Source organism: Pseudomonas libanensis (genome assembly GCF_001439685.1).
In the GTDB taxonomy this organism is placed as follows: Bacteria; Pseudomonadota; Gammaproteobacteria; order Pseudomonadales; family Pseudomonadaceae; genus Aquipseudomonas; species Aquipseudomonas libanensis.
On the sequence record NZ_JYLH01000017.1, the window covers coordinates 1 to 55,471 of the forward strand.

Sequence of the window (55,471 nt, forward strand, 5' to 3'; positions counted from 1 at the left end):
GGGCAGCATCGGCGTGCTCTTCATAACAAAACGCCCCAGACCGGCGAGGCCCAGGGCGGTGAAAATGTCAAAAACCCGGTATCCGGTTAACCGCAAAGCTGCTCCGCTTAAGTGAACAGCATTGCCGAGCAGTCGGGGCTTTTTTGTGGGCACTTGAATGACTTAGGCTGGGCACCCTTTTCGAGCAAGGATGCTCATGATGCATAGGTTCATGGCTTTTTTTCTCAGTGTTCTTTCCAGCGGGGCGTGGGCAGAAACGTGCCCCGATGACGCCCGTACGCAACTCGATACCCTGGCCAGGCAGGTCAGCCAGTGGGACGACAGTTACCACCGCCAGGGCCAATCCCCCATCAGTGACGAACTCTACGACCAGGCCCGCCAGCGCCTGGCACATTGGCGCGAATGCACCCACCAACCTACGCCGGAGGCTGATAACCCGCTGGCCAGTTCACGCGGCACATTACGCCATCCGGTCGCGCACACCGGCCTGGGCAAGCTGCTGGACGAGTCGGCAGTAAGCGACTGGCTCAGCACCCGTCGCGATGTATGGGTCCAGCCCAAGGTCGACGGCGTCGCGGTGACGCTGGTGTATCGACAGGGTCGCTTGCACCAGCTCATCAGCCGGGGCGACGGCCTGCTGGGGCACGACTGGTCGGCCTCAGGGCGCAGGGTCCCGAGCATCGTGCAACAGCTGCCAGACGCGGTGAATGTGGTGTTGCAAGGCGAACTTTACTGGCGCCTGAACCACCACGTGCAATCGATGAGGGGTGGGCTCAGTGCACGCAGCAAAGTGGCTGGCCTGATGAACCGTCGACAGTTGAGCGATGCCGAGGCAGCAGGGATCGGCTTATTCGTCTGGGCCTGGCCCGATGGTCCGAGCGATTTCAACGAACGCCTGGCCACGTTGGCGCACTGGGGCTTTACCGACAGCCAGCGTTACAGCCACCCTATCGAGAACATCAGCAAAGCTGCGCATTGGCGCACGCATTGGTACAACGCGCCACTGCCCTTCGCCAGCGATGGCGTGGTACTGCACCAGGCCGCACGGGCGCCCGCCGAACGCTGGCAGGCCAGCGCCCCCTATTGGGCGGTGGCCTGGAAGTATCCGGCCGTGAAAGCCCTGGCGCTGGTGCGCAACGTAGAGTTCCGGGTCGGTCGCACCGGGCGCATTACCCCCATCCTCGAGCTGGAACCCGTACGCCTGGATGATCGACAGGTCAGCCGGGTCAGCGCCAGCTCATTGAAACGCTGGAAGACCCTGGACATCCGCCCTGGCGACCAAGTGTCCATCAGCCTGGCGGGCCAGGTGATTCCCCGGCTGGATGAGGTGGTCCTGCGCAACACCACAAGGGTAGATGTGCAGGTTCCCGATACCCGGGCCTTTCACGCCATGAGTTGCTGGCAACTGGACCACGGCTGCGAGGATCAATTGCTCGCCCGCCTGACCTGGCTGAGCGGCAAACAGGGCCTGGCCTTGCCACATATGGGCCGTGAAACCTGGAACATATTGATCCAGGCAGGTCTAATCGCAGGCTTTCTCGATTGGTTAACCCTGGATGCGGCGCAGCTTGCTACCATTGAGGGCTTCGGTGATCGCACCCGTGCGCGAGTGCTCGACAGTATTCAAAGCGCCCGGCAACGCCCTTTTTCACAATGGCTCAAGGCCTTGGGCGTACCGCCGGCGGCGCGCAACAACCTGGAAGGCGACTGGCAGGCATTGGTCGCCAAAGACACCCAAGCCTGGCTGGCCTCAGACGGCATCGGCCCGGGACGCGCGGCGCAACTCAGCGCTTTTTTTCGCGACCCGCAGGTACAAGCCTTGGCTGAAACATTACGCGGGGCCGGGATAGATGGGTTTTGAACGCCGCCCGGCCACCTGATTGCGACCTTGGAGCTTTATATGAAATTTCTCGCCCCCCTTGCCTTGCTGACCCTCGCAAGTTTCACAGCCACGCCACTACTGGCCGCCGAAGACGCGCAGCCGCTCACCGGCTGCGCCGCCAAGCGCCAGGCCATCAGCACCCAGATAGACCAGGCCAAGACCCATGGCAACAGCGCCCAGCAAGCCGGCCTGGAAAAAGCCCTGGCCGAAGTCACCGCCCACTGCACTGATGCGTCCTTGCGTAAAGAGCGTGAAAACAAGGTGCTGGACGCCAAGCATGAAGTCAGCCGCCGTCAGGCCGACCTCGACAAGGCCATGAAAAAAGGCGACCCGGACAAGATCGACAAGCGTAAGGACAAGCTGGCCGAGTCGCGCAAAGAGTTGCAGGACGCGGTGGAAGAACTCGACGAATAAGCCCGGTCAGTGGTCGCGGAACTGCTTATGACAGGCGCTGCAGGCATCTTCGACTTTCTGCACCGCAGGCTGGAGGTTGCTGGCCTTGTAGGGCTGCACTTGGCTGGCGATCACCAATTCACCGGTGGCCGCCTCAAGGTCGCGGGCCAGTTGCTGGAATTGCGCCTGTTTTTGCCAGACATCGTCCTTGGCGCTGGTGTGGTCTTCTTCGCGCACACTCGGGAAATGCTTCCATGGTTCATGGGACAAGGCATCCAACTTGATCGCGCCCTCGGCGAACCTGGCGCCGTCGAACGGGATACGCCCACGCAACATGCCGCCCAGGTCTTCGCCGGTCTTGAGCATCTGCTTGAAGATCGCCTTGCGCTGGCCCAGAGGGGAATTGGGGTCGACACCGCCACAGGCGGACAAGGCCAGGCAGGCCAGCAGTACAACGGTCAGTTTTTTTAACATCATGATGGCTTCAAGGTCACGGAAAACGGCGGCCAGTATCCTCGCACCGCCCACAAAGACCAATAGCCCTATTAATAATAAGGGTTGCCCGCGTGCAGCGACGCACGGGCAATCGTTTCAGGAATTGCTTAGATGAATGTCACCTTGAAACCCTGGAGCCGCCGCCTGGCGTGGGCTCTGCCGATGATCGCGCTGCTGGCCGGCTGCGATGCAGGTAAAGACACCGACACAGAAGTCGCCAAAGAAGAAGCCAAGCCTCACGCCGTCGCCACCTATGTGAGTGCGCCTTGGGAAGCCTTGCCGGTTGTTGCCGATAGCGACTTGCTGGCCGGGTTTGAATCCTGGCGCAGCGCCTGCCAGCGCCTCAAAGCCGACCCGGTGTGGGGCACGACCTGCGCAGCAGCGGCCAGCGTACCGGGCGATGCCGTGGCGATCCGTGGCTTCCTCAAAGAGCACCTGGATGTATTCGGCCTGCGTTCGGCTGACAACACGCCACATGGCTTGATCACCGGCTATTACGAGCCGGTCTACCCTGGCAGCCTGACCAAAACCGCCAGCGCCCACGTGCCGGTATACGGTGTGCCGGATGACCTGATCATCGTCAACCTCGAGAGTATCTACCCGGAACTCAAGGGCAAGCGTCTGCGCGGGCGCCTGGAAGGCCGCGTACTCAAGCCCTACGACGACGCCAGCACCCTCAACAGCCAAGGCTCGACCGCCAAGCCGATTGCCTGGCTGACTGACCCGATGGACCTGCAGTTCCTGCAGATCCAGGGTTCGGGGCGTATTCAACTGGCGGGCGGGCGCCAACTGCGTGTCGGTTATGGCGACCAGAACGGCTACCCGTACCGCCCTATCGGCCGTTGGCTGGTAGAGCAAGGCGAGCTGAAAAAAGAAGAGGTGACCATGGGCGCCATCAGTGCCTGGGCCAAGGCACACCCGCAGCGCATTCCAGAGCTGCTGGCGAGCAACCCCAGCTACGTTTTCTTCAGCGCCCGCCCCGACAGCAACGAAGGCCCGCGCGGTTCGCTGAACGTGCCATTGACCGCCGGCTATAGCGTGGCGGTGGATCGCAAGGTGATCCCGCTGGGTAGCCTGCTATGGCTGTCGACCACCAAACCCGACGGTTCACCGATCATCCGGCCCGTTGCAGCCCAGGACACCGGCGGCGCAATCACCGGCGAAGTGCGGGCAGACCTGTTCTGGGGCACGGGTGATGCGGCAGGCGAGTTGGCAGGGAATATGAAACAGCAGGGGCAGATCTGGATGTTGTGGCCAAAGGGCGCCGCGCTACCACAAGTGCCGGATGCACCCGCCGGCAGCTGACAGGCGCTGATAGCCAATTGTGGGAGAGGGCTTGCCCCCTCCCACAAGGGATTTGCATCAGGCTTTAGATCGAGACGAAGAAGAAACTCGCAATCAACACCATCCCAACAAACCACACCAGCGAACGCAAGATCGCCCAGTCCGCCAGGTAGCAAATGATGTACAGCAGGCGACTGGTGATAAACAACACCGCCAATACATTGATCGTCACCAGCTCTGCCGTGCCGGCCAGGTGCGCGATGATCACTGCCGCGGCAAACGCGGGGGTTACTTCAAAACTGTTGAGCTGGGCACTATGGGCGCGTTTGGCGAAGCCTTCGAGGGTATCGAGGAACGCACGCGGATCGTGATTGTGCCGCAGCCCGAACTTGCCGCCACTGAACTTGGCCACACCCGTGCACAGGTATGGCAGAAAAATTGCGATCAACACACACCAGAAAGCCACTGTCATAACCCATTCCTTTTTAGTTTTATTCGATAGTCAAAGTTTTATACCTGATGATCAAGAGCATCGAACAGCATCAGATCGAAGTCATGCTGAGCCTCGCCCTGGTGATCGGCCCGGAGCGTGACCTGCTGCTGAGCATCACCTACATCGTGGTGCTGTCATCAATCCTGTCGCAGGGCTTGAGCATCGGCAAGCTGGTCAAATACGTGACCCAGGACGAGCCCCAGGCCACGCCTGAATCTCACTGATCCTTGCTGATCTGCTGCGGATGCCTTGGATCCGCAACCGCTTTGCCCGGCAGGCTGCTTTCACTGCGGATCTGTGCGTGACTGATCAGTGCGAAGATGAAGCTGCCGCCGATGATATTGCCGGCCAGCGTCGGCCCGGCGAAAATCAGCCAGAAGTCCTTCCATGGCAACTCGCCTGCAAACACCAGGTACGACACTTCCGCCGAGCCGACGACGATATGGGTGAAGTCCCCCAGCGCCATCAGGTAAGTGATCAGGATGATGATCCACATCTTCGCGCTTTCCATCGAAGGGATCATCCAGACCATGGTGGCGATCATCCAGCCGGAGACGATGCCCTTGGCAAACATCTGCCCGGGATCGTTTTCCATGATCTTGCGCCCGATGTCGAGGAAGGCCAGGTCGGTCTTGGTGTCAAAAATCGGCAAGTGCAGCATCACGTAGGCCACCAGCAAGGTGCCGCACAGGTTGCCCACCAGCACCACTGACCATAGCCGCAACAGGCGACCGGCGTTGCCCAGGGTAGGCTTGCTCATCACCGGCAGCACCGCAGTCAGGGTGTTTTCGGTGAACAGTTGCTGGCGTGCCAGGATCACTGCGAGAAACCCCGCGCAATAGCCGAAGCTGGCTATCACCTTGAAGCCTTCACCGTCTGGCAGGCGCGAATTGAGCAACCCCATGGCCATCAATGACAGCCCCATGGTGAGCCCGGCCGCCAGTGCCGACCACCACAAGGCGGCGACGCTGCGCTCCAGTTCCTGGTCGCCCTGGGTGCGGATGATTTCGTGCAGAACCGCCGCGCGCGGCGGCTGGTTCTTGTCGACGTCCTGTTGCTCTTCCTGCGACAGGTTGGGGGTCTTGCCGTCTGCTTGAGTGGCCATGATGTACCAGAGTCCGAGAGGTGCTTGGAACTACGACCTGCCGCAACGATGGCTGTTCAATGGCTCGACAACTAAACGGGAATGCGCCAGGCCTTTGCCTGTTCTACGGTGGTAGAACTGAACGGGACACTCCAGGGCTTATTACGCGCTTGATAGTACTTAATGATGCCGTTGAGCACATTGTTGAACTCTTGCGGTGTCGTCGCCTCCCCTAGGTCACGCGCCGCACGCTGTAACAGTTCAACGTTGGATGCCGGCTGGCCAGGACGGTATAGCGATGGGTAGATGACCTCCCGCGTAAAATTCTCGGCCTTCACCCGCATATCCCGTCGTTTCATTTCGCCGACAGCACTGTTAAACACTTTGGACATGTCTCGTGCGTTACCCGCTGCCAGCTTGGCACCCACCTGCAAAAGCTGCTGGAAATTACGTTGGCCCGGCGCATTCAAGCGCTTGCCCAGCCACTCGATATGCTCGGGCCTGCTGGCCAGGGCATCCAGGTTGCGTAGCGCCGAGGCCAGCTTCGGCGTAATCATCAGCGATATGCTGGACTGATTGGCTTCGCTGATCGCAGCGTCCAACGCTTGCAACGCCTGTTGTGCCTGCTGGCGAAACCGTAGCGCATCTGCGCCGGCTGGATCCTTTTGCAGTTCATACTGCACGCCGGCAAGCATTTGATCATCCATCGCCATCACAGCGTCGTCCAGGGAGGCGAACTCATGGCGCTCACGCACCAGTTCGCGCTTCTCCAGATGCACCGACACCGCTTGGTGAGCCATGGCCTGCAGATGCAGCTTCTGCTCAGGGGTCATGGTGAAGTTGACAGTGCCGTTGAGCAGGCCGCTGAAATCACCCTTTTCCGATTTCAGCGGCAAGGTTACTGACTGCTCTGCAAACGCTTTGAGGCGTTCATCCTGGTAGGCCTCGGCGGCGGTGTGCGGGGTTGCCGTGAAGGTATCGCCCAGAAAGCTGAAAAAACTCCCAGTTTTGAGCGGTTCAGAGGTCTTTTCAGACTCGAATTTCACGATCAGCGTTTCGTCCTTGCTCAGGGGACTCTCCGGGAAAGAACGTTCGATAACACCGGGAGCCGGCGTATTGAGCAGCAGGCCGCCGTCCTGGAACGCCGTGACTTCTGCCTGCGCCTGGAACTCATGACCTTGTTCGGTTGGGCTCTTGAACAGGCCCGGCAGTGCACCCGAAATATGCGCAGCACGGGCGATATCCATATCCGGCGTCAAGCTGGCATTGAACACCACCAATTGCGGGCGGCCATCGAACATGCCCGTACCGGTGATGTTGAGCTGCTTGATTGCCGGGATATGGCGGCTCAACACCTCCAGGTCGCGAAAGGTGGGCCCTGCTCCCGCTCTGAGCCGGTCGGCGATTTCCGTGACTTCGGTCGGTCGCTTGGCTGCGGGCACGTTCGCGATATGAGCAAGTGCCGATTGACGCGACTGATCGCGGATCAATTCCTCCAGTGGCTGCGCCTCGGTTTGCAGGCGCGGCAACATGGTCAGCAACAGCTGAGAAATATTACCCACCGGGCCAGGCAGCTTGCCGACGAGCTTGCCAAACTCGGAACTGACACCCTGCAACCAGGCCAGGACCGGGTCTTTGCTGTTGAGCAAGCTGGGCAGATCGAGATTGTTCGACAACTCTGTGAAGGCCTTGGCGTCCATGCCACTGGCGAGCAGCGCTGCAGAGATCGCACCGGCAGATGAGCCGGAAACCACCTTGATGTCTTTCAGTTTGTCGACCTCTTCAAGGGCCTGCACCATCCCCGCAAAAGCGATGCCCTTGGCGCCACCACCACTGAGCACCAAGTGAGCCGGGGGCGGCGGTGACAGCGCCACCTCCACACGCCCGTCGCCGTGGCGAAAAACGCTTAACTTGCTTTCGCCCACGCCCTTGGCCAACGGCGTCTTCACCTCTTGATCGAGGTTTAGCGGTATCAGTGGCTGATTCTGTACAACGGAATTGGAGACATTCATACACGAGGCTCTCTCTACAGGGTGTAGGCCTGAGTGATGAGAGAGCCTCGGAAAGATCCATGCGGTAGAACCTGGTAACGCAAATCATGCCGTGCAGTTGTTACTCAGAGAGACCGTCATCCTTGAACTGGTCCTTCACGTACTTGATTTCGGTACGGCCGTGGGGTGCCGGCAAGCCGTCTTCACCGAGGTTGACGAAGACCAATTTTTCCACGGTCAGGATGCTTTTGCGGGTGATCTTGTTGCGCACCTCACAAGTCAGGGTGATCGAGGTGCGGCCAAACTCGGTAGCGGTGATGCCCAGTTCGATGATATCGCCCTGGCGCGAGGCGCTGACAAAGTTGATTTCGGAGATGTACTTGGTCACCACGCGCTGGTTGCCAAGCTGGACAATCGCGTAGATGGCCGCTTCTTCGTCGATCCAGCGCAGCAGGCTGCCGCCGAACAGGGTGCCGTTGGGGTTAAGGTCTTCGGGTTTTACCCATTTGCGGGTGTGGAAGTTCATAGTCACTCCAAAGCGTCTTGCGAAATGATGGGCAACATCATGGCAGAGCGCGGTCCCAAGCTCTATGAACCATTGCCTATCGCCCCCATGAGCGATCTTCATGCCGCCGACAGAAAGGCTTGGGAAGTGCGCCGTACACGGCTATAATCGCTCCCGCTTCAAAACGGTCATCTTCAGTTGATACCGTTCTCCCGCCACCTGTCCGAGGGGCGCTGCAGCAGGTTCAACCTGTCAGGCTCGGATGGGGCGTTGTCCGGCCTGGTTGCCCTGGCTTGATACTAAACGCACAACGGCGCCCATTCGCACACTACGAATGGAGGCTCTTCATGAGCGCTGTCATCACGCCTGCAGATTTCACCGACTACAAAGTCGCCGATATGTCCCTCGCTGCCTGGGGCCGTCGCGAAACCTTTATCGCCGAATCCGAAATGCCTGCCCTGATGGGCCTGCGTCGCAAGTACGCCGCCGAGCAACCGCTCAAGGGCGCGAAGATCCTCGGCTGCATCCACATGACCATCCAGACCGCCGTACTGATCGAGACCCTGGTTGCCCTGGGTGCCGAAGTGCGTTGGTCGTCCTGCAACATCTTCTCGACTCAGGACCAGGCCGCTGCCGCTATCGCTGCCGCCGGTATCCCGGTATTTGCCTGGAAGGGCGAGACCGAAGAAGAGTACGAGTGGTGCCTGGAGCAAACCATCCTCAAGGATGGCGCGCCATGGGATGCCAACATGATCCTCGACGACGGCGGTGACCTGACCGAGTTGCTGCACAAGAAGTACCCGCAGATCCTCGACCGCGTCCACGGCGTGACCGAAGAAACCACCACCGGCGTACACCGCCTGCTGGACATGCTGGCCAAGGGCGAGCTGAAAATCCCGGCCATCAACGTCAACGACTCGGTAACCAAGAGCAAGAACGACAACAAGTACGGCTGCCGTCACAGCCTGAACGACGCGATCAAGCGCGGCACCGACCACCTGCTGTCGGGCAAGCAAGCCCTGGTAATCGGCTACGGTGACGTGGGCAAGGGTTCGTCCCAGTCCCTGCGCCAGGAAGGCATGATCGTCAAGGTTTCCGAAGTCGACCCGATCTGCGCCATGCAAGCCTGCATGGACGGTTTCGAAGTGGTTTCACCGTTCATCGACGGCATCAACGACGGCACCGAAGCAAGCATCGACAAAGCCCTGCTGGGCAAGATCGACCTGATCGTAACCACCACCGGTAACGTGAACGTGTGCGATGCGAACATGCTCAAGGCCCTGAAAAAACGCGCCGTGGTGTGCAACATCGGCCACTTCGACAACGAGATCGACACTGCCTTCATGCGCAAGAACTGGGCATGGGAAGAAGTGAAGCCGCAGGTCCACAAGGTTCACCGCACCGGTGCCGGCCAGTTCGACCCTCAGAACGATGACTACCTGATCCTGCTGGCCGAAGGCCGCCTGGTTAACCTGGGCAACGCCACTGGCCACCCAAGCCGGATCATGGATGGCTCGTTCGCCAACCAGGTACTGGCGCAGATCTTCCTGTTCCAACAGAAGTACGCCGACCTGTCGCCAGCCCAGAAAGCCGAGCGCCTGACCGTGGAAGTACTGCCGAAGAAACTCGACGAAGAAGTGGCCCTGGAAATGGTCCGCGGCTTCGGCGGCGTGGTGACTCAATTGACCAAGACCCAGGCCGACTACATCGGCGTGACGGTTGAAGGTCCGTTCAAGCCGCACGCTTACCGCTACTGATCGGCCTTGCTGGCGCCGGCTCTTCTGTGGGAGCCGGGCTTGCCCGCGATGCAGACGTCTCGGTGTTCCAGTTACACCGAGCTGATGCTATCGCAGGCAAGCCAGCTCCCACAGAAAGCCAGGCACCCGCATCGATTGCGTATGCCTTCCAGGCTTTCGAGTTTCCAAGGGTATTACCATGTCCCAAGACCGTCGCTACAGCTTCGAGTTCTTCCCGACCAAGACCGATGCTGGGCATGAAAAACTGATGGCCACCGCCAAGGTGCTGGCCAGCTACAACCCCGACTTCTTTTCCTGCACCTACGGCGCCGGTGGTTCGACCCGCGACCGCACGATCAACACCGTGCTGCAGCTGGAAAGCCAAGTCAAAATTCCCGCCGCTCCGCACTTGTCGTGCGTGGGCGACAGTAAGGACGACCTGCGCGGCCTGCTGACCCATTACCAGCAAGCCGGCATCCAGCGTATCGTCGCCCTGCGTGGCGACCTGCCCTCCGGCATGGGCATGGCCAGCGGCGAGCTGCGCTACGCCAACGAGCTGGTGAGCTTCATCCGCGAAGAAAGTGGCGATCACTTCCATATCGAAGTGGCCGCCTACCCGGAAATGCACCCCCAGGCGCGCAATTTCGAAGACGATTTGCAGAATTTCGTGCGCAAGGCCAATGCCGGCGCCAACAGTGCGATTACCCAGTACTTCTTCAACGCCGACAGCTACTTCTACTTCGTCGAGCGTGTACGGGCGATGGGTGTGAACATCCCGATCGTGCCGGGCATCATGCCAATCACCAATTACAGCAAGCTGGCGCGCTTTTCCGACGCCTGCGGCGCCGAGATCCCACGCTGGGTGCGCAAACAATTGGAAGCCTATGGCGACGATGTCAAAAGCATCCAAGGGTTCGGCGAGCAGGTCATTACCGAGATGTGTGAGCAATTGTTGCAAGGTGGCGCGCCAGGGTTGCATTTCTATACCCTGAACCAGGCTGAACCCAGCCTTGCCATTTGGAACAACCTCAAGCTGCCACGCTAAGGCTTGTGCGGTTGTGCCAAGGCCCTCGTCCAGACGAGGGCCTTTGTCGTTTTACGTTACCCACGGAACCCCGTAGTCCATGAATACAGTGTCCTCGCCTTCCCGTCCGCAACTGGTCTACCTGGTCTTCGGTGCCGAGACCTACCACCAGGAGGCGGTATTCAGCATCGCCAGCGCACTTGCGTTCCTGCAGGAGACTCCGGACGCGAACGTAGACATTCAGGTATTCAGCGACAACCCCGAGCCTTATCGCCTGCTGCCGGTGCGCGTGCGCCCTCTCGACGAGGCCACTCGCAAACGCTGGAGCGAGCCCCACGGGTATCACTTTCGCACCAAACACGTGGTGCTGCGCCAAGTGTTGCAAGAGTCCCCGGTGGCGCTGCTGATCGACACCGACACCTTCTTCCACCATTCGCCCATGGCCCTGTTCGAACGCGTCCAGCCCGGCACCCTGCTGTGCAATGCCTTCTACACCAAGTACGGCGATAATCACGAAAGCATCCTCTACACTGCTCTGCGCCAGCGCCTGCTGGATATGGGCGTGGCCGACGATGACATGATGACCCTCAATTCCGGCGTCATGGGCCTTACCCAGCAGGATGCGCACATCCTCGATCGCTCCATCGAATTGATGGATGAGTTGTTTCCCCATGCCCAGGGCGCGTACACCCTGGAAGAGTTCTGCCTGTCCATCGCCGCCTATCGCACCGTCAACGTGCGCGAGTGCCCGGACCTGATCCATCATTACTGGAGCCGCAAGCAGTTGTTCCGGGCCAAGGTCAAGGCGTGGATCGCCAAGCACGCCAGCGCCCCTACCAGTGCCCAAGCCCTGGCCGACACGCGGCAGGTTTCCTCGCACCTGCCGCGCCCGCCACGCTTGCAGCGCTTGATGTACAAGCTCATTACCCTGTTGCTGCCCAAGCATCAGCAACAGTTTATTCGCGAAATTCTTTACGGCTGCTACGAACACGAAAACGAATTCGACCAGGCCTGCGGCCCGGTGTGGTGGGATAAGGCCCGACAAAACCAGGAGGAGCGCCAGAAGCGCCCGATCGATGCCCACCAGTTGGAACACTGGTTCGCCAACCCCGTGGTGCGCCTGATTCTGGGTGAGCGCCGCGCCGCGATCCACGAACACCTGCTGGACGCTCCGGCGAAATAGGACCGTCCGCCAATACGCGTGCCAGAGCTTCTCTTTCGCCCATGAGCGTCGTAACCTGAGGGCATGCCCGTCATTTTCAAGCTGTTGATCGCTGCGCTTTTTGCTTGCCTGAGCCTGGCCGCTAATGGCGAGAAATTGCGCATTGTTACCGAGCCCTGGGCCCCCTACGTCTACGACGACCACGGTCGCATGGCTGGCCTGGACTATGAAACCACCGTGATCGTGTTCCAGCGCCTGGGCGTTGAAGTGCAATGGCAGTTCCTGCCCTGGAAGCGCTGCCTGGCGATGCTCGATCAGGGCCACGCCGACGGCGCGCTGGATATTTTCCACAGCCACGACCGTGACGCCCTGCTGCTCTACCCCGGCGAGCCATTGTCGGACGTTGAATTCGTACTGTTCTACGCCAACGAACGCCCGCATCCCGCCGAAACCCTCGATGACCTGCGCGGCCTGACCATCGGTGTTTCCCCCGGCTACCTTTATGGCGATGCATTCAGCGAATCCAGCGCCTTTGAGCGTGAGCCCGCACCCAGCCATGAAGCCAATTTCGGCAAGCTTATGCTCGGGCGCATCGATATGTTGGTTACTGACCGACGGGTAGGACAACACGTGATCAAGGCGCTGGGCCTTGAGGGCAAGGTCAGCCAGGCGTCGGTGGTGGTCAGCCGCCAGCCACAATTTCTCGCGGTGCGGCGCGGCGCGGGCATGGACCTGCTGGTACAACGCTTTGCCGCCGAGCTCAAGCGCTTCAAGCAAGAGCCTGCCTATGCCGCCTTGAGCGTCAAATATGGTGGAATGCACACACAAACGGCGCCTATCTCAGCGTCAGGACGTGCCGTTGAGCAGCAGGAAAGCAGCGCGCAGTGATTGCTCTGTTATACTCCGGCCTTTCCGCCAGGCTTACGCCCGGCCGCTCGGGTCTTGAAAAAGGCACCCAACCCAGCTACTGCGCAGCTTTGCAGCCCGCGCGAGCCGGTGGCGTGCCCGCCAGACGCAGCAGGACCGGACGGGATTGCGCTCCCCTAAGCGCCATTCACGCCCGGCAAGATTATCCCTTTGGGCCAAGCCCTAACTAAAACAGGATTACTCATGTCCTTTGCTTCCCTCGGTCTCTCCGAGGCTTTAGTCCGCGCCATCGAGGCGGCGGGCTATACCGAGCCTACTCCGGTGCAACAGCGGGCCATTCCCGCCGTGTTGCAAGGTCGCGACCTGATGGTCGCGGCTCAGACAGGTACTGGTAAAACCGGCGGTTTCGCCCTCCCGATCCTGGAGCGGTTGTTTCCCAACGGTCACCCGGACAAATCCCAGCGTCATGGCCCGCGCCAACCGCGCGTACTGGTCCTGACCCCAACCCGCGAACTCGCAGCCCAGGTGCATGACAGCTTCAAGCTGTATGCCCGCGACTTGAAGTTCGTCAGCGCCTGCATCTTCGGCGGCGTCGGCATGAACCCACAGGTTCAGGCCATGTCCCGTGGCGTCGATGTGCTGGTGGCCTGCCCCGGCCGTTTGCTCGACCTGTGCGGCCAAGGCAGCGTCGATTTGTCCCACGTGGAAATCCTCGTGCTGGACGAAGCCGACCGCATGCTCGACATGGGCTTTGTCCATGACGTGAAGAAGGTCCTCGCCCGCCTGCCGGCCAAACGCCAGAACCTGCTGTTCTCGGCAACGTTCTCCCAGGACATCACCGCCCTGGCCGGCAAGCTGCTGCACAACCCGGAACGCATCGAAGTCACGCCGCCGAACACCACGGTCGAGCGTATCGAGCAACGCGTATTCCGCCTGGCCGCCAGCCACAAGCGTGCGCTGCTGGCACACCTGATCACCGCCGGCGCCTGGGAACAGGTACTGGTGTTCACCCGCACCAAGCACGGTGCCAACCGCCTGGCCGAGTACCTGGACAAACACGGCCTCACCGCCGTCGCCATCCACGGCAACAAGAGCCAGAACGCACGCACCAAGGCCCTGGCAGACTTCAAGGCCGGCTCCGTACGTATCCTGGTCGCCACAGATATCGCCGCCCGCGGCCTGGATATCGACCAGTTGCCACACGTGGTCAACTTCGAGCTGCCCAACGTCGATGAAGACTATGTGCACCGTATTGGCCGTACTGGCCGCGCCGGTCGTTCGGGCGAGGCCATTTCCCTGGTCGCACCCGACGAAGAAAAACTGCTTAAAAGCATCGAGCGCATGACCAAGCAGAAAATCGCCGACGGCGACCTGATGGGCTTCGATGCCAGCGCCGTGGAGGCCGAGAAGCCTGAAGCGCGCGAGCGTCCGGACGTGCGCAACCCACGCAACCCACGCGGTCCGAAGGGCGATGGCCCGAACGGCGGCGGCGGTGGTGGCGGTGGCCGTCGCGACAAAGGCAAGGACAAGGGCAAGGAAAAGTCCGCGACCAGCAGCCGTGGCGAACGCCCGGCCCGTGAGCAGAAGCCTCGCGAAGGTACTCCGGCCCGCGAACAGCGCCAGCCGAGCCAGCCGCCACGCGCCGCCGCTGACCGTGCCCCGGACGAGTTCCTCGACGACGATGTGGACAACTTCGGTAACCGCGTCGACTACGTGCCCCAGGCCAAGCCCGCCCAGGGCCGTGGTCGTCGTCCAGGCGCCCCGGCACAAGGCGCCGGTGCGAGTGCTCCCCGTGGCGGCCAGCCACAGGGCGGTCGCCAAAACGGCCCGCGCAACAGCAGCGGCGGTACCACCGGTACTCCGCCTGCCAAGCGCAGCGGTCCACGCAATGGTGCACCGCGTGACGGCCAGGCGCGTCGCGAAGATTCGCGCAGCAACAATCGCCGCCCGGCCCGTGATGACCAGCCACGCCTGTCCGAGCCCGCGGTGCAAAACCCGCGCGGTGGCCCGGCGCCGAAGATCATCCACAAGGAGTCGAAAGCCGATCGCTTCCCGACACCTGAGCAGTTGGACCAACTGCCAGGCCGTCCTCGTGGTGAAAAACCAGCGTTGCTGACCCGCAACCGCGAGGCATAAAAAAAACCCGTATCGCGAGATACGGGTTTTTTTTGCCTGTAGGAACGGGCTTGCTTGCGAAGGTCATCAACGATAAGGCTGGTAGCCTGAAAAACGCGGTATCTCTACGTTTTTCGCAAGCAAGCTCGCTCCTACATACGAAGCATTACTTCGCTTTCACACCTTCAAAGGTGATGTACAGCTGAACCACGTCGGACTGTGGACCTACGTCCATGCCCTTTGGAACGAACTCTTTACGGCTGATCGAGGTGGTGCCTTCAAAGCCTGCACGGTAGCCGCCCCATGGATCCTTGCCTTCGCCCAGGAACGTAGCCTTGACCACGATAGGCTTGGTTACGCCATGGAAGGTCAGGTCGCCAGTGACATCAGCAGTCTGCTTGCCATCAGCGTTCTTGCCGGTTGGCTTGACGCTGGTGGAGACGAACTTGGCGTCAGGGAATTTGCCCGAATCCAGGAAGTCTGCGCTGTTGACGTGCTTGTCGCGCTCGGCGTGGTTGGAGAACACGCTGGCGGTACGAACATTCATTTCAATCTTGGCGTCTTCTGGCTTGGCCGCGTCAAAGCTGAACTTCCCGTCCAGGTCCTTGAAGGTACCGGTGATGTAGCTGTAGCCCAGGTGGCTGATCTTGAAATCGACGAAGGCGTGCTGGCCTTCTTTGTCGATCACGTAGTCAGCGGCCATCGCCGAACCAGCGGACAACAGAGCAGAACCGATTGCCAGAGCAGCGAGTGTTTTTTTCAACATGCTTTCTATTCCTTGTGAGTCGAGGTTGAACATCAGGCTTTGCGCCCCAGCATTCGTGTCAGGGTCGCATCACGATCGATAAAGTGGTGCTTCAAGGCAGCCACGCCATGCAACCCGGCGAAGACTACCAACACCCAGGCCAGGTACAGGTGCACCCAACCCGCGGTATCTGCCTGGTCCGGTAGACCGGAAACCAGGGCAGGAATTTCAAACAGGCCAAACACCGGGATACCGACACCGTCGGCAGTGGAAATCAGGTAACCGGCAATCATCACGGCAAACAGCCCCAGATACAGGAAAGCGTGCCCAAATGCAGCACCGATCCGTGTCATGCGGCTATAGCTGGTCAGCGGCGGTGGCGGCGGGCTGATCAGGCGCCAGACGATACGTACCAGCATGACGGCGAATAGCGTGATGCCAATGCTCTTGTGCAAGTCAGGTGCATCTTTGCGCCAGGCGCTGTAGTAGTCGAGGCCGACCATCCACAGGCCCAATGCGAATAAACCAAACACCACCAGGGCAACGCCCCAGTGTAGAACCATGCTGACCCAGCCATAGCGGGCGGGCGAATTGCGTAGCTGCATGTACTTAATCCCGTAAGAACTGTGCCCAAGACTAGCGTTTTACCTATCGAATTAAAGCGGAAAATTTCGCTTTGAAATATCGAGAAATACGATGAAGAGGCTAGGTATCATAAATTAACAAGGGATTAAGACTATTCCCAAGAAACGTGACAGACCGTCCTGCATTTACCGTCAATTGCCCCACAATGGCTTGTGACAGGCGCCACCATTGCATAGGCTTGCGCGATTGTTTCGCCTGCGCCAGCCGCAGGACCGCTTCGAGGAGATCACCGATGGGCTTGAATAACCAGTGGATGCAACGCGACCTCGCGGTGCTGTGGCATCCCTGCACCCAGATGAAAGACCACCAGCAACTGCCGCTGATCCCGATCAAGCGCGGTGAAGGCGTATGGCTGGAAGATTTCGAAGGCAAGCGCTACCTCGATGCCGTCAGTTCCTGGTGGGTCAATGTGTTTGGCCACGCCAACCCGCGCATCAACCAGCGCATCAAGGACCAGGTCGATCAACTGGAACACGTAATCCTCGCCGGTTTCAGCCACCAGCCGGTGATCGAGTTGTCCGAGCGCCTGGTGCAGATGACGCCTGAGGGCCTGACGCGCTGCTTCTATGCTGATAACGGCTCATCCTGCATCGAAGTCGCTTTGAAGATGAGCTTTCACTACTGGCTCAACCGCGGCCTGCCAAACAAGAAGCGCTTCGTCACCCTGACCAACAGCTACCATGGCGAGACCATCGCCGCGATGTCGGTGGGCGACGTGCCGCTGTTTACCGAAACCTACAAGGCGCTGCTGCTCGACACCATCAAGGTGCCGAGCCCGGACTGCTACCTGCGCCCCGACGGCATGAGCTGGGAAGAACATTCGCGCAACCTGTTCCTGGCCATGGAACAGACCCTGGCCGACAATCATGACACCGTCGCGGCGGTCATCGTCGAGCCACTGATCCAGGGCGCCGGCGGCATGCGCATGTACCACCCGGTGTACCTCAAGCTGTTGCGCGAAGCCTGCGACCGCTACGGCGTGCACCTGATCCACGACGAAATCGCCGTGGGCTTCGGTCGCACCGGTAGCATGTTCGCCTGTGAACAGGCCGGGATCCGCCCTGACTTCCTGTGCCTGTCCAAGGCCCTCACTGGCGGTTACCTGCCACTGGCCGCTGTGGTCACCACCGACGATGTCTACGACGCGTTCTACGACGACTACCCGACCCTGCGCGCCTTCCTGCATTCCCATAGCTACACCGGCAATCCATTGGCATGCGCGGCGGCCTTGGCAACCCTGGACATTTTCGAAGAAGACAACGTCATCGAAAACAACAAGGCCCTGGCCCAGCGCATGGCCACCGCCACCGCGCACCTGGTCGACCATCCCCATGTCGCGGAAGTCCGCCAGACCGGTATGGTGCTGGCCATTGAGATGGTGCAGGACAAAACCACCAAGACCGCCTACCCGTGGCAGGAACGCCGTGGCCTGAAGGTTTTCGAGCATGCCCTGGAACGCGGTGCGCTGTTGCGGCCGTTGGGCAGCGTGGTGTATTTCCTGCCGCCCTATGTAATTACGCCTGAGCAGATCGACTTCCTCGCCGAGGTGGCCAGCGAAGGCATCGATATCGCCACTAACAGCAAAGTCAGTGTGGCGGTGCCCGGGGACTTCCATCCAGGCTTTCGCGACCCGGGTTGATTCGTACCTACATAAATGATCGTTCCCACGCTCCGCGTGGGAATGCAGCCCAGGACGCTGCGCGTCCGCTCTGCACACTTCAGAGAACAGAAATGAGACTGTCCCGCTTTTTCACCGACACCCCGCTGAGCCTAGGCGATCACGAACTGCCCGAAGCCCAGGCACATTACATCAGCCGTGTATTGCGCATGGGTGAAGGCGATGCCGTGCAATTGTTCGACGGTTCTGGCCAGGAGTTCCGGGGCACCTTGCTGGAAGTCGGTAAAAAACGCGTCACTGTGCAACTGACAGAAAGCTTTGCCGGCCAGGCCGAATCACCGCTGCACGTCCATCTCGGCCAGGGCCTTTCCCGTGGCGAGCGCATGGATTGGGCGATCCAGAAAGCCACCGAACTGGGCGTCAACGCGATCACGCCGATCTTCACCGAGCGCTGCGAAGTGCGCCTCAAGGACGAGCGCGCCGACAAGCGTCTGCTGCACTGGCGCCAAGTGGCAATCAGCGCGTGCGAGCAATGTGGGCGTTCGACGGTGCCGGTGATTCATGCGCCATTGCTGTTGGCGGACTGGCTCAAGCAGGTCGAGGCCGACCTGAAGCTGGTGCTGCACCCAGTGGCCGAGCCAATGGTCAGCCACGCCAAGCCATCGCGCCTGGCGTTCCTGATCGGGCCGGAAGGTGGCTTGACGGATGGAGAAGTCGAAACTGCCCAGGGCGATGGCTTCCATGCCGCGCGGTTGGGGCCGCGAGTATTACGTACCGAAACCGCGCCGGTGGTGGCGCTGGCCGTTGCCCAGCAACTCTGGGGCGACTTCTAAAAGTGCAAGGGGCGATCAGTCCACCGGATCGCTGACCGGGCTGGCAATGATCGCCTTCAACTCACTGGTCATCGGAAACTCCAGGTTCAAGCCGTTCGGTGGAATCGGCTGCTCGAACCAGCGCTGGTAGATCCCGTTGATCGCCCCCGAGCGGTAAAGGTCGCCCAGGGCCTGGTTAACCACCGCGAGAAACTGTGGGTCATCCTTGCGGACCATGCAGCTGTAGATCTCCCGCGATTGCTCCTTGCCCACGACCACCCAATGGTGTGGGTCCCTGGCCTTGGCGCGTTCGCCGTAGAGCAGCGCATCGTCCATATAGAACGCCACCGCACGGCCGGTCTCCAGCATCTTGAACGCCTCACCGTGGTCCTTGGCGCTGATCACGAACATATTGCTCTGATGTTCGGCGTTGTAGCGTTTGAGGAAGCGTTCGTTGGTGGTGCCGGCGGTGGTCACCACGTTCTTGCCCTTTAGGTCGGGGAGTCCGTGGATGCCGCTGGTCCTGGCCGTCAGTAACTGCCCCTTCACATAGATAAATCCATAGGAAAATGCCACCTGCGTCTGCCGTTCGGCGGTCACTCCGGTGGAGCCACACTCCAGGTCAACGGTGCCGTTCTGTACCAATGGGATCCGGGTCTGGGACGTCACCAGACGATAATTCACACGCAAGTTTTTCAGGCCGGCCTGCTCCCGGACGCGCTCGACGATCCTGTGGGTGAGGTCCACCGAATACCCCATCGGCTTGCCGCTTTGATCGCCTATATACGAGAACGGCACTGACGCATCACGATAGCCAACGGAAATTTGCTGGCTGGCAGTGATTTTTTTCAAGGTTGCGCTGGATTCGCTCGCTGATGCCAGGGGTAGTCCCAGCGCCAGCGAAGCGAAAATGCAGGCCTTGAAAAGGCCACGGCTTACCGCTGCTTTTTGCATAGGGTCGTCCCGCTGGCTATAGCGATAGTTCGAGCCGGCAGCCGGCCTATCCAGGCATCGCTATTCATCTCTTTACACTCCAATATCCGAACGTCAGGCCGCCTTGGGAAGAAACACATGTGCGTCAATCGAAGTCGACCGCTCTGCAATCATTTCGGCCAGCAACTGGCCGCTGGCACACGCGAGCGTGAAGCCAAGAGCGCCATGCCCTAGGTTGAGCCACAGATTGCGATAGGAACTGGCACCAATCAGGGGCAGGCCGGTGGGCGTCGCTGGCCGCATCCCTGCCCATTCAACCGCAGCGTCATAGTTGCCGCCCATCGGAAACGTCTGGCGAGCCAAGCGTTTTATCACCGCCAGGCGCTTGGGCTCCGGGGCGCTGTTGAAACCCACAATGTCGACCATGGCGGCGACACGTAACTGTTCGCCGATTCGGGCATAAACAGTCCTGCGGTCGTAATCGGTCACATTGACCTTCGGCGCACTGTGCTGCTCGCCGATGGGCACACTGAGGCTGTAACCCTTGAGGGGGTAAAGCGGTAAACGCATGCCTGGCAGACCCAGGCTTGAACTGTTGTGACCGGCTGCCAGAACCAGGTTCTCCACAGGTATGACTTCGTCTTCGAGTTCCACGGCCACGACCGTACCAAACGCCTCATGGACACGCAGTACTTTGCGCCCGTAGACAATGCGACAGCGTCCCGATGCCTCCAAATGCCCGCCAAGCTGCTGGCAAAATGCATGGCAATCGGCAACCTCTTCATTAGGGTTGTAAATACCGCCGACAAAGGTCCCCTCCATCAGGGACGGTTCAAGCTTGCGGCAGTCTTCAGCCGATAGCACCTGTTGCTGGAGGGGGTCAGTCAATTTGCGCCGCCCTTGGGCGAAGCTGTCAGCGGAACGGAAGGTCAGCAGTTTTCCATTGCGCTTCCAGTCGAACCCTTCCAGATGGTCCTCTACCCGCCAGCGGTTCAGGACGTCCTGGCTCATCGCTGCCAGGCGAAGCAAATGTGCAGAGTTTGTACGGTTGACTGAGGAGCGGCAGGCGCCGATGAAAGAGGCGAGCCAGCGCCATTGTGAAAGGTCCAGCCGGGGCCTGAGTTTCAGGGGAGACTCCGAGCGCAGCAGAAAACCAAGCGCCTTGAGTGGTACACCGGCGTCGGCAAGGGGGGTGACATAGCGATAGGACAGTTGGCCGCCATTGGCAAAACTGGTGGCACTACCCAGTTTTTTTTGCGCTTCGACCAAGGTGACTTCCATGCCTGCACGCATACATGCATAGGCACTCGCCAACCCGATGACACCACCGCCGATGATACATACTCGCCTTGCCACATTGACACCTCACATGGATTGAAACGAAATCCAGAGTAGGTTCAGGTGACAAAAGTTGAACAATGAATAAAGGTAAGCCACCTATAAGTTAAGGTTATGAAATTCATGCGTCTGCGACATATCGAAATCTTCCAGGCCATCCGCCAGACCGGCTCCGTCAGCGCCGCCGCGCAGTTGCTGCACGTCTCGCAACCAGCGGTGACCAAGGTGCTGCAGCACGCCGAATTGCAGTTGGGCTTTCCGTTGTTTCTAAGGGTGCGTGGCAAGTTACAGCCCACACCGGAAGCCCTGGCCCTGGAAAGCGAAGTCGAGAAAGTCACAACGAGCCTGCAAGGGGTGCAACGGCTGGCCAAGAGCTTGCGCCATACGCCTGAGCAAAGCGTGCGCATCGGCGCCATTCCGGCGCTGGCGCAGTCGCTGCTGCCGCCGTCAATCCTTGAGTGGAAACGCAGCTACCCGGACATGGTCTGCGAGCTGTCCAGCGACCATAGCCGCGAGCTGGTGCAGCAGTTGTTGATGCGCGAAATCGACCTGGCGCTGACCCTCAATTTCTCCGGCCACCCGGGGCTCACCAGCCAGATACTGGCGAACGGGGCGCTGGTAGCGTTGGCCTCCAAGGCGTACTGGCCTGAGGCTGAATCAAGCAAGCCATTGCCTTTGGCCGAACTGGCGAATACGTCGCTGATTGGTCTTTCCAGCGCTGATCCGTTGGCGGCAAAGCTCGACAGTTACCTGGAAAATATTGACCCACCGCCACAAATAAGCATTTCCGTACAAACCTATTCCCTGGCCCGGGCCATGGTCGAGTCCGGTGCGGGAATAACGGTGATCGATCCCTTCACGGCCCTCGGTGCGTCCACGACGACGATGTGCATTCGCACGCTTGTCCCGCAGTTGCCGATCACCCTGTACGCCCTGACTCGCGCCAACGAACCGCCTCCACATATGTTGGCCGACCTGCTGCAGATCTTCGGCAACCGGGCACGTGAGTTGCTCGAGCGCCTGTAAGCATGTCCCCTTCATTCAGAGCACGTAATGCATGATCGCCACGAAATGCAGCAGGCTGCCACCGATGACAAACAGATGCCAGATCCCATGGGAATGGCGCAGGCGATCCTCCAGGGCAAAAAAGATAATACCGACGGTATACAACACCCCGCCCGACGCCAACCAGATGAATCCCGCCGTACCCAGCGCCGCCATCAGCGGCTTGACCGCCACCAGCACGATCCAGCCCATCACCGCGTAAATGATGATGGATAGTATCCGTGCCTCCGAGCGCGGCTTGATCTCTTGCAGGATACCGATCACAGCCAGCCCCCACACGATTCCGAACAACGTCCAGCCCCAAGGCCCGCGCAGGGTCACCAGGCAGAACGGCGTGTAGCTGCCGGCGATCAACAGGTAGATGGAAAAGTGATCGACCTTCTGCATGATCGCTTTTCGCCGCCCCTGCACGCTGTGGTACACCGTCGACGCGCTGTACAGCACCATCAGGGTAAAGCCGTAGATCGCCACGCTGACGATCTTCCAGGGGCTGCCGTCCAGGCTCGCCACCACCAACATCCACACGGCGCCAATACACGCCGCGATTGCACCGAGCAAATGGCTCCAGGCGTTGAATCGTTCCCCGTGGTACATCTGTCACCGACCTCCCCATAACCTTCAAGAACAGGCTGGCAAGCGTCCAGCCTTGCGCATAAGAGTGCAAGCAGCTTGTGACGTTCCGAGGACGGCGCACGCGTTTGCGGGCACAATTGCAGGCAATCGAACAAGAGCCCATGGCCATGCTGATTGACGAAGAGTTCACCCTCAAGAAGCTGGAAATCTTCCTGGCGTTCATGCGCACCGGCAACCTGGCCCGCGCCGCCGCCGAGTTGCAAACCAGCAACGTCAGCGTACACCGCGCCATCCACTCCCTGGAAAATGCCCTGCGCTGCCCGCTGTTCAAGCACGAAGGCCGCAACCTCACCCCGCTGGAAAGCGCCTATGTGCTCGAAGAGCGCGCACAGAAATTGGTGGCCGATGTGGTCGACAGCGTACGCCTGACCCGCGAAGCCGCCGGGTTCTCCGCCGAGCGTTTCAAGCTCGGCTCGCTGTATTCGCTGACGGTAAAAACCGTACCGCAACTGATCATGGGCCTGAAAATCCGCCGCAGCGAACTCAACATCGACCTGATCCTCGGCTCCAATTTCGACCTGCTCTACAAACTCAAGAACATGGAAGTCGACGCGATCCTCATCTCCCTCGACGAACACGCCAACGACCCTGACTGTGAGCAGATCGCCCTGTTCAGCGATGACATCTTCCTGGCCACCCCGGCCGACTCCCCCCTGGACCGCAACCAGGAAATCGACCTGGCCGATGTACGCGACGCTACCTTCATCACCCTCACCCAGGGCTTCGCCACACACCAGGACGGCAACCGGGTGTTCAAGCAAGCGGGGTTCGAGCCGAAGGTGGCGATGCAGGTGAACGATATCTTCACCTTGCTGAGCATGGTCAGTTCAGGGGTGGGTTATGCGCTGCTGCCGGGGCGGATTGCAGCGGTGTATGAAAACCGCGTGAAGCTGATACCGCTGCAACCCCGGTATCGGTTGCAGCAGCATATCGGCGTAGTGTTCCTGAAGGCCAAGGAGCGCGACCCGAACCTGCTGGCGTTGCTGGCGGAGTGTCGGATGTATGCCAATCGCCAGGTTTGAGATCGCTATCGGGGGCAAGCCCCCTCCCACACTTGACCGAGTTCCTACCTGAGAATGCGGTCAACATGTGGGAGGGGGCTTGCCCCCGATAGCGCCAGACCAAACAGCGAAAATCCCCAGTCAGCCCACCAACCCCCTCATCACCAAAAACAACAACGACGGCCCCAACAAACACCCCAGCGCTGTATAAAACGCCGCGGTCAAACACCCATAAGGCACCAGCTTCGGATCAGTCGCCGCCAACCCGCCCGCCACGCCGCTGGAGGTGCCCATCAAGCCGCCGAAGATCACCGCACTGCGCGGGTTGTTCAGCCCGATCAGCGGCGCCACGAACGGCGTCATCACCATCACCAGAATCGCCTTGATCAACCCGGCGGCAATGGACAGCGCCATCACCTCGGAACTGGCCCCGATCGCCGCGCCGGTCACCGGGCCGACGATATAGGTCACGGCTCCGGCGCCGATGGTGGTGAGGCTCACCGCATCGGTATAACCGAACGCCATCGCCACTCCGACCCCGGCAATAAACGACGAACCCACGCCGACAAACAACGCCAGTACGCCAACATACCCAGCGCGCTTGAGCTCATCGACACTCACGCCAAACGCCGTGGCGACAATGGCAAAGTCCCGCAGCATGGCACCGCCCAACAGGCCGATACCCGACAACAGCGGAATATCCACCACCCCTTTCGAGCCGCCGGTAAAGGCCCCGCCCACATACGACAGCACCAAGCCCAGCAGGATGGCGATGGCCGAGCCATGCAGGCGGCCTTTGGTAAAGGTGTCGGAAATCCAGTAGGAGACCCACATGGTCAGGCCGATCACGGCAAAACCACTGATCAAGCCGTAGCCGGTGATTACTTTCATCATCGATTCGTACATGGCGATCACCCGGCTTCTTTGGTGGGAACAACCGCAGCAGGCTCACGGTTGCCGATGCGTACCAACACCGGCACCAGGGCAAAGCCCAGCACCACCGCAACGGTCCCGGCCAGAATCGCCATGGGCCCGCCGCTGATGGCGCCATATACGTTTTGCTGGGCCGCCATCGCCACCACAATCGGGATATAGATCGCGGCCCAGAAGCTCACGCCCTGCTCCGACTTGCCGGTAAACAAGCCGCGCTTACCGAGGTAACTGCCCAGGCCGATCAACAGCAACATGGCGATACCCACCCCGCCGACGTTGGCCGGGATACCCATCCATTTGCCCAGCAGCTCACCGACAAACAGGCCAGCCAATGTACACAGCGCCAGAAACGCCACACCGTAGATAATCATGGTTGTTGTCCTCAAAGTGCTCGTTCGAAATTGTTGTTTTTGTGCTTCGAAAGCCTTGGGTGCTGCTTTATCGGTGGCGGCGTTCCTCCTCTTGCAGCAGCGCCTGCAAGGTGTCCAGGCGCGCGCCTTCGCAGGCGATCACCGTGCCTTGGTCGAAGACGCGGCGCGACAGACCGGTGAGCACCGCGCCCGGAGGCAATTCGATCTGCAGGCGCACGCCGCGCTCATAGGCGCTTTGCACGGTGCCGCGCCAGTCAACGACGCGGCACATATTGAAGGCCAGGTCATCGCGCAGTTGCTCGGGGTTGTGGATGGGTCGTGCGCGGGTGCTGCTCAGGTAGGTGATGCGCGGCGCCTTGAGCGGCACGAAAGCTTGGGCCAGGACCTGGGCCGGCTGTTCCAGCAACGCGCAGTGGGACGGCACGCTGACGGCCAGGCGCTTGGCGGTGCCGTTGCCTTTGATACGTTCAGCAACGCGCTTCATGGCTTCATCGCTACCGGCGATGACGGTCTGGTTATCGGCGTTGATATTGGCCAGGTACACCGGGGTCAGTGGGCTGTGGATATCCGCCAGCAGCGCCTCGACGCTGGATAATTCAGGGCCAATCAGGGCGGTCATGCCGTAGCCCTGTGGATAAGCCTGCTGCATCAGCTCGCCCCGCAAGCTCACCAGCTTTACCGCGTCAGCGAAGTCCAGGGCTCCGGCGATGACGGCGGCTGGGTAGGCGCCGATGGACAGGCCCGCCACGTAATCAGGCGTATGTTGCAACTGGCGGGCATGGGCGACGCCGACGATCAGCAGGCACAGTTGCACCGCGCGCGTGCTCGCCAAGGCCTGCGCCGAATCGAGCCGACGAACATCTTCACCCAAGGCATCACTGGCTTCTTCCAGAACCTCGGCCGATAGCGCCTGGAGCATGCCCGCGCGCTGGGCGCCCTGTCCCGGAAACACCAGAAGGCTGCTCATACCGCAGCCTGCCAAGGGTCGAGCACAAGGTGCGCGCCGTTGCTGGTTTTGAGCAGCACACGACGAGATCCGCCGGCCCATTCGCGCAAGGCGACTGCACCAAACGGGGTTTGCAGTTGCAGGTCCACGGCGCACGGCGCGGTGTCCAGTTTTGCCAGTAACGCCCGCGCCTCAAAGCGATCAAGCGGTTCGGGGGTGCGCAAAATCAAATCCAGATCGCTCATGGCATGCAACACTTCGACGCCACTCGCCAATTCAAATCCGGCACTGCCGCTGACGCCCCAGACTAGCTGCGCCAACACTGGCCGCAGTTGAGCGAGCGCCCGCAGCGCGGGTAAATCCCGTGATGAGGTCACCTGGCGCAAGTCTTCAGGCGCCACGTGCCGTTGCACCGCGGCAATGGGCATCAGCGCCGCAAACCGCTGCTCACGCAAACGCCCACGTATGCCAACCGCCACCTGGGCCGGTTCGGTCACGGCGCGACGCACCACCACCGGATGCCCGGCGTCGATTGCTTCCAGCACCCAGGCCGGAGCGTCCGCAGGCAGGTGCGCCGGGGTCATGCCCCAGAGCAAATCGTGGGCGTTCACCATTGTTCCCGCAGCAGTTGGCGTACGAGGCTTGAGGCGGCGCGATTAGTCGCACCGAGACGGCCTTTTAAATCAGGCTGCGCGACATCTTTGATCGCCTGCACCAGGCAATCGGTGACCCGCGCCACGTCGTCCGATGTTGGCTGTTCAATCTGGCTCACCGACAAGGTCTCCCAGAGCAAACCCAGGCTGGCATAACTGTCGATGTCATAGGCCATGGGCGGCACACTGGCGGCCAGGGCTTCGAGCTCTTCAACACTGCGCAAGGTCACCCGCGCCGCCGAAGCCTTGCCCATGGCGTGCACCATCACCCCAGGGTCGCGCAGGGCGATCAGGCGATTGGCCTGATAGCCATGGGCCAGAAACGCACCGGACATGGCCTTGCCCACCAGCAATGCGATCACCGGGTGGCCGGCCAGGCGTGCGCGGGCGTAGCTGTCGGCAGCGGCGGCCAGGGCCTGGTGGATGCCGAGGGCTTCTTCACGACGGCCATAGGCTTGGCTGGGCACATCGACGATGGCGATGATGGGGCGTTTGTCACCCGTCGCGATGGCTTCATCGACGGCCTTGGCGAGCCCCCAACCTTCCAGCAACCCGACTTCGCCACTGCGCGCACGCGGGAAACGGTTATTCGGGTCGGTGACCACGGCGATAAAGCGCACCGCCTGCTTACCCAATACGCCGTCTGCGACTTTCAATGAGTCCGGCAAGCCCTCTACGGGTGTTGCGCCAGCGCTCAAAGCGTTGAACCACTGCAACCCTCTCATGGGCGTTCTCCCTGATACAGAGCGCTCACCGTCGCGGGCTCGATTTGCGCCGCTGTGTCGAGTTCGGCCAGGCGCGCCAAATAGAAATCAGCGCGGCGGCTACGCGGTTGTTCGGGCGCGCCTTGTTGCAACAGCGCACTCACGGTCTGCTGGATCTGCACCACATCGTCCGCCACGTAGCGGTCGGCCAAACCACTGTTAAAGCGTTGCTCGCCGCCCGTAAGGCTCCAGATGAAAGGCCGGTCGCGGGAGTCGTATTCTTCCAGGCCGGCCTCCTGTTCGATCACCTGCGGGCCGTTCAAACCCAGGCGTGCTTCGCGGGTGACGACCAGGTAACTGCACAGCCCGGCCGCGATGGACATGCCGCCAAAACAACCGACACTGCCCGCCACCACGCCTATTACCGGCTGGTACTGGCGCAGGTCGACAATCGCCGCATGGATATCGGCAATCGCAGCCAGGCCCAGGTTGGCTTCCTGCAGACGCACGCCACCGGTTTCGAGCAACAGCACAGCACGAGTCGGTATGCCGTTGCGGTTATCTTCGCCAGCCAGTTCCAGGGCGCCCGCGATCTTCGCGCCGCCGACTTCACCGAGGCTGCCACCTTGGAAATTACCCTCGATAGCAGCAACCACCACCGGCAAGCCGGCGATGCTGCCCTTGGCAATCACCACGCCGTCATCGGCCTGGGGCACCACGCCTTGGCGGCTGAGCCACGGCGACATGACGCGTTGGAACGGGTCGATCAGTTCGCGATAAGTGCCAACATCCAACAACGCCTTGGCCCGCTGCCGTGCACCGAGTTCGACAAAGCTGTGCTTGGTGAGCAAATCAGTCATGGCCGATCTCCTCGAAACCTTGCTCCAGGCGCAAACGCACCACGCCGGGGGTGGCGCCGAAATCGTGGATATCAATCTTCAATGCAGGCGGTGTCTGCTCCTGGAAGATGCGTTCGAACAGGTGCTGCCAACGTTGCTGCGCGCCGTTGACCGAGGTCTGCACCTGGATCGTCAGCGTGCCGGCCGTGCCCGGTTCCAGCAGCACTTCGAGGTCGCCGGAACCGACACACCCCACCAGCGCACGACCTTTGGGCGGCTGCCCGGCAGGGAATTCAAAGGATAAGGTTTCCATCACAACGCTCCGTGGAGGCGGTCGATAAACAGGCAGGCGGCCAACAGGTCGGCGGCGCCACCGGGGGAGGCATTCAGGGCCAGGAGTTGCTGGTCCAGTGCGTGCAGTTGGCGACGACCGGCGAGAGTTGCGCTACCGCCAGCGTCGAGCACCGCCTGGGCGCCTTGCTGCATGGCTTGGAGGCCTTCGGTGCCGGCGCGGTAGAGCACACAGGTGTCGGCCAGTTCGGTCATGATCGCGAGCAAAGCGTCCAGGCGGGCATTCTGCTCACCGGCCTTTTCCCCGCGGCTTTTATGCAGTTGCGGCAGGCCGCGTTGCATCACGGCGGGAAAACCCAGTTGCGCTTCTTCGCGGGCACCGCGTGCGCCGTAGCGTTGGGCGACCTGGGCGCCGTGGCTGAAGGGTCGTGGCGCGTGGCGGTCATTGAGCAGGGCCAGCTTGGCCGCGTTCAGCGTGACGGCACGGGGTTCCAGTGCCGCTGCGGCGGTGAGCAAACCGAGGGCCCAGATCGCACCGCGGTGGGTGTTCACACCGTTGGTAGTGGCGAGCATCGCTTGCTCACCTTCGCGACCAATACGTCCCAGGGCTTCACGCAGGGGCAAACCGATTTGACCGAACTCAAACGCGGCCTCGGCCATTTCCTTGAACATCGGCCACAGCGACAGCGCCGACGCGTGCATCAGGCCCAGGTGCAAATCGTTATGGGCACCGTTGCCGCGCCGGTCTACCAAGGCGGGTTTAGGCGACAGATCCGCTTCATCGATCAGCGCATCGACGGCCATATCCGCCAAACGATCGGCGAGGCTGATTTCATGCAGTTTGAGGGCGCGCATTTACCAGCTCCTGAATTTTGCAGGCGGGTTGTACAAGCCGCCGGACCATTCCACCAGGTCGGCCACGCTCTTGGCGGCCAACAACTCGCGGGTGGCGTCGGTGCGGCGGATACCCAGGTCTTCGGGCAGGGCGATCAGGCCTTCGCGGCGCATGCGTGCCGTGTCCTTGGGGTTGTGGCGCAGCCCGATGGCAGTCACACCGGCGACGGCGGCGATCATCGCCTGGCGCTCCTCCAGGGAGCGGGCTTTGTACAGATAGGCGATGCCTTCCTCGGTGAGCAGGTGGGTGACGTCGTCGCCATAAATCATGATCGGCGCCAGCGGCATGCCGCTTTTGCGTGCGACTTCCACCGCGTCGAGGGTCTCGACAAAGGTCGGTTTGCCGCCTTCCTGGAAGGTTTCGACCATCTGCACCACGAGTTTTTTCCCGCGCTCCAGCAGGGCTTCGGGCGCATCGTCGTGGCGCATATCCAGCCAGGCGGGGGTGCCATGACGGCGACCGCGTGGGTCGTGCCCCATGTTCGGCGCCCCGCCGAAACCGGCGAGGCGGCCACGGGTGACGGTGCTGGAATGGCCGTCGCCATCGACTTGCAGGGTGGCACCGATAAACAGGTCCACTGCGTACTGGCCGGCCAGTTGGCAGAACATGCGGTTGGAGCGCATCGAGCCGTCGCGGCCGGTGAAGAACACATCGGGGCGGGCGGCGATGTAGTTTTCCATACCCAGTTCGGTGCCGAAACAGTGCACGCTCTCGACCCAACCGCTTTCGATGGCGGGTATCAGCGTGGGGTGCGGGTTGAGGGTCCAGTTACGGCAGATCTTGCCCTTGAGCCCCAGGGATTCGCCGTAGGTGGGCAGGATCAACTCGATGGCGGCGGTGTTGAAACCGATGCCATGGTTGAGCGACTGCACATTGTGCTTTTCGTAGATGCCACGGATCGCCATCATCGCCATCAACACATGCACCGGCTTGATATGGCGCGGGTCGCGGGTGAACAGCGGTTCGATGTAGAACGGCTTGTCGGCTACCACCACGAAATCGACCCAGCTTGCGGGGATGTCCACGCGGGGCAAGTCGGTGACGTCGTCCACCAACTGGTTGACTTGCACTATGACGATGCCGTCGCTGAACGCCGCGGGTTCGATCAGCGCCGGCGTGTCTTCGGTACTGGCGCCGGTGTAGATATTGCCGGCACGGTCGGCCATGAAGCCGGCCGAGAGCACCACGTTGGGGATCAGGTCCACCACCAGGCGCGCATAGAGTTCGATGTAGGTATGGATCGCGCCGATTTCCAGCAGGCCGTCCTCGAGCAACTGGCTGATGCGCAGGGATTGAGTGCCGGCAAAAGAGAAATCCAGCTTACGGGCGATGCCTTTTTCAAACAGGTCCAGGTGCTCGGCGCGCCCGACACTGGGCATGATCATATGCAAATCGTGGAGCTTGGCCGGGTCAGCCTTGGCCAGGGAGCGCGAGAGGAAGTCGGCCTGCTTTTGGTTGTTGCCTTCCAGCACCACGCGGTCGCCTGGGAGGATCAGCGCTTGCAGGGCCTCGACGATCCTGTCGCTGGGCAACACCGCCCCGTCTGCATACTGTTTGACCAGCCCGAGCCGCCGCTGCTTCTCGTCGCGCCGCCGCGTCCAGCGCGAGTCGGGGGTGATGGTTGTTGTCATGGTCGCTCCACGGGGTTTGCTGTCGTGGGGCTGTACCTTAGGAGTGAATTTGGGTGCTATCAATCAAGCTGCACCGCGGATTGTTACGGCTGGAGTAATGGATTCGTAGAAATCAAAGGAGATGATTGATCAATGGGCGCCGCTCCAACCGAGCCGCGTAAACGATAAAAATTCCCACTCGAGAAAAATCCTCAAAACATCCTCGACAACAAAGCTGTACGTATATACAGTTAACTTCGCTTGCCTTGAGGCACGCTTTCGTTAGGACAACGGGGCGCACTCGAGCCAAAGCGAACTCCAGTTGAAAGACCACGCGCATGGCTCAGCCCCCTCGGAGAGCGTACGCTGAACCCAAAAAGTTTAAAGGATTAAACTTATGTCATATGTACAAGGCCACATCGATCTACCCGCTACTTACATTTACGCGAATGAGCCCCCACCAAGCCAGATTGGTGTCAGTTTAGGGAACGTAGTCATCGGTCATGAAACCGTCGATCGTCTCATGACTGAGGCAGCCGATACCGGCACATGGCCAAGTATGGACAGCTATGAAGATGCCGGGGTTGATTATCAGCGTGTGCTCCCACTTCAAATCAAAGAAGTCAAATTCGAGTTCCAACTTGGCTACGAAGCCGACGCACGCGATATTCCAAACAACATGAATGCTGAAATTGATAAAACGATCAGGGAAACGGGCCCTGTCATCAATGATCCGCCTGCTGAATCGATCGAACAGAAAGCGAAAGCTATCGAGAATGTCGCCTTCCGCCGCTCACAACTGCGCAAATATTATGAGAAAAAACTTGATGATCTCCCGGCAAAGAACTATTTGTCGCGCACCATTGATAGCATTATGGGAGAAGTGGATGCCTCGGTAAAAACCGGTAATGATTCATTAGAAAACATCATGGGTCATGAACTTGAAGGCATTAAGTCCAGCTATGAAATCGACATGCAAAACAAAATTTTTGATTATCTGAGAGATCAGCTCAGCGCGTACTCTAATGAGATGAACAAGCTTGACCCCGGCGCACTTCAAGATTCCTTGGGGTTCATCAGCGATACGAGCAAAGAGATTGCAAACCGCTACGGTACTGCCATGGGCGAGGTCACTCAAGATCTGAAAAACAACGTGTCGGGGAAAAACATTAATAATTATCCACAAGCGCTAGCCGCGTTCGAAAAAATCCAGAACAACCCGAACTTCAAGCTCAACCAAAAGGACACAGCAGCAGTCGACGCCGCGCTCAAAGCGCTTGATAACCAAGCTTTTTCCGATAATCTGAAAAGACTCGGTCGAGGATTCGGGGTTATTGGGTTGTCTCTTCAGGTCTCCAAAATTTCTACCGCTGCATCGACCGGATTTAATACCGGCGACTGGAAGCCCTTGATGCTCGAAGTCGAGAGCATTGCCATCGGCACTGCGGTGTCTTCCGGGTTCGGTGCGTTGGCAGCAATGGGGCTGGCTGCTGTCAGTCTTCCTGCCGTCGCTACGGGTGTAGGCTTCGTGTTTATTGCAGTCATCATGGCCGCTATATCCGCTTATATAGACCCTAAGACAGTAGACAAGATCAACAATCTGGTTTATACCGGCTAATGAAATAGTCAAGGCGCTTAGTGCTTACCATTCACTAAGCGCCACACATTATTCGTTGATCGACAGAACATCACGTCAAGGCCAACTGTGAATACATCACCACCACGACACTCTTCAATAAAACTTCCATTGATAAAAATATTTATAAGTATTCTTCCGATCTTCGTGCTGGCCGCCTTGATACCTGCTCAGCCCAGCACTCCCTTTTCGGTAGCACTCAATAACTTCCTCGACAACCATCTGTTGGGCGTAGTAGGTGCATGGTCATCGCATTTACCCTTACCCGCTAAAGCGATAGCTAATTACATCAGCATCGCAGGCCCTATCATCGGAATATTTGTATTGCTCAGCACAATCAAAAACTCGACACTGGCCAAAATCAACCTGAAAGACATAACCTGGCCAAAATACGCTCTTATGTGCGCTGGACTGATAGTGGTAAACGCTTTATTTGCTTATCAAAATTACTTTAGCTATATAGATTTTGCAGCGCACGATCACAAACTCAGACTGGTCGGCAACAGCTTATTTTTACTTCCTATATTTACCTCAGCACTACTGCTTGCATTGTACGGTCTGATATTGTTCAACTACTTAACGTTTTTCATTATTTCACGCGCCTTGCTTCAGCAGAAAACCACTCGCTGAACGCTGAATGTGCGAATCTTCACGTCTGCGAAAACATGCAGCGCAACCCGACACTCTTCTTGCGATCCGGTAGCTCAGCCTTCAAGCCACCACTAGGTTGCAGATTCTCCAGGTTGGCCTTGCTTGGAAGATGACTTCGACATGATGCTCGGTTCCTAAAATGGATCAGTAAGGAACGCTTATAGATCTAGGCGTCTTGGGTGCCTAAACAGATTTCTCGCAGGAAAAATCCGAAACCTCTCGTGTCGAGGGGCATGATCGTTCCCACGCTCTGCATGGGAATGCCGCCTGAGACGCTCCGCGTCCTGCCAGCCGCTGCAAGGCCCAAGACCTGCCCCAAGGTGACGCAGAGCGTCACGGGATGCATTCCCACGCGGAGCGTGGGAACGATCAAAACGATCCTGTTTAAGCCGCTGGGGCGGGGGATATCTGCTCCAGTGCTTGATCCACCAATAACTGTCCTATCTCTGCCATTTGCTGAATCCCGAGCATGATGGCGCGTTGGGAAGTGTCCAGGTCGAAGGCCAGGTTGCAGGTGAGTGCGTTGAGAGAGGACAGGGTTTCGCTGGCGTTGACCAGCAGGGTTTCGGTGTTTTGGTGGGGGTTTACGGTGAAGAGAGGCGGATTGGGGGTAGGTTTGACCATGATAAAGCTCCTAAACAGTCAGTAAGGAGCGCCACCGTTCGCTTGCACGCGAATGAGGGTGGCGACCGTGCGCAGGTGTGCAAGACCGGGCCTGTTTAGGACACCCAGCAGGTCCGAAGACCTCCTGCGCGCAGCCGCCATAAAGCAGCGAGCACAAAAAACGCCCGTGGTTGGCTGGGCGTTCGTACGCCTAAACAGTTTCGTCGGACTTGCACGTCCGTGTCACCGTTTTTTGCGATGACGGAGCGAAGACTAGGCGCGATGATCAATCACGACAAGTTCATGCACAGCCCAAAAACTTGCAGGAAAAATCCTAAGACCGCCCGCAGTCCTTAATGTGGGAGCTGGCTTGCCTGCGATGGCGGTGGGTCAGTGTTTAATGCAGTGACTGAAACGCCGCTATCGCAGGCAAGCCAGCTCCCACAGTAGATCTTCATAGGGCTCAGGGTCAGGCCAGGCCAGACTCTACCAGCAGCGCTTCAAGCCCCATCAAATCCGGCACCTTCGCTACTTGCTCGCCCACTTGCACCGCCGCCAGTTCCAGCGGGCACAGGGGCACGTCCACGTAGCTCAATTCGCTATCAAGCTTGTACGAGCGGGGAATGCCTTGGATTACCAGTGCAATGAATTTCAATGTCGGCCGCCCGCCCAGTGCATTCAACACCACGATGCGTGAGCGTTCGCCCGTCATGCTGGCTTCACCGCAGGCAGCTTCAAAACTGATCAACGGAATTTGCCGATCGCGCCACGTGACCTGCCGCAGGTACCACGGGGGTGCATCGCTGGCCGGTTCGCCGCGCTGGAAGTCGATCAGCTCGGCGATGGCGACGTTGGGCAGCACCAGGTTGCGGTCGGCCAGGGGCAGCAGCAGGCCGGTGAGTTGGCTCGCGCGGTGGTCAAGCATGGGACTTGCTCCAGTAGGCGATGCTTTCCAGCAGCACCGACTCCTGGTACGGCTTGCCAAGGTAGTCGTTGACGCCGATGGCCATGGCGCGGTCGCGATGTTTCTGGCCGGTGCGCGAGGTGATCATGATGATCGGCAGGCGCATCAGGCGTGGGTCGTTGCGTACCTGGATGGCCACTTCGAAGCCGTCCATGCGCGGCATTTCGATGTCGAGCAGCATCAGGTCCGGGGTGTGTTCTTCGAGCACGGCGATGGCGTCGATGCCGTCCTTGGCGGTGAGCACGTTCATGCCGTTGCGCTCCAGCAGGCGGCTGGTGACTTTGCGCACGGTGACTGAGTCGTCCACCACCAACACCAGCAGCGGGCGCTTTTTCAGCGGGTCGTTGAGGATCAGCGGCGCATCCACCGCCTGGGCCGGCAGGGCCGGTTGGCGGGCGCGGATATGCGCGAGCAGGTCGATGATCAACACCACGCGGCCATCGCCGAGAATGGTCGCGCCGGACAGACCTTGCACTGCGGCGAACTGCGGGCCCAGCCCCTTGACCACGATCTCCCGAGTTCCGGCCATGGCGTCCACATGCACCGCCACGCGCCGTTCATTGCAGTGCACCAGCAGCACCGGCACCGGCTGGTACTGGCCGAGCAGTTTCGGGCGGCTGACGGTATGCAGCAGGTCGCCCAGGTAGAACAACTCGTAGCGCTGGCCGGCATATTCATAGTGCGGCGGGTCTTGCTGGTAGTGCCCCGCCAGCTCGTGGGGCAGCACGCGCACCAGACCTTCGATGGTGTTGAGGGGAATCGCGTATTGGTCGTCTGCGCATTGCACCATCAGCGCCCGATTGACCGACACGGTAAACGGCAAGCGAATGCGAAAATGCACGCCCGCCCCCGGCGTCGAATCGATCACCATTGAACCGCCGAGTTGGCGCACTTCTTCATGCACCACGTCCATGCCGACGCCGCGCCCGGAAATCTGCGTGATTTTTTCCGCGGTGGAGAAGCCCGGTTGCAGGATGAATTGCAGCACGTCGCGATCGCTGATCTCTTGATCAGGACCAAGCAGGCCGCGCTTGATCGCCTTGCGCCGCACGGCTTGAAGGGGTACGCCGGCACCGTCGTCGCGCATGTCGAAGACGATATCGCCGCCTTCGTGGGTCAGGTCCAGGGTGATACGGCCCTTCTCCGGCTTGCCCGCCTGCAACCGTACCTCGCGGGATTCCAGGCCGTGGTCCACAGCGTTGCGCAGCATATGTTCCAGCGGCGCCGCCATGCGCTCCAGAACGTTACGGTCCATCTCGCCTTCGGCGTTGCCGACGATGAACTCCACGTCCTTGCCTAGCTCCTGCGCCACCTGGCGCACGATACGCTTGAGGCGCGGCAGCATGCGTTCGAAAGGCACCATGCGCGTGCGCATCAGGCCCTCCTGCAACTCGGTGTTGATGCGCGCCTGCTGCTGCAACAGATCATGGGCATCCTGGTTGCGGCGTTCGAGGGTGTCTTTGAGGTCGAGCAGGTCGGAGGCCGATTCGGACAGCGCACGGGACAATTGCTGCAGCTGCGAATGACGGTCCATTTCCAGCGGGTCGAATTCTTCATAGCCCAGACGCTCGGCCTCGGCCTGCTGGCGGCTCAGCAGGCGGCCCTGGGTTTCGCTGTCGAGTCGGCGCAATTGGTCGCGCATGCGCTCGATAGTAGTTTGCACCTCATTCAATGCGATGCGCGCATCGTTGACTTGCTGCTCGATACGGCCACGGAAGATCGAGGTTTCGCCCGCCAGGTTGACCAGGTCGTCGAGCAAGTCGGCAGAGATTTTCACCATGTCGGCAGCAGGATCGATCACCGCCTCACCCTTGCCCGCCGGCAACGCCACCGGCATGACTGGCTCATCGCTGGGGTGCACCAGGCTCTTGATGCGTTCGATCAGCTTGTCCACCGGGCCGACGGGCAATCCATCCGCTACGGCGTCGATCATCTGCGCCAGGCGGTCATGGCAGCCTTGCAGCAGCGCAAACAGCTCAGGGGTCGGCGCGAGCAAGCCGGCGGACAAGCCTTCGTAGAGAAATTCCAGCTCATGGGCCAAATCGCCAATCGGCCCGATCTCGACCATACGAGCGCCGCCCTTGAGGGTATGCAGGTCACGCAGCAGGGTTTCGACTTCCTGGCGGTTGCCCGGCTCGGCCTGCCAGCGCAGCAGCGCGCTACCTGAGCTGTCGAGGATATCGGCGGCTTCTTCAAGGAAGATATCCAGCAGCTCAGGGTCGGCACCCGAGGCCGGCTCCGCCGCAACCGGAGCTGTAGGTGTACTGCTCTGGCGCAGCTCCCGCAGTTTGGCGACCAGCTCGGCGCCATCGCTCAAGGGCTGCTGGTGTTGCAGCTCTTCGAGTTGCAAGGCCAACCGTTCGTGGCTGGCCATCACTACCAGGGACAGCTCGGTGGAGTAACTGTAGCGGCGGTCCACCAGGCCCTCATACAGGCATTCCAACTCATGGGCCAGGTCGCCCACCGGGTCGATTTCGGCCATGCGCGCACCGCCCTTGAGGGTGTGCAGGTCGCGTTGCAACGAGGACAACGGCGTCGCATTCTCGGGCTCCAGCAGCCAGCGCTTGAGGGACTGCCCGGCGCTGTCGAGGATATCCACGGCTTCTTCGAGGAAGATGTCGACAATCTCGTCGTCCATCACCGTTTGCTGGCCCAGCTGTACAGTGGCGGCGCCCAGCTCGGAAATGCTCAGCGCACGGCTGCCGTCGCTTTTGATCAGGCCGGTAGCCGAGGGGTCCAGCGCGTCATCCAGTAGCTCGCGCAGGGCCTGCACCCGTGCCGGCGCCGGGCTGATTTCCTGGCCGGCGGCCAACTGGTCGAGCATGTTGATCAAGGCTTCATGGGCCTGCTCGGCTTCCAGGAAAAACCGCTCGCTGACCGCCAGGCTGCTTTCTTCCACGGCGCCATACAGGTCGAGCAAGGCTTCGCACAGCGCATCGATGGGGTGCAGGTCGGCGATGTGCGCGCCCTCCCCCAAGGTCGTCAGTTCATCCAGCAGTGCGGTGAGTTCCTGGCGCTCGCCGGGGTGCTGCTGCCAGCGGCGCAGCAGGCTTTCAGCATCGAGCAGGATGTCCATGCCCTGGGCCAGGAAATTGGTGATCAGTTGCGGGTCGCGCTTGATGCGCAGGCCGGTATTGGGGGCGTCGAGCAGTGCGTCGAGCTGGTGGTCCAGCAAGCTTTGAGTGCGGCCGATCAGATCAGCCGCACCGTCGATCGGTGCCAGGGGATCGCTGCCCAGGTCGCGCAATCCATGTTGGAACAGCTCTTGGGCCTCGAGCAGCAGCTCCACCTCATCAAGGTCCAGCGGCAGGCGGTGGGCCTTGTATTCGCGGGTCAGGTGATCGAGCGGCCGCGCCAGTTCGGCGATGGGTAGCACGCCGGCCATGTAGGCACTGCCCTTGAGGGTGTGCAGGGCGCGTTGCAGTTCGTCACTGACCTGCAGCGGCAGATGCTCGGCAGCCTGTTGCAGGAAGTGGTCGAGACTGTCCAGATGGCTCTGGGCTTCGTTGCGGAAGATCTCCAGCAGCATCGGGTCATGGGGTTCGGCAATCGACACGGGGGCGCTGCTGGCCAAGGCATGGGCACGGGCGGCCAGGGCGTCGACTTCGTCGCGCTGACGCTGGGCATCGGTAGCAAAATCGGCGATCAATTCCGGCAGCAGGGCCACCGCTTCATCCAGCACCTGCTGCACCTCGGGGCCGAGGGTGACGCTGCGTTCCAGTACACGATTGAGCAGGTTTTCCACAGCCCAGGCCAACTCGGCCAGCACCAGGGCGCGCACCATGCGGCCGCTGCCTTTGAGGGTGTGGAAGGCCCGGCGCATTTCACCCTGGGCGAGTTTGTCCGTGGTGTTGGGCAGGTTGCGATGCAGCACCTCAAGGACTTCTTCGGTTTCCTCAAGGAAGACTTCACGCAACTCATCGTCAATCGGCGCTTCATCAGCCGGCGGCGGTAGCAGGCTGCCCGGACGCCGCAAGGCTGGAGGATTGAGACGTGAAGTGGGGCTGGCCAACGCATCGAATTGGGACTGGCTCGGTGCGGTCTCGGTGGACAATGCGCCGTCGGGCGCGGCCAGGGCCTGGCGCCAGGGTTTTTCTGTCGGCAGGTAACCCAGTGCGCTCAAGCCCTGAGTCGCCAGTTCCAGCACTTTTTCGCCGGCCGCGTCAGGATCTTGGAGCATGCGTTCGAGGTAATACTCCAGGCTGCTGATCACCTCGGCGAAATGCGCCAGTTGCGCCTCGCAAGGCGCAGCGTCACTGGCCATCAACTGCTCATCGACGTAGTCGGTGCAACCGCGCATCAGGCTCGCCGCCCGCGGCAAGGGAATCATCGCCAGGGCGCCGCGCACTTGGCTCAACAGCTGCGGCAGGGATTCCAGGCGCTGGCGGTCCCAATGGGCCTCGATGCAGTCGATCACCAGTTCCCTGGCCTGCTTCAAGCACTGGCAGGACTCACGAATCACCAGTTGATGAATCTGAGTCAGGTCGGTGGTGGGCAGGCGATTCTCTTCGCGGCTTTCCGGCTCGACGGTGCCGATCATCCCGGCCAACGTCGCTTCGACGTAGAGCAAGGCGCCGGCCACATCCATCAACACCGCATCACTGGGTTCGCGCTGGCCCTGGACCAGGCTCAACACTACGGCGAGTTGGTCGATGATCACTTTGCGCGGCTGGCCGAACCCCAGTACGGCAAGGGTATCGGCGATCTGCCGCAGCGGCGCCAGCAGCGCGTCGAGGTCGTTGGTGTGTTGGCGGTCACTGCGTACGAACAGGTCGAGGCGCTCCTTGACCCGCACCAGTTCCTCGCACAAGGCGCCAAGCACCGAGCCCATGGCATTGCGATCCGGCCCGGCCAGCCGCGCACGCTCGGCATCGACCACGGCACTGTCGGGCAAGGCTTCGTCCAGGCCATAGCGTTCTTTCAGGCTTTGCATGCGCGGCGTCGGACGGGTGACTTTGGCGACGTAGAACAACAGGCTCTTGAGCAATTCATCCGGCGCCGGCTGGTTGATACCGCCGATGCCCTGGGCCAGCAGGCGCTTGAGTTGTTTGTCACTGGCCTTGAGCAGGCTGCGCAGCGCCGGGCTGTTGGCGATCACGCCAGTGAGCATGCCTTCGACCAGCGCCGAGGCGACCTGCCACAACGGCAACAACGGCGCGCCCTGGCACAGCGCTTCAAGGCGCGCGAACACCCGCGCCATGTCTTCCAGGTTGCTCGGGCCGTGGTCTTCGCGCAGCAACCCGGCGAGGGCTTGTTGCAGCAGTTGGTGCCACTGGCGCAGTTGTTCATGCAAACCCGGTGTCGCACGCAGGGCCAGTGCTTCATCAGGCAGCGGCGTGATCGACAGCAGTTGCGGGCTGAACAGGCTGGTTTCCGACAACAGGCTTTCACCCCGGGCGCTGCGCAGGTCGTTGAGCAACGGCAGCACCACCAGTGGCAAATCGCGGCGGGCGCTGTGCACGCGGTCGAGGTACAGCGGCAATTGGCCGAGGGCTTGTTGCAGCAGGCGGATGCTTTCATCGCGCTGGCCGACACGACCGGCCTGGAGGGCCAGGGCCAGCGCCTCGATCTCTTCGGCCAGCAACGCCGCGCCGTAGAACTCGACCATTTGCAGCGCGCCATGTACCTGGTGAACACCGGCCAGGCACTCGTCGAGGGCGTCGCCGGTTTCAACGTATGTATCCAGCGCCGAACGGGCTTGCTTGAGGGTTTCGGCAATGTCGCCCTTGACCCATTCAAGGGCCACGTAGTCGTGCCGATCAACCATAACTGCTCCGCTTAGAATTCATGAGTTGCTGGTATCTCACAAACAATGGAGATCCAATGTGGGAGCTGGCTTGCCTGCTCCCACAGTTGGACTGTGGTGTTCTTCAGGTCGTATTTCAATCATCGACCTGTTTGGGCGGCGGCAAGGTGAAACCCGACACCGACCTGCGCAACTGACTGGCCATCTTCGCCAGGTTACCAATGCTTTCGGCGGTGGCGGTGGAACCCGACGACGTCTGGGTGGTGATCTGCTGGATCACATTCATGGTCAGGGAGATCTGCCCCGCCGACGAGGTCTGCTGCTGCGCCGCATTGGAGATACTCTGGATCAGCGCCGCCAGGGTTTTCGACACGCCTTCGATCTCCTCCAGCGCCACCCCAGCGTCCTGGGCCAGACGGGCGCCACGCACCACTTCGGTGGTGGTCTGCTCCATGGAAATCACCGCTTCGTTGGTGTCGGCCTGAATCGCCCGCACCAGGGTTTCGATCTGCCGCGTGGCCGCCGATGAGCGCTCGGCCAGCCGTTGCACTTCATCGGCCACCACGGCAAAACCGCGTCCGGCGTCCCCGGCCATGCTCGCCTGGATCGCCGCGTTGAGGGCGAGGATATTGGTCTGGTCGGCGATGTCGTCGATCAGGCTGACGATGTCGCCGATTTCCTGGGAGGACTCGCCCAGGCGCTTGATGCGCTTGGCGGTGTCCTGGATCTGTTCGCGAATGTTGTCCATGCCGTGGATGGTGTTGTGCACCACCTCGTTGCCCTTGTTGGCGATCTCCACCGAACGCTCTGCCACCGCCGAGGATTCGGCGGCGTTGGCCGATACCTGATCGATGGACTGGGCCATCTGCTCAATCGCCGTCGAGGCCTCGGCAATCTGCTGGGCCTGATGCTCCGACGCCTGGGCCAGGTGCATGGCGGTGGCCTGGGTCTCCTGCACTGCCCCGGCGACTTGCCCGGCAGTGAGGTTGATGGTGGCGACCAGGTCGCGCAGCTGGTCTACGGAGTAGTTGATGGAGTCCGCGATGGTGCCGGTGAAATCTTCGGTGACCGAGGCCGTGACGGTGAGGTCGCCGTCGGCCAGGTCTTCGATTTCATCCAGCAGGCGCATGATCGCGTTCTGGTTGCGCTCGTTCTTCTCGGCGGTTTCATGCAGTTGGCGATTGGTCTCGCGCACCATGACCAGGCCGATCAGGATGATCGAGGCCAGCGCCAGCAGGCCCAGTACGTAACCGCCGATGGTGTCGAAACTGCGCCCACTGGCAAGGTTTTCAAAACCGGTGGCCAGGTGCGAGGCTTCATCGAGCAGGGTTTGCGACAGATTGAAAATATGGCTCGCCGACGCCCGCACCTGGAACAACTGCGGCGAAGTCTCGAGGATCTCATCCACGGAGCCGGAGACGAATTCGAACAGTTCGGCGATTTCCGTCAGTCGCGCACGGGCGTCCTGGTCTTCGACCTGGGTGATGCGCAGCCCCGGGTTGCCGTTGAGCATACCGTTGAGCACCACGCCGAAACGGTTGGCGTCGCGACCAAAGGCATCGGCGGCCTGCACCGCGGTTTCGTCCCCCGCGAGCACAGTGTTGACCGCCCCCAGGATACGTTCGGCCAGCAGTGACTGGCGTTGGGCCAAAGCCACCTGGCTGGCCGGGGCGCCGCGTTGCAGGAGGATATCGACGACCTTTTCCGACTCCATCTGCAATTGCGGCACGGTTTCGGCCAGGGTCGCAGCCACTTGATGCAGGGACAGTACGGTCTGCTCGCTGGCAAGGATCGCGTCGGTGTTTTTCAGCAACGCCTCCCAATCGGTCTGCACCGCACGCATTTCGGCGCGTACCGCACTGGGCGCAGCCGGCAAGCCGGTTTGCGGGTCGCCTTTTTTCAGATAGCCCCAGCGCTGGGCAAAATCATTGCGCGCATCGCCTAGCAGTTTGAACGCGGCGGCCTTGCCGGCGGCCGCTTCGGTAGCGTTCTTGGCGATGCGCTGGGACAGCACGCGCAGCTCACCGGCGTGGCCGATGTACTGTTTATCGTAGGTGGACTGGGTGTTGAGGTACGCGAAGTTGGCGAACAACAGCATGATGAACACGATCAAGGCGATAAACAGTACGATGATCTGCGAACGGCTGCGCGAGGCGGCCTGGGGTTTGGGCGTGGTGGCGGTACTCATGCGGCGACATCCATGAAGCCTGGGGCCTGGGCCAGGGCGAAGGGGCTGAAGACTTGCCACTGCGGGTCGCCGTCGAACTGGCCCTGGATAAACGGCGCGCCAGGGGTGGTGCTGGCCATCCAGGCGTCCAATGGGAAATGCTGCATACCCGCCACCTCGTCTACCAGCAGCCCGACAAACAGGTCGTTGAACTCCACCACCAATACGCGCCGTTGCTTGCGCGCTTTGGATAACTCCAGACCAAGGAAACCACCCAAGTCCATTACCGGCAACAAGCGCCCGCGCAGGTTGGCCACGCCCTTGACCCAGGGCTTTACCCCGGGTATCAGGGTGCAACGCGGCTCATGCAACACTTCGGCGACTTCGCCCATGGGCGCCACATACCCGTTTGCCCCTACACGGAAAGCAATCCCGCTCCAGCGTTGCAGGCGGGTTTCCTGGGACGGCAGGTCGGCGGCCAGCAGGCGGCAGCGGCGGTCGATGTCCAGCAGCAGTTCGAAGGCGGTTTGCGACTCGGTCATGATCGCGAGCCTTAGCCGGCCAGTACCTTGTTCAGGGTGGCGATCAGGGTTTCTTCGTCCACCGGTTTGGTCAGGTAGTCCTTGGCGCCCTGGCGTGCGCCCCAGATCTTGTCGGTTTCCTGGTCCTTGGTGGTGATGATGATGATCGGGATGCCGTTGGTTTCCGGCTCCTTGGACAATTGGCGCGTGGCCTGGAAGCCGTTGAGGCCCGGCATCACGATGTCCATCAGCACCGCGTCGGGTTTTGCCTGGCGGGCGAGGGCCACGCCGTCCGCGCCGTTTTCGGCTTTCAGGACCTGGTGACCGTGCTTTTCCAGCATGCCGGTAAGTTTGTACATTTCGGTCGGCGAATCGTCGACGATCAGAACACGTGCCATGGTTTTCCCCGCTACATTGGTCGGCGCCGGCCCTTGTGGGGTGGCGTCAGTGTGCTTGTTCTACTGCGGCGAAGGCAGGCACATAGGCCTTTATCACGCCCAGCAGTTCTTCCTTGCTGAAAGGCTTGGTCAAAAACTGATCGACACCCACGATGCGCCCCTTGGCCTTGTCGAACAGGCCATCCTTGGAGGACAGCATGATCACCGGGATCGCCTTGAACGCCGGGTTGTTCTTCACCAGGGCGCAGGTCTGGTAGCCATCCAGGCGCGGCATCATGATGTCGACAAAGATAATGTGGGGGTGATGATCCACAATCCGCGCCAGGGCATCGAAACCGTCGATGGCCGTAATGACCTCGCACCCCATGTTCTTCAACAGGGTCTCGGCGGTGCGGCGGATCGTTTTCGAATCGTCGATCACCATCACCCTCAAGGCGTTGGAATGCTGTTCCATATCTGCTCTACCATCGCCACAGCGAATCGGTTTTCGGTGTGTACTGCCTAATGTTGCACAGGATGAACGCCGCAAGCCTTGGAATTCAAGGGCTGCTGCGCCGTGGCAGTCTTTTTAGCACAGTCTCGGGGAGCAATCTATCGAGGCACCCGCCCAGTGGTTTTTCCTTGACCCACAACAGCCGCAGCGCCACTCTGACGCCACTTTTATGCGCCCTAATTTGCTAGAGGAAATCCCCCATGAGCGTTCGCGTCGGCATTGTCATGGACCCTATCGCCAGCATTTCCTATAAAAAGGACAGTTCGCTGGCCATGCTCCTGGCCGCCCAGGCCCGCGGCTGGACGTTGTTCTATATGGAACAGCGCGATCTTTACCAGGGTGACGGCCAGGCCCGCGCGCGCATGCGGCCGTTGCAGGTGTTCGCCAACCCTGAGAAGTGGTTCGAGCTTTCAGACGAAATCGACAGCCCCCTGAGCGACCTCGACGTGATCCTGATGCGCAAGGACCCACCGTTCGACATGGAATTCGTATATTCCACCTATCTGCTGGAGCAGGCCGAACGCGCTGGCGTGTTGATCGTCAACAAGCCGCAGAGCCTGCGCGACTGCAATGAAAAGCTGTTCGCCACCCTGTTCCCGCAGTGCACGCCACCGACCGTGGTCAGCCGCCGCGCCGATGTACTGCGTGAATTCGCCGCCAAGCATGGCGATGTGATTCTCAAACCACTGGACGGCATGGGCGGCACCTCGATCTTCCGCCACCGTGCCGGCGACCCGAACCTGTCGGTGATCCTCGAGACCCTGACTGTGCTGGGCACCCAGCAGATCATGGGCCAGGCCTACCTGCCGGCGATCAAGGACGGCGACAAGCGCATCCTGATGATCGACGGCGAGCCGGTGGATTACTGCCTGGCGCGTATCCCGGCAGCAGGCGAGACCCGTGGCAACCTGGCGGCCGGCGGTCGCGGTGAAGCGCGACCGTTGTCGGACAAGGACCGCTGGATCGCCGCCCAAGTCGGCCCGACCCTGCGGGAAAAAGGTCTGCTGTTTGTCGGACTAGACGTAATTGGTGAGCACCTGACTGAAATCAACGTCACCAGCCCTACCTGTATTCGCGAGATCGACAATGCATTTGGCACGAACATCGGCGAAATGCTGATGGCCGCCATTGAGCGCAAGCTACAAGCCAAGTGACATAGAACAGCCGGACACACACCAACATTGCGTTATCATGCGCCACCTGTGAAACGCGCGATGTTGGTTTTCTTGTCATGACACTCCCGTCCGATCTGCCCCCAGAACTCACCCATAGAGGCGTGCGCCCGGCTGATCGGCTCGGATTTACCCTGTTTCTTGCCGCATTGATTCACCTCGCTTTGCTGCTGGGCGTGGGCTTCACCATGGTCGAGCCCAAGCAGATCACCAAGACCCTGGAAATCACCCTCGCTACATTCAAAAGCGAAAAGAAGCCCGAGAAGGCCGACTTTCTCGCCCAGGACAACCAGCAGGGCAGCGGCACCCTCGACAAGAAAGCAGTGCCCAAGACCACCGAAGTCGCGCCCTTCCACGACAACAAAGTCAATAAGGTCACCCCGCCGCCCGCGCCCAAGCCCGAGGTCAAGCAGGCTGCGCCCAAGGCCGCTGTGACTACCGTCGCACCCAAGCCGCAAAAAGCCCCGACACAGCGCGAAAAGACCAAGACCGAACCCAAGCCCGAACCGGTGAAACCCGCGCCAACCTTCGACAGTTCGACGCTGTCCGACGAAATTTCCAGCCTGGAAGCTGAACTGGCCCATGAACAACAGCTGTACGCCAAGCGCCCGCGCATCTACCGCCTGAACGCCGCCTCGACCATGCGCGACAAAGGCGCCTGGTATAAGGATGAGTGGCGCAAGAAGGTCGAGCGCATCGGCAACCTCAACTACCCGGAAGAAGCCCGGCGCCAACAGATCTATGGCAATTTGCGCTTGCTGGTGTCGATCAACCGTGACGGTTCGCTCTATGAAGTGCAGGTGCTGGAATCCTCCGGCCAACCGTTGCTGGACCAGGCCGCCCAGCGCATCGTGCGCCTGGCCGCGCCTTTTGCGCCGTTCAGCGGCGACCTGAGCGACGTGGACCGTCTGGAAATCATCCGCACCTGGAAGTTTGCCAAGGGCGACCGGCTGTCCAGCAACTGAGGCCGCTCCTGCACTTGTCAGTTCGCCCCTCCAACGCCACACTAGCGGACATGAAAAACGTCAGCCCGACCTACCTCAAGCACCAATTCCTGATCGCCATGCCCCATATGGCCGACCCGAACTTTGCGCAGACCTTGACCTACATCGTCGAGCACACGGCCAATGGTGCCATGGGGCTGGTGGTCAACCGCCCGCAGGAGCTGAACCTGGCCGATATCCTCGAGCAATTGCGCCCGGAGATCGATCCTCCGGCCCGTTGCCAGGGCGTACCGATCTACATCGGCGGGCCGGTGCAGACTGATCGCGGCTTTGTGCTGCACCCCACCGGGCCGAAGTTCCAGGCCACGGTAGACCTTGAGGGGGTGTCACTGTCCACGTCCCAGGACGTGCTGTTCGCCATCGCCGACGGCGTCGGCCCTGAGCAAAGTGTGATCACCCTGGGCTACGCCGGTTGGGAAGCCGGGCAGCTGGAGGCCGAACTGGCCAGCAATGCCTGGCTGACCTGCCCGTTCGACGCCGATATCCTGTTCAACACTGCCAGCGAACTGCGCCTGGAAGCGGCCGCGGCCAAGCTGCGGGTTAACCTCAACCTGTTGACCAGCCAGGCGGGACACGCCTGATGGCCTTGCGTCTGATCCTGGGTTTTGACTACGGCACCAAACAGATCGGCGTAGCGGTTGGCCAGGTGATCACCGGCCAGGCCCGCGAACTGTGCACCCTCAAGGCCCAGAACGGCGTGCCGGACTGGAACCAGGTCGAAGCCCTCATTAAAGAGTGGAAGCCTGATGCGGTGGTGGTCGGCCTGCCCCTGAACATGGACGGCACCCCCAGCGACATGTGCCTGCGCGCCGAGAAGTTCGCCCGCCGCCTCAATGGCCGCTACAACCTGCCCTTCTATACCCACGACGAGCGCCTGACCACCTTTGAAGCCAAGGGTGAGCGTCGCGACCGTGGCGGCCAGAAGGGCAGCTACCGCGACAACCCCGTGGACGCCATCGCCGCCGCCTTGCTGTTGCAGGGTTGGCTGGATGAAAACACGGCTTTATTTGAATCCTGACCCGCCGCGATCCTGTGGGAGCGGGCTTGCCCGCGAAGAACGTTAACGATACCGCGCGAAGTCTGGATGAACGCGGTGCCCATGAGTTTTTCGCGAGCAAGCTCGCGCCTACACACTTAATAAGGAGCCCCCCGTGAGCCTGCCCAACCCCGCCGAACTGATCAGCCAGATGGCAATACGCCTCAAGGCGCACCTGGAACACCGAGCCATCAGCGAACCGCGCTTTATCGGCATTCGTACCGGCGGTGTGTGGGTGGCCCAGGCGTTGCTGGAAGAGATGGGCAGCGATTCGCCCCTGGGTACGCTGGACGTGTCCTTCTACCGTGATGACTTCAGCCAGAATGGCCTGCACCCGCAAGTGCGTCCTTCGGCCCTGCCGTTCGAGATCGAAGGCCAGCATCTGGTATTGATCGACGACGTGCTGATGAGCGGCCGTACCATCCGCGCCGCCCTGAACGAGCTATTCGACTACGGCCGCCCGGCCAGCGTGACCCTGGTCTGCCTGCTGGACCTGGACGCCGGCGAGCTGCCGATCAGCCCGGACGTGGTCGGCGCGACCCTGTCACTTTCCGCCCAGCAACGGGTAAAATTGTCCGGTCCCACGCCGCTCGAACTCGAACTGCAAGACCTTGCCCTTTAAACCGCCTTGTACAGAGTCCCCGCGATGACGCCTCTAGATGCCAAGCGCCCGCTGCAGCTCAATGCTCAGGGCCAGTTGCAACATTTCTTGTCCCTCGACGGTTTGCCCCGCGAACTGCTCACCGAAATCCTCGACACCGCTGACTCGTTCCTTGAGGTCGGTGGCCGGGCGGTGAAGAAGGTCCCGCTGTTGCGCGGCAAGACCATCTGCAACGTGTTCTTCGAGAACTCCACCCGTACCCGCACCACCTTTGAGCTGGCGGCCCAGCGGCTGTCGGCCGACGTGATCACGCTGAACGTGTCGACCTCGTCGGCGAGCAAGGGCGAGACCCTGCTCGATACCCTGCGCAACCTGGAAGCCATGGCCGCCGACATGTTCGTGGTACGCCATGGTGACTCCGGCGCCGCACACTTCATTGCCGAGCACGTGTGCCCGAACGTCGCGATCATCAACGGCGGCGACGGCCGTCACGCCCACCCGACCCAGGGCATGCTCGACATGCTCACCATCCGTCGGCACAAGGGCAGCTTTGAAAACCTCTCGGTGGCCATCGTCGGCGACATCCTGCATTCGCGGGTGGCGCGCTCGAACATGCTGGCCTTGAAGGCCCTGGGTTGCCCGGATATCCGCGTGATCGCACCCAAGACCCTGTTGCCCATCGGTATCGAGCAATACGGCGTGACGGTCTACACCGACATGGCCACAGGCCTCAAGGATGTGGACGTGGTGATCATGCTGCGCCTGCAACGCGAGCGCATGGCCGGTGGCCTGTTGCCGAGCGAAGGCGAGTTCTACCGTCTGTTCGGCCTGACCACTGCACGCCTGGCGGGCGCCAAGCCGGACGCGATCGTGATGCACCCGGGGCCGATCAACCGCGGTGTGGAAATCGAGTCGGCGGTGGCCGACGGCCCGCAGTCGGTGATCTTAAACCAAGTGACCTACGGTATCGCCGTGCGCATGGCCGTGCTGTCCATGGCCATGAGCGGGCAAACCGCGCAACGTCAATTCGAGCAGGAGCAGGCCCAGTGAAGCTCAGCATTCTCGGTGCCCGAGTCATCGATCCAGCCAGCGGCCTGGATCAAGTTACCGATCTACATCTGAATGCCGGCAAGATCATCGCCATCGGCGCCGCGCCCGCAGGCTTCGGCGCCGTCGAGAGCATCGACGCCAAGGGCCTGGTGGCCGCACCAGGGCTGGTGGACCTGAACGTCGCCCTGCGCGAGCCGGGCTACAGCCGCAAAGGCAATATCAACAGCGAAACCCAGGCCGCCGCAGCCGGTGGCGTGACCAGCCTGTGCTGCCCGCCCAATACCAAGCCGGTGCTGGATACTTCGGCAGTGACCGAGCTGATCCTCGACCGCGCCCGCGAAGCCGGCAATTGCAAGGTGTTCCCTATCGGTGCCCTGAGCAAAGGCCTGGATGGCGAACAACTGGCCGAACTGATCGCCCTGCGCGACGCCGGTTGCGTGGCTTTCAGCAATGGCCTGGACAATTTCCGCAGCACGCGCACCCTGTGTCGCGCCCTGGAATATGCAGCCACCTTCGATTTGACGGTGATCTTCCACTCCCAGGACCGCGACCTGGCCGAGGGTGGCCTGGCCCATGAAGGCGCAGTTGCCAGCTTCCTCGGCCTGCCGGGCATTCCGGAGACCGCCGAAACCGTGGCCCTGGCCCGTGACCTGCTGCTGGTGGAGCAGAGCGGTGTACGCGCGCATTTCAGCCAACTGACCAGCGCCCGGGGCGTGGCCCTGATTGCCCAGGCCCAGGCCCGAGGTTTGCCAGTGACGGCAGATGTTGCCTTGTACCAGTTGATCCTGACGGATGAAGCGCTGATCGACTTTTCCAGCCTCTATCACGTGCAGCCACCCCTGCGCACCAAGGCTGACCGCGACGGCCTGCGAGCGGCGGTGAAGTCGGGTGTGGTATCGGCGATTTCCAGCCATCACCAGCCCCATGAGCGCGACGCCAAGCTGGCACCGTTTGGTGCGACCGAGCCGGGCATCAGCAGCGTGGAGTTGTTGCTGCCGCTGGCGATGACATTGGTGGAAGACGGCTTGCTCGACTTGCCAACGCTGCTGGCACGCCTGAGTGCCGGCCCAGCGGAAGCCTTGCGCCTGCCGGCGGGCAAGCTGGCAGTCGGTTCGCCAGCGGACCTGGTGCTGTTTGACCTGGGCAGCTCGACGGTGGCCGGGGAGCACTGGCTGTCCAAGGGCGAAAACTGCCCGTTCATCGGCCACAGCCTGCCGGCAACAGTGCGCTACACCTTCATGGATGGGCGGATCAGCTACCAGGCTTGATGCGGGCACGCTAAAAACTGTGGGAGCGGGCTTGCTCGCGAAGGCGGAGTGTCAGTCGACATTTATTTGACTGATCTACTGCATTCGCGAGCAAGCCCGCTCCCACACTTGCTTATGTGTATGCCTAGGAATTCAGCGGCCGCTGTTGCGCTCAGCATTACGAATCGAAATCTGCGTATTCAACGTCCAGAAGTCATACAGCACCCCAAGCAGGAATAAACCGCCGGTCAGCAGGTAGATCAGGCCGGTGATCCATTTGCCTTGATACATGCGGTGCACACCGAACACACCCAGAAATGCCAACAGAATCCACGCGACGTTGTATTCGATCGGCCCGGCGGTAAAACGCAGGTCGGCTTCACGGTCCATGGCCGGGATCAGGAACAAGTCGATCAGCCAGCCAATGCCCAGCAGGCCGAAGGTGAAAAACCAGATCGTACCGGTCACGGGTTTACCGTAATAAAAGCGATGCGCCCCGGTAAAACCGAAAATCCACAGCAGATAACCGATCACCTTGCTGTGGGTATCTTGCTGCTGACCAACCTGTTGATAGGTGTTCATGAAGTACCTCTTTTGCTTCGATAGATAAATTTTTTCATTTTCTTTGTGACTTTTTTACGAGCGCCCGACGTACGGCAAATGGTATCTTCCTGCCCTCAAAGCCTTATGCCACCTGACTTGTGTAGGACAATTGCGGCAATTCGTCGCGTTTTTCCTGGATTTGACCCCAAGGTTCAGTCGACAAACGGCCTGAGAACGACACAAAAAGCTGTTATAAAGTTGCGCGCAAACCCATAAGAGCCACGCCTAATGCGACCATTTTTCAAGACATGGCTGACCATCTGCCTATTAATGCCACTGGCCGCCCACGCCACCAATCGTGAGCAACGACTTCCGAACGTTAACGGTTTCACCCCTAAAGTCCATAGCACGCCCAGCACTGCCAAAACGGCAAAGCCGACCGTCAGCCGCCCGACTCAACTGAGCAAGGCCAACGGCAAAGCGCTTTCCACCCAGCTGGCCGTGAACACCAAGCAAAGCAGCAACGTCTTAAGCCGTGCCGTCAACGTGCTCGGTACACCTTATCGTTGGGGCGGCAGCAGCCCAAGTAAAGGGTTCGACTGCAGCGGGCTGGTGAAATATGCATTTAACGATGTAAAAGCAGTGGACCTGCCACGCACCTCCAACGCCATGGCGGCCGGCCATGGGTTGAAGGTAGACCGCAAGGACCTGAAACCGGGCGACCTGTTGTTCTTCAAGCTCAAGAGCCGCCAGGTCAACCACGTTGCCATCTACCTGGGCAATGACCGCTTTATCCACGCACCGCGCCGTGGCAAGTCGGTGAGCATCGATACGCTGAAAAAGCCGTTCTGGGACAAGAACTACGTGATTGCCAAGCGGGTGCTGCCGAAAGAGCAGAACAGCAACCTGCGGATCGTGCAGCGCTGATCTTCAGCTGAAATACAGTAAACAATGTGGGAGGGGGCTTGCCCCGATAGCGGTGGGTCAGTCAGCTATCTGTAGCTGACCCACTGCAATCGGGACAAGCCCCCTCCCACATTTGGTTTCATTGTTTGCAGAATCTCATATGTCTGCAGGCACCCTCGCCTTTTCCCGTGCATCTTCCCGGCTGATCAACCCCCCGCAGACCAACGCCTTCAAGCTCATATCCAACGTCTTCATCCCCAACGCCCCACCGGTCTGGATCGCCGAGACCATCTGCGCCACCTTGTCTTCGCGGATCAGGTTCCGGATCGCCGGCGTGCCCAGCATGATTTCATGGGCAGCCACGCGCCCGCTGCCGATCTTCTTCACCAGCACCTGGGACACCACCGCCTGCAACGACTCCGACAGCATCGAGCGGACCATGGCCTTCTCCCCGGCCGGGAAGACGTCCACCAGCCTGTCCACCGTCTTTGCCGCCGATGAAGTGTGCAGGGTGCCAAATACCAGGTGCCCGGTCTCAGCGGCCGTCAGCGCCAGGCGGATGGTTTCCAGGTCGCGCAGTTCACCCACCAGGATCACATCCGGGTCTTCCCGCAAAGCTGAACGCAGGGCCACCGAGAAACTGTGGGTGTCGCGATGCACCTGGCGCTGGTTGACCAGAGCCAGTTTCGGCCTGTGGATAAACTCGATGGGGTCTTCCAGCGTGAGGATATGCTGGCGTCGATGCTGGTTAAGGTGGTCGATCATCGCCGCCAAGGTGGTGGACTTACCCGAGCCGGTGGGCCCAGTGACCAGTACCAGGCCGCGTGGAAGCTGGGCGATACGCTGGAAAACCTCGCCCAGCCCCAGGTCTTCCAGGCTCTGGACCTCGGTCGGGATAGTGCGAAATACCGCACCCACGCCGCGATCCTGGCAGAACACGTTTACCCGGAAACGCGCCACCCCAGGCAGTTCGAAGGCAAAATCCGTTTCAAGAGATGTTTCGAAATCCTTTTGTTGGTGTTTATTCAGCAAAGGGCTCAATAAGTCGACCACTTGCGTAGCGTTCAACGCTGACCCATCCAGCGGCCAAACCTCGCCATCAATGCGCAGCATGGGTGCCAGGCCGGCCGACAGATGCAGGTCGGAGGCGCCTCGGCTTACGCTGGCCGTCAGCAATTGCGTGATATCCATAGGGCTTTCCATTTCCAGTAGAATGCCGCGGACTCCATATCCACGGGTGCAACTTGAATGTCGACGATAGCAGACAACATCGGCCTGGTTAGCCAGCGCATCCGCGCCGCAGCCGAGGCCGCGCAACGTGACGCAAGCAGCATCCACCTGCTGGCCGTGAGCAAGACCAAACCTGCTCAGGCGGTGCGCGAAGCCTATGCCGCCGGTATGCACGACTTTGGCGAGAATTACCTGCAGGAAGCCCTGGGCAAACAGGCCGAATTGACCGATCTGCCCTTGAGTTGGCACTTCATCGGCCCCATTCAATCGAACAAGACTCGCGCCATCGCCGAGAACTTCGCCTGGGTGCATTCCGTGGACCGCCTGAAAATCGCACAACGCCTATCCGAACAACGCCCGGCCGACCTGCCGCCGCTGAATATCTGCATCCAGGTCAATGTCAGCGGCGAAGCCAGCAAGTCCGGCTGCACGCCTGCCGACCTGCCGGCCCTGGCCAATGCCATCAGCGCGTTACCGAGCCTGAAGCTGCGTGGCCTGATGGCGATCCCCGAGCCAACTGAAGACAGGGCCGCACAGGATGCAGCGTTCGCCAGCGTGCGCGACCTGCAAGCCAGCCTGGGCCTGGCGCTCGACACACTTTCCATGGGCATGAGCCATGACCTTGAGTCGGCCATCGCCCAAGGCGCCACCTGGGTGCGCATCGGTACCGCCCTGTTTGGCGCCCGCGACTACGGCCAGGCGTGAAATGGCTGACTTCCCTCGAAATAAGGACCTGTCATGAGCAACACGCGTATTGCCTTTATCGGCGCCGGTAACATGGCGGCCAGCCTGATCGGCGGCCTGCGGGCCAAGGGCCTGGACGCCGAGCAGATCCGCGCCAGCGACCCGGGCACCGAAACCCGCGAGCGCGTCAGCGCCGAACACGGCATCGAAACCTTCGCCGACAACGCCGAGGCCATCCATGGCGTCGACGTGATCGTACTTGCGGTCAAGCCCCAAGCCATGAAAGCCGTGTGCGAGAGCCTGCGCCCGAGCCTGCAACCCCATCAGTTGGTAGTGTCTATTGCCGCCGGTATCACCTGCGCCAGCATGAACAGCTGGCTCGGTGCCCAGCCCATCGTGCGCTGCATGCCTAACACCCCGGCGCTGTTGCGCCAAGGCGTCAGCGGCTTGTATGCCACCCGCGAAGTCACAGCGCAGCAGCGCGACCAGGCCGAGGAGTTGTTGTCTGCCGTGGGCATCGCCGTGTGGCTGGAGCAGGAACAACAGCTGGATGCGGTCACCGCTGTTTCCGGCAGCGGCCCGGCCTACTTCTTCCTGTTGATCGAGGCCATGACCGCAGCCGGCGTCAAGCTCGGCCTGCCCCATGATGTCGCCGAGCAACTGGCCGAACAAACAGCCCTGGGCGCCGCGAAAATGGCCGTTGGCAGCGATGTCGATGCCGCCGAGCTGCGCCGTCGTGTAACGTCCCCGGGTGGCACTACGCAAGCCGCCATCGAATCGTTTCAAGCCGGGGGCTTTGAGGCCCTGGTGGAAACAGCACTGGGTGCCGCGGCACATCGTTCGGCCGAGATGGCTGAGCAACTGGGCAAATAGTCGTCCCTTACCAAGGTAATCAAACATGCTCGGAATCAATGACGCTGCCATTTTCATCATCCAGACCCTGGGCAGCCTGTACCTGCTGATCGTGCTGATGCGCTTTATCCTGCAACTGGTGCGGGCGAATTTCTACAACCCGCTGTGCCAATTCGTGGTCAAGGCCACTCAGCCACTGCTCAAGCCGCTGCGCCGGGTGATCCCGAGCCTGTTCGGCCTGGACATGTCCTCGCTGGTGCTGGCGTTGCTGCTGCAGATCCTGCTGTTCGTGGTGATCCTGATGCTCAACGGCTACCAGGCGTTTACCGTGCTGCTGTTGCCATGGGGCCTGATCGGTATTTTCTCGCTGTTCCTGAAGATCATCTTCTGGTCGATGATCATCAGCGTAATCCTTTCGTGGGTCGCACCGGGCAGCCGTAGCCCGGGCGCCGAATTGGTGGCCCAGATCACCGAACCGGTACTGGCACCGTTCCGCCGCCTGATCCCGAACCTGGGTGGCCTGGATATCTCGCCGATCTTTGCGTTTATCGTGATCCAGCTGCTGCAAAGCTGGGTAATTCCACGCCTGGCGTACTTTGCCTACATGCCCAAAGAGCTGTTCGGCTTGATCTGAATGCCGTAGCCCTATGGGAGCTGGCTTGTGTGGGAGCTGGCTTGCCTGCGATAGCATCACCTCGGTATGTCTGAAAAACCGCGGTGCCTGCATCGCGGGCAAGCCCGGCTCCCACATAGACCTCTCCCATTTTTGTATCTGCGTACTGGTACAGACCATTGCTTGCCGCTAGGGTCCCCGCTCTTTAGACTTACGCCTCATTTAAACGAGAGCAGGGTCGATGCCAGCTGCCTTCCCCCCCGATTCCGTTGGACTGGTCGTGCCCCAAGT

At 60.7% G+C, this 55,471-nt stretch carries 54 protein-coding genes, 1 pseudogene and 1 riboswitch (1 of these 56 cut by a window edge); of the genes and pseudogenes, 27 read left to right on the plus strand and 28 right to left on the minus strand.

The features are described from left to right. Window positions 1-196 precede the first annotated feature (196 nt). Together ligB and TU73_RS22930 are read left to right on the plus strand one after the other, a co-directional pair. Entirely contained in the window at window positions 197-1,861 is a 1,665-nt protein-coding gene (gene ligB, locus TU73_RS22925; RefSeq protein ID WP_057014128.1) for an NAD-dependent DNA ligase LigB, read from the plus strand. Between the two features lie 39 nt (window positions 1,862-1,900). Next, window positions 1,901-2,296: a DUF1090 domain-containing protein gene (locus TU73_RS22930; RefSeq protein ID WP_057014129.1), complete on the plus strand. Its 396-nt coding sequence runs from the start codon at window positions 1,901-1,903 to the stop codon at window positions 2,294-2,296. 6 nt (window positions 2,297-2,302) lie between these two features. On the opposite strand, the gene TU73_RS22935 is transcribed toward TU73_RS22930, so the two are convergent. Then, entirely contained in the window at window positions 2,303-2,752 is a 450-nt protein-coding gene (locus tag TU73_RS22935; RefSeq protein WP_057014130.1) for a c-type cytochrome, read from the minus strand. A gap of 129 nt (window positions 2,753-2,881) precedes the next feature. Between TU73_RS22935 and mltA the strand changes: the two genes are divergently transcribed. Continuing rightward, window positions 2,882-4,075, plus strand: coding sequence for a murein transglycosylase A (gene mltA, locus TU73_RS22940; protein WP_057014131.1), 1,194 nt, complete (start codon window positions 2,882-2,884; stop codon window positions 4,073-4,075). 64 nt (window positions 4,076-4,139) lie between these two features. Here the strand turns inward: mltA and TU73_RS22945 are convergent, their stop codons facing one another. Then, a complete protein-coding gene (locus TU73_RS22945; RefSeq protein WP_057014132.1) occupies window positions 4,140-4,526 on the minus strand; it encodes an MAPEG family protein in 387 nt (128 codons plus the stop codon). 74 nt (window positions 4,527-4,600) lie between these two features. Between TU73_RS22945 and TU73_RS22950 the strand changes: the two are divergent. After that, window positions 4,601-4,771: pseudogene (locus TU73_RS22950) on the plus strand (cation:proton antiporter); the annotation flags it as partial. Here TU73_RS22950 and TU73_RS22955 read toward each other — a convergent pair. The 3 genes from TU73_RS22955 to TU73_RS22965 all read right to left on the minus strand — a co-directional run bounded on the left by TU73_RS22955 (window position 4,765) and on the right by TU73_RS22965 (window position 8,148). Further along, window positions 4,765-5,652, minus strand: a complete 888-nt coding sequence (locus TU73_RS22955) for a formate/nitrite transporter family protein (protein WP_057014134.1) — start codon at window positions 5,650-5,652, stop codon at window positions 4,765-4,767. The pseudogene TU73_RS22950 and the gene TU73_RS22955 overlap by 7 nt on opposite strands. 71 nt (window positions 5,653-5,723) lie before the next feature. Further along, on the minus strand, window positions 5,724-7,643 hold the full coding sequence (locus TU73_RS22960; protein WP_057014135.1) for a patatin-like phospholipase family protein: 1,920 nt from the start codon (window positions 7,641-7,643) through the stop codon (window positions 5,724-5,726). Between the two features lie 100 nt (window positions 7,644-7,743). Continuing rightward, a complete protein-coding gene (locus TU73_RS22965) occupies window positions 7,744-8,148 on the minus strand; it encodes an acyl-CoA thioesterase (protein ID WP_046069897.1) in 405 nt (134 codons plus the stop codon). A 198-nt stretch (window positions 8,149-8,346) separates the two neighbouring features. Then, window positions 8,347-8,453, plus strand: a riboswitch (S-adenosyl-L-homocysteine riboswitch). A gap of 21 nt (window positions 8,454-8,474) precedes the next feature. On the opposite strand from TU73_RS22965, the gene ahcY reads away from it, so the two are divergent. From ahcY to rhlE2, 5 genes are all read left to right on the plus strand, one after another. Then, window positions 8,475-9,884, plus strand: coding sequence for an adenosylhomocysteinase (gene ahcY, locus TU73_RS22970; RefSeq protein WP_043046226.1), 1,410 nt, complete (start codon window positions 8,475-8,477; stop codon window positions 9,882-9,884). A gap of 178 nt (window positions 9,885-10,062) precedes the next feature. Next, window positions 10,063-10,908 carry a methylenetetrahydrofolate reductase [NAD(P)H] gene (gene metF / locus TU73_RS22975; protein ID WP_057014136.1) on the plus strand — a complete coding sequence of 282 codons (846 nt, stop codon included), beginning with the start codon at window positions 10,063-10,065 and terminating at the stop codon, window positions 10,906-10,908. A gap of 79 nt (window positions 10,909-10,987) precedes the next feature. Then, window positions 10,988-12,070: a hypothetical protein gene (locus tag TU73_RS22980; RefSeq protein ID WP_057014137.1), complete on the plus strand. Its 1,083-nt coding sequence runs from the start codon at window positions 10,988-10,990 to the stop codon at window positions 12,068-12,070. 63 nt (window positions 12,071-12,133) lie between these two features. Further along, window positions 12,134-12,937 carry a substrate-binding periplasmic protein gene (locus tag TU73_RS22985; protein WP_057014138.1) on the plus strand — a complete coding sequence of 268 codons (804 nt, stop codon included), beginning with the start codon at window positions 12,134-12,136 and terminating at the stop codon, window positions 12,935-12,937. Window positions 12,938-13,159: 222 nt separating this feature from the next. Beyond that, on the plus strand, window positions 13,160-15,052 hold the full coding sequence (gene rhlE2, locus TU73_RS22990; protein ID WP_057014139.1) for an RNA helicase RhlE2: 1,893 nt from the start codon (window positions 13,160-13,162) through the stop codon (window positions 15,050-15,052). A 145-nt stretch (window positions 15,053-15,197) separates the two neighbouring features. Here rhlE2 and TU73_RS22995 read toward each other — a convergent pair whose 3' ends face one another. Beyond that, window positions 15,198-15,797, minus strand: a complete 600-nt coding sequence (locus TU73_RS22995; protein WP_043046234.1) for a YceI family protein — start codon at window positions 15,795-15,797, stop codon at window positions 15,198-15,200. Window positions 15,798-15,829: 32 nt separating this feature from the next. Beyond that, window positions 15,830-16,381, minus strand: coding sequence for a cytochrome b (locus tag TU73_RS23000; protein WP_057014140.1), 552 nt, complete (start codon window positions 16,379-16,381; stop codon window positions 15,830-15,832). A 272-nt stretch (window positions 16,382-16,653) separates the two neighbouring features. Here TU73_RS23000 and TU73_RS23005 point away from each other — a divergent pair, with 272 nt between their 5' ends. Together TU73_RS23005 and TU73_RS23010 are read left to right on the plus strand one after the other, a co-directional pair. Then, window positions 16,654-18,060: an adenosylmethionine--8-amino-7-oxononanoate transaminase gene (locus tag TU73_RS23005; RefSeq protein WP_057014141.1), complete on the plus strand. Its 1,407-nt coding sequence runs from the start codon at window positions 16,654-16,656 to the stop codon at window positions 18,058-18,060. 92 nt (window positions 18,061-18,152) lie between these two features. After that, a complete protein-coding gene (locus TU73_RS23010; RefSeq protein WP_057014142.1) occupies window positions 18,153-18,872 on the plus strand; it encodes a 16S rRNA (uracil(1498)-N(3))-methyltransferase in 720 nt (239 codons plus the stop codon). Between the two features lie 15 nt (window positions 18,873-18,887). Here TU73_RS23010 and TU73_RS23015 read toward each other — a convergent pair whose 3' ends face one another. Further along, window positions 18,888-19,805 (minus strand): transporter substrate-binding domain-containing protein, encoded by a 918-nt coding sequence (locus TU73_RS23015; protein ID WP_082642658.1) that lies wholly within the window; start codon window positions 19,803-19,805, stop codon window positions 18,888-18,890. A gap of 93 nt (window positions 19,806-19,898) precedes the next feature. Continuing rightward, window positions 19,899-21,140: a D-amino acid dehydrogenase gene (locus tag TU73_RS23020; protein WP_057014143.1), complete on the minus strand. Its 1,242-nt coding sequence runs from the start codon at window positions 21,138-21,140 to the stop codon at window positions 19,899-19,901. Window positions 21,141-21,245: 105 nt separating this feature from the next. On the opposite strand from TU73_RS23020, the gene TU73_RS23025 reads away from it, so the two are divergent. After that, a complete protein-coding gene (locus TU73_RS23025) occupies window positions 21,246-22,148 on the plus strand; it encodes a LysR family transcriptional regulator (RefSeq protein ID WP_057014228.1) in 903 nt (300 codons plus the stop codon). A 15-nt stretch (window positions 22,149-22,163) separates the two neighbouring features. Here the strand turns inward: TU73_RS23025 and trhA are convergent, their stop codons facing one another. After that, complete coding sequence (trhA, locus tag TU73_RS23030) at window positions 22,164-22,781, minus strand: PAQR family membrane homeostasis protein TrhA (RefSeq protein WP_057014144.1); 618 nt, start codon at window positions 22,779-22,781, stop codon at window positions 22,164-22,166. Window positions 22,782-22,927: 146 nt separating this feature from the next. Here trhA and TU73_RS23035 point away from each other — a divergent pair, with 146 nt between their 5' ends. Beyond that, window positions 22,928-23,842 (plus strand): LysR family transcriptional regulator, encoded by a 915-nt coding sequence (locus TU73_RS23035; RefSeq protein WP_057014145.1) that lies wholly within the window; start codon window positions 22,928-22,930, stop codon window positions 23,840-23,842. Window positions 23,843-23,962: 120 nt separating this feature from the next. Here the strand turns inward: TU73_RS23035 and madM are convergent, their stop codons facing one another. From madM to mdcA, 9 genes are all read right to left on the minus strand, one after another. Continuing rightward, window positions 23,963-24,727: a malonate transporter subunit MadM gene (gene madM, locus TU73_RS23040; protein ID WP_057014229.1), complete on the minus strand. Its 765-nt coding sequence runs from the start codon at window positions 24,725-24,727 to the stop codon at window positions 23,963-23,965. Window positions 24,728-24,732: 5 nt separating this feature from the next. Next, window positions 24,733-25,125, minus strand: a complete 393-nt coding sequence (madL, locus tag TU73_RS23045; protein WP_043046248.1) for a malonate transporter subunit MadL — start codon at window positions 25,123-25,125, stop codon at window positions 24,733-24,735. Window positions 25,126-25,192: 67 nt separating this feature from the next. Continuing rightward, the gene (gene mdcH / locus TU73_RS23050; protein WP_057014146.1) at window positions 25,193-26,092 is read right to left on the minus strand and encodes a malonate decarboxylase subunit epsilon; all 900 of its coding nucleotides are present in this window, start codon (window positions 26,090-26,092) and stop codon (window positions 25,193-25,195) included. Then, window positions 26,089-26,685, minus strand: coding sequence for a malonate decarboxylase holo-ACP synthase (locus tag TU73_RS23055; protein WP_057014147.1), 597 nt, complete (start codon window positions 26,683-26,685; stop codon window positions 26,089-26,091). The genes mdcH and TU73_RS23055 overlap by 4 nt, the downstream gene beginning before the upstream one ends. Continuing rightward, on the minus strand, window positions 26,679-27,449 hold the full coding sequence (gene mdcE, locus TU73_RS23060) for a biotin-independent malonate decarboxylase subunit gamma (protein WP_057014148.1): 771 nt from the start codon (window positions 27,447-27,449) through the stop codon (window positions 26,679-26,681). The genes TU73_RS23055 and mdcE overlap by 7 nt, the downstream gene beginning before the upstream one ends. Then, the gene (locus TU73_RS23065) at window positions 27,446-28,288 is read right to left on the minus strand and encodes a biotin-independent malonate decarboxylase subunit beta (protein WP_057014149.1); all 843 of its coding nucleotides are present in this window, start codon (window positions 28,286-28,288) and stop codon (window positions 27,446-27,448) included. Before TU73_RS23065 ends, mdcE begins: the two co-directional genes overlap by 4 nt. Further along, entirely contained in the window at window positions 28,281-28,580 is a 300-nt protein-coding gene (locus tag TU73_RS23070; protein ID WP_057014150.1) for a malonate decarboxylase subunit delta, read from the minus strand. The genes TU73_RS23065 and TU73_RS23070 overlap by 8 nt, the downstream gene beginning before the upstream one ends. Continuing rightward, window positions 28,580-29,413 carry a triphosphoribosyl-dephospho-CoA synthase gene (locus TU73_RS23075; RefSeq protein ID WP_057014151.1) on the minus strand — a complete coding sequence of 278 codons (834 nt, stop codon included), beginning with the start codon at window positions 29,411-29,413 and terminating at the stop codon, window positions 28,580-28,582. The genes TU73_RS23070 and TU73_RS23075 overlap by 1 nt, the downstream gene beginning before the upstream one ends. Next, entirely contained in the window at window positions 29,414-31,084 is a 1,671-nt protein-coding gene (gene mdcA / locus TU73_RS23080) for a malonate decarboxylase subunit alpha (RefSeq protein WP_057014152.1), read from the minus strand. A 376-nt stretch (window positions 31,085-31,460) separates the two neighbouring features. Between mdcA and TU73_RS23085 the strand changes: the two genes are divergently transcribed. Further along, window positions 31,461-32,681, plus strand: a complete 1,221-nt coding sequence (locus tag TU73_RS23085) for a colicin-like pore-forming protein (protein ID WP_057014153.1) — start codon at window positions 31,461-31,463, stop codon at window positions 32,679-32,681. Between the two features lie 87 nt (window positions 32,682-32,768). Then, window positions 32,769-33,329: a hypothetical protein gene (locus TU73_RS23090; protein ID WP_156421247.1), complete on the plus strand. Its 561-nt coding sequence runs from the start codon at window positions 32,769-32,771 to the stop codon at window positions 33,327-33,329. Between the two features lie 405 nt (window positions 33,330-33,734). Here the strand turns inward: TU73_RS23090 and TU73_RS23100 are convergent, their stop codons facing one another. From TU73_RS23100 to pilG, 7 genes are all read right to left on the minus strand, one after another. Next, a complete protein-coding gene (locus tag TU73_RS23100; RefSeq protein WP_057014156.1) occupies window positions 33,735-33,974 on the minus strand; it encodes a DUF6124 family protein in 240 nt (79 codons plus the stop codon). A 448-nt stretch (window positions 33,975-34,422) separates the two neighbouring features. Continuing rightward, window positions 34,423-34,878, minus strand: a complete 456-nt coding sequence (locus TU73_RS23105) for a chemotaxis protein CheW (protein ID WP_057014157.1) — start codon at window positions 34,876-34,878, stop codon at window positions 34,423-34,425. Then, entirely contained in the window at window positions 34,871-40,684 is a 5,814-nt protein-coding gene (locus TU73_RS23110; RefSeq protein ID WP_057014158.1) for an Hpt domain-containing protein, read from the minus strand. The genes TU73_RS23105 and TU73_RS23110 overlap by 8 nt, the downstream gene beginning before the upstream one ends. 115 nt (window positions 40,685-40,799) lie before the next feature. Next, complete coding sequence (locus TU73_RS23115) at window positions 40,800-42,851, minus strand: methyl-accepting chemotaxis protein (RefSeq protein ID WP_057014159.1); 2,052 nt, start codon at window positions 42,849-42,851, stop codon at window positions 40,800-40,802. After that, a complete protein-coding gene (locus TU73_RS23120) occupies window positions 42,848-43,372 on the minus strand; it encodes a chemotaxis protein CheW (RefSeq protein WP_057014160.1) in 525 nt (174 codons plus the stop codon). The genes TU73_RS23115 and TU73_RS23120 overlap by 4 nt, the downstream gene beginning before the upstream one ends. Before the next feature lie 11 nt (window positions 43,373-43,383). Further along, a complete protein-coding gene (pilH, locus tag TU73_RS23125; RefSeq protein WP_057014161.1) occupies window positions 43,384-43,749 on the minus strand; it encodes a twitching motility response regulator PilH in 366 nt (121 codons plus the stop codon). A 46-nt stretch (window positions 43,750-43,795) separates the two neighbouring features. Next, window positions 43,796-44,203 (minus strand): twitching motility response regulator PilG, encoded by a 408-nt coding sequence (gene pilG, locus TU73_RS23130; protein WP_046069925.1) that lies wholly within the window; start codon window positions 44,201-44,203, stop codon window positions 43,796-43,798. A gap of 239 nt (window positions 44,204-44,442) precedes the next feature. Between pilG and gshB the strand changes: the two genes are divergently transcribed. The 7 genes from gshB to TU73_RS23165 all read left to right on the plus strand — a co-directional run bounded on the left by gshB (window position 44,443) and on the right by TU73_RS23165 (window position 50,373). After that, window positions 44,443-45,396 carry a glutathione synthase gene (gshB, locus tag TU73_RS23135; RefSeq protein ID WP_046069926.1) on the plus strand — a complete coding sequence of 318 codons (954 nt, stop codon included), beginning with the start codon at window positions 44,443-44,445 and terminating at the stop codon, window positions 45,394-45,396. 77 nt (window positions 45,397-45,473) lie between these two features. Further along, entirely contained in the window at window positions 45,474-46,379 is a 906-nt protein-coding gene (locus TU73_RS23140) for an energy transducer TonB (protein WP_057014162.1), read from the plus strand. Between the two features lie 50 nt (window positions 46,380-46,429). Beyond that, window positions 46,430-46,999, plus strand: coding sequence for a YqgE/AlgH family protein (locus tag TU73_RS23145; protein WP_046069928.1), 570 nt, complete (start codon window positions 46,430-46,432; stop codon window positions 46,997-46,999). Beyond that, entirely contained in the window at window positions 46,999-47,436 is a 438-nt protein-coding gene (ruvX, locus tag TU73_RS23150) for a Holliday junction resolvase RuvX (RefSeq protein WP_003195067.1), read from the plus strand. Before TU73_RS23145 ends, ruvX begins: the two co-directional genes overlap by 1 nt. A gap of 133 nt (window positions 47,437-47,569) precedes the next feature. Then, window positions 47,570-48,076, plus strand: a complete 507-nt coding sequence (gene pyrR / locus TU73_RS23155) for a bifunctional pyr operon transcriptional regulator/uracil phosphoribosyltransferase PyrR (RefSeq protein ID WP_057014163.1) — start codon at window positions 47,570-47,572, stop codon at window positions 48,074-48,076. Between the two features lie 24 nt (window positions 48,077-48,100). Next, window positions 48,101-49,105 (plus strand): aspartate carbamoyltransferase catalytic subunit, encoded by a 1,005-nt coding sequence (locus tag TU73_RS23160; protein ID WP_057014164.1) that lies wholly within the window; start codon window positions 48,101-48,103, stop codon window positions 49,103-49,105. After that, window positions 49,102-50,373: a dihydroorotase gene (locus tag TU73_RS23165; protein WP_057014165.1), complete on the plus strand. Its 1,272-nt coding sequence runs from the start codon at window positions 49,102-49,104 to the stop codon at window positions 50,371-50,373. Before TU73_RS23160 ends, TU73_RS23165 begins: the two co-directional genes overlap by 4 nt. Window positions 50,374-50,505: 132 nt before the next feature. Here the strand turns inward: TU73_RS23165 and TU73_RS23170 are convergent, their stop codons facing one another. Beyond that, window positions 50,506-50,934 carry a TM2 domain-containing protein gene (locus tag TU73_RS23170; protein ID WP_057014166.1) on the minus strand — a complete coding sequence of 143 codons (429 nt, stop codon included), beginning with the start codon at window positions 50,932-50,934 and terminating at the stop codon, window positions 50,506-50,508. A 249-nt stretch (window positions 50,935-51,183) separates the two neighbouring features. Between TU73_RS23170 and TU73_RS23175 the strand changes: the two genes are divergently transcribed. Continuing rightward, complete coding sequence (locus TU73_RS23175) at window positions 51,184-51,822, plus strand: C40 family peptidase (RefSeq protein WP_057014167.1); 639 nt, start codon at window positions 51,184-51,186, stop codon at window positions 51,820-51,822. Window positions 51,823-51,957: 135 nt separating this feature from the next. Here the strand turns inward: TU73_RS23175 and TU73_RS23180 are convergent, their stop codons facing one another. After that, on the minus strand, window positions 51,958-52,992 hold the full coding sequence (locus TU73_RS23180; RefSeq protein ID WP_057014168.1) for a type IV pilus twitching motility protein PilT: 1,035 nt from the start codon (window positions 52,990-52,992) through the stop codon (window positions 51,958-51,960). A 57-nt stretch (window positions 52,993-53,049) separates the two neighbouring features. On the opposite strand from TU73_RS23180, the gene TU73_RS23185 reads away from it, so the two are divergent. From TU73_RS23185 to metX, 4 genes are all read left to right on the plus strand, one after another. Then, window positions 53,050-53,736 (plus strand): YggS family pyridoxal phosphate-dependent enzyme, encoded by a 687-nt coding sequence (locus tag TU73_RS23185; protein WP_057014169.1) that lies wholly within the window; start codon window positions 53,050-53,052, stop codon window positions 53,734-53,736. A gap of 33 nt (window positions 53,737-53,769) precedes the next feature. Then, complete coding sequence (gene proC / locus TU73_RS23190; RefSeq protein ID WP_057014170.1) at window positions 53,770-54,588, plus strand: pyrroline-5-carboxylate reductase; 819 nt, start codon at window positions 53,770-53,772, stop codon at window positions 54,586-54,588. Window positions 54,589-54,613: 25 nt separating this feature from the next. Further along, window positions 54,614-55,201, plus strand: a complete 588-nt coding sequence (locus TU73_RS23195; protein ID WP_003195087.1) for a YggT family protein — start codon at window positions 54,614-54,616, stop codon at window positions 55,199-55,201. A gap of 220 nt (window positions 55,202-55,421) precedes the next feature. Beyond that, window positions 55,422-55,471, plus strand: partial view of a homoserine O-succinyltransferase MetX gene (metX, locus tag TU73_RS23200; RefSeq protein ID WP_057014171.1) — the start only. 1,093 nt of this gene lie beyond the right edge of the window; the window shows 50 of its 1,143 coding nt (coding positions 1-50); its start codon is at window positions 55,422-55,424; the stop codon falls past the right edge of the window.

What these genes read in the sequence shown, in the direction of transcription:
- ligB (WP_057014128.1), top strand. Translation starts at nt 197, where the DNA reads ATGATGCATAGGTTCATGGCTTTTTTTCTCAGTGTTCTTTCCAGCGGG.
- TU73_RS22930 (WP_057014129.1), top strand. Translation starts at nt 1,901, where the DNA reads ATGAAATTTCTCGCCCCCCTTGCCTTGCTGACCCTCGCAAGTTTCACA.
- TU73_RS22935 (WP_057014130.1), bottom strand. Translation starts at nt 2,752, where the DNA reads ATGATGTTAAAAAAACTGACCGTTGTACTGCTGGCCTGCCTGGCCTTG.
- mltA (WP_057014131.1), top strand. Translation starts at nt 2,882, where the DNA reads ATGAATGTCACCTTGAAACCCTGGAGCCGCCGCCTGGCGTGGGCTCTG.
- TU73_RS22945 (WP_057014132.1), bottom strand. Translation starts at nt 4,526, where the DNA reads ATGACAGTGGCTTTCTGGTGTGTGTTGATCGCAATTTTTCTGCCATAC.
- TU73_RS22955 (WP_057014134.1), bottom strand. Translation starts at nt 5,652, where the DNA reads ATGGCCACTCAAGCAGACGGCAAGACCCCCAACCTGTCGCAGGAAGAG.
- TU73_RS22960 (WP_057014135.1), bottom strand. Translation starts at nt 7,643, where the DNA reads ATGAATGTCTCCAATTCCGTTGTACAGAATCAGCCACTGATACCGCTA.
- TU73_RS22965 (WP_046069897.1), bottom strand. Translation starts at nt 8,148, where the DNA reads ATGAACTTCCACACCCGCAAATGGGTAAAACCCGAAGACCTTAACCCC.
- ahcY (WP_043046226.1), top strand. Translation starts at nt 8,475, where the DNA reads ATGAGCGCTGTCATCACGCCTGCAGATTTCACCGACTACAAAGTCGCC.
- metF (WP_057014136.1), top strand. Translation starts at nt 10,063, where the DNA reads ATGTCCCAAGACCGTCGCTACAGCTTCGAGTTCTTCCCGACCAAGACC.
- TU73_RS22980 (WP_057014137.1), top strand. Translation starts at nt 10,988, where the DNA reads ATGAATACAGTGTCCTCGCCTTCCCGTCCGCAACTGGTCTACCTGGTC.
- TU73_RS22985 (WP_057014138.1), top strand. Translation starts at nt 12,134, where the DNA reads ATGCCCGTCATTTTCAAGCTGTTGATCGCTGCGCTTTTTGCTTGCCTG.
- rhlE2 (WP_057014139.1), top strand. Translation starts at nt 13,160, where the DNA reads ATGTCCTTTGCTTCCCTCGGTCTCTCCGAGGCTTTAGTCCGCGCCATC.
- TU73_RS22995 (WP_043046234.1), bottom strand. Translation starts at nt 15,797, where the DNA reads ATGTTGAAAAAAACACTCGCTGCTCTGGCAATCGGTTCTGCTCTGTTG.
- TU73_RS23000 (WP_057014140.1), bottom strand. Translation starts at nt 16,381, where the DNA reads ATGCAGCTACGCAATTCGCCCGCCCGCTATGGCTGGGTCAGCATGGTT.
- TU73_RS23005 (WP_057014141.1), top strand. Translation starts at nt 16,654, where the DNA reads ATGGGCTTGAATAACCAGTGGATGCAACGCGACCTCGCGGTGCTGTGG.
- TU73_RS23010 (WP_057014142.1), top strand. Translation starts at nt 18,153, where the DNA reads ATGAGACTGTCCCGCTTTTTCACCGACACCCCGCTGAGCCTAGGCGAT.
- TU73_RS23015 (WP_082642658.1), bottom strand. Translation starts at nt 19,805, where the DNA reads ATGCAAAAAGCAGCGGTAAGCCGTGGCCTTTTCAAGGCCTGCATTTTC.
- TU73_RS23025 (WP_057014228.1), top strand. Translation starts at nt 21,246, where the DNA reads ATGCGTCTGCGACATATCGAAATCTTCCAGGCCATCCGCCAGACCGGC.
- trhA (WP_057014144.1), bottom strand. Translation starts at nt 22,781, where the DNA reads ATGTACCACGGGGAACGATTCAACGCCTGGAGCCATTTGCTCGGTGCA.
- TU73_RS23035 (WP_057014145.1), top strand. Translation starts at nt 22,928, where the DNA reads ATGCTGATTGACGAAGAGTTCACCCTCAAGAAGCTGGAAATCTTCCTG.
- madM (WP_057014229.1), bottom strand. Translation starts at nt 24,727, where the DNA reads ATGTACGAATCGATGATGAAAGTAATCACCGGCTACGGCTTGATCAGT.
- madL (WP_043046248.1), bottom strand. Translation starts at nt 25,125, where the DNA reads ATGATTATCTACGGTGTGGCGTTTCTGGCGCTGTGTACATTGGCTGGC.
- mdcH (WP_057014146.1), bottom strand. Translation starts at nt 26,092, where the DNA reads ATGAGCAGCCTTCTGGTGTTTCCGGGACAGGGCGCCCAGCGCGCGGGC.
- TU73_RS23055 (WP_057014147.1), bottom strand. Translation starts at nt 26,685, where the DNA reads ATGGTGAACGCCCACGATTTGCTCTGGGGCATGACCCCGGCGCACCTG.
- mdcE (WP_057014148.1), bottom strand. Translation starts at nt 27,449, where the DNA reads ATGAGAGGGTTGCAGTGGTTCAACGCTTTGAGCGCTGGCGCAACACCC.
- TU73_RS23065 (WP_057014149.1), bottom strand. Translation starts at nt 28,288, where the DNA reads ATGACTGATTTGCTCACCAAGCACAGCTTTGTCGAACTCGGTGCACGG.
- TU73_RS23070 (WP_057014150.1), bottom strand. Translation starts at nt 28,580, where the DNA reads ATGGAAACCTTATCCTTTGAATTCCCTGCCGGGCAGCCGCCCAAAGGT.
- TU73_RS23075 (WP_057014151.1), bottom strand. Translation starts at nt 29,413, where the DNA reads ATGCGCGCCCTCAAACTGCATGAAATCAGCCTCGCCGATCGTTTGGCG.
- mdcA (WP_057014152.1), bottom strand. Translation starts at nt 31,084, where the DNA reads ATGACAACAACCATCACCCCCGACTCGCGCTGGACGCGGCGGCGCGAC.
- TU73_RS23085 (WP_057014153.1), top strand. Translation starts at nt 31,461, where the DNA reads ATGTCATATGTACAAGGCCACATCGATCTACCCGCTACTTACATTTAC.
- TU73_RS23100 (WP_057014156.1), bottom strand. Translation starts at nt 33,974, where the DNA reads ATGGTCAAACCTACCCCCAATCCGCCTCTCTTCACCGTAAACCCCCAC.
- TU73_RS23105 (WP_057014157.1), bottom strand. Translation starts at nt 34,878, where the DNA reads ATGCTTGACCACCGCGCGAGCCAACTCACCGGCCTGCTGCTGCCCCTG.
- TU73_RS23110 (WP_057014158.1), bottom strand. Translation starts at nt 40,684, where the DNA reads ATGGTTGATCGGCACGACTACGTGGCCCTTGAATGGGTCAAGGGCGAC.
- TU73_RS23115 (WP_057014159.1), bottom strand. Translation starts at nt 42,851, where the DNA reads ATGAGTACCGCCACCACGCCCAAACCCCAGGCCGCCTCGCGCAGCCGT.
- TU73_RS23120 (WP_057014160.1), bottom strand. Translation starts at nt 43,372, where the DNA reads ATGACCGAGTCGCAAACCGCCTTCGAACTGCTGCTGGACATCGACCGC.
- pilH (WP_057014161.1), bottom strand. Translation starts at nt 43,749, where the DNA reads ATGGCACGTGTTCTGATCGTCGACGATTCGCCGACCGAAATGTACAAA.
- pilG (WP_046069925.1), bottom strand. Translation starts at nt 44,203, where the DNA reads ATGGAACAGCATTCCAACGCCTTGAGGGTGATGGTGATCGACGATTCG.
- gshB (WP_046069926.1), top strand. Translation starts at nt 44,443, where the DNA reads ATGAGCGTTCGCGTCGGCATTGTCATGGACCCTATCGCCAGCATTTCC.
- TU73_RS23140 (WP_057014162.1), top strand. Translation starts at nt 45,474, where the DNA reads ATGACACTCCCGTCCGATCTGCCCCCAGAACTCACCCATAGAGGCGTG.
- TU73_RS23145 (WP_046069928.1), top strand. Translation starts at nt 46,430, where the DNA reads ATGAAAAACGTCAGCCCGACCTACCTCAAGCACCAATTCCTGATCGCC.
- ruvX (WP_003195067.1), top strand. Translation starts at nt 46,999, where the DNA reads ATGGCCTTGCGTCTGATCCTGGGTTTTGACTACGGCACCAAACAGATC.
- TU73_RS23160 (WP_057014164.1), top strand. Translation starts at nt 48,101, where the DNA reads ATGACGCCTCTAGATGCCAAGCGCCCGCTGCAGCTCAATGCTCAGGGC.
- TU73_RS23170 (WP_057014166.1), bottom strand. Translation starts at nt 50,934, where the DNA reads ATGAACACCTATCAACAGGTTGGTCAGCAGCAAGATACCCACAGCAAG.
- TU73_RS23175 (WP_057014167.1), top strand. Translation starts at nt 51,184, where the DNA reads ATGCGACCATTTTTCAAGACATGGCTGACCATCTGCCTATTAATGCCA.
- TU73_RS23180 (WP_057014168.1), bottom strand. Translation starts at nt 52,992, where the DNA reads ATGGATATCACGCAATTGCTGACGGCCAGCGTAAGCCGAGGCGCCTCC.
- TU73_RS23185 (WP_057014169.1), top strand. Translation starts at nt 53,050, where the DNA reads ATGTCGACGATAGCAGACAACATCGGCCTGGTTAGCCAGCGCATCCGC.
- proC (WP_057014170.1), top strand. Translation starts at nt 53,770, where the DNA reads ATGAGCAACACGCGTATTGCCTTTATCGGCGCCGGTAACATGGCGGCC.
- TU73_RS23195 (WP_003195087.1), top strand. Translation starts at nt 54,614, where the DNA reads ATGCTCGGAATCAATGACGCTGCCATTTTCATCATCCAGACCCTGGGC.